General features: G+C 45.6%; 67 protein-coding genes (2 of these 67 only partly in view). 19 read left to right on the top strand and 48 right to left on the bottom strand.

Annotated elements, in window-relative coordinates; genetic code table 11:
- The 9 genes from K3G25_RS08775 to cdaS form a co-directional block, all read right to left on the bottom strand.
- Nucleotides 1–417, bottom strand: the 5' portion of a protein-coding gene (locus K3G25_RS08775) for an MBL fold metallo-hydrolase (protein WP_232489680.1). 330 nt of this gene lie to the left of the window's left edge; the window shows 417 of its 747 coding nt (coding positions 1–417); it begins with the start codon at nt 415–417; its stop codon lies off the left edge, out of view.
- 73 nt (nt 418–490) lie between these two features.
- Nucleotides 491–1738 (bottom strand): 2-oxoglutarate dehydrogenase complex dihydrolipoyllysine-residue succinyltransferase, encoded by a 1248-nt coding sequence (gene odhB, locus K3G25_RS08770; protein WP_014418119.1) that lies wholly within the window; start codon nt 1736–1738, stop codon nt 491–493.
- A gap of 15 nt (nt 1739–1753) precedes the next feature.
- A complete protein-coding gene (gene sucA, locus K3G25_RS08765) occupies nt 1754–4588 on the bottom strand; it encodes a 2-oxoglutarate dehydrogenase E1 component (RefSeq protein WP_022553224.1) in 2835 nt (944 codons plus the stop codon).
- A 227-nt stretch (nt 4589–4815) separates the two neighbouring features.
- On the bottom strand, nt 4816–6732 hold the full coding sequence (locus K3G25_RS08760; RefSeq protein WP_017417967.1) for a nitric oxide reductase activation protein NorD: 1917 nt from the start codon (nt 6730–6732) through the stop codon (nt 4816–4818).
- A 10-nt stretch (nt 6733–6742) separates the two neighbouring features.
- A complete protein-coding gene (locus tag K3G25_RS08755; RefSeq protein WP_232489679.1) occupies nt 6743–7633 on the bottom strand; it encodes an AAA family ATPase in 891 nt (296 codons plus the stop codon).
- 77 nt (nt 7634–7710) lie between these two features.
- Complete coding sequence (locus K3G25_RS08750) at nt 7711–8301, bottom strand: superoxide dismutase family protein (RefSeq protein WP_022553223.1); 591 nt, start codon at nt 8299–8301, stop codon at nt 7711–7713.
- Between the two features lie 82 nt (nt 8302–8383).
- Nucleotides 8384–9625, bottom strand: a complete 1242-nt coding sequence (locus K3G25_RS08745) for a C40 family peptidase (RefSeq protein ID WP_017417970.1) — start codon at nt 9623–9625, stop codon at nt 8384–8386.
- 320 nt (nt 9626–9945) lie between these two features.
- Complete coding sequence (locus tag K3G25_RS08740) at nt 9946–11157, bottom strand: macrolide family glycosyltransferase (RefSeq protein WP_017417971.1); 1212 nt, start codon at nt 11155–11157, stop codon at nt 9946–9948.
- Nucleotides 11158–11275: 118 nt separating this feature from the next.
- A complete protein-coding gene (cdaS, locus tag K3G25_RS08735; RefSeq protein ID WP_017417972.1) occupies nt 11276–11902 on the bottom strand; it encodes a sporulation-specific diadenylate cyclase CdaS in 627 nt (208 codons plus the stop codon).
- A gap of 277 nt (nt 11903–12179) precedes the next feature.
- Here cdaS and K3G25_RS08730 point away from each other — a divergent pair, with 277 nt between their 5' ends.
- Together K3G25_RS08730 and K3G25_RS08725 are read left to right on the top strand one after the other, a co-directional pair.
- Complete coding sequence (locus K3G25_RS08730) at nt 12180–13541, top strand: MATE family efflux transporter (RefSeq protein ID WP_014418126.1); 1362 nt, start codon at nt 12180–12182, stop codon at nt 13539–13541.
- Between the two features lie 13 nt (nt 13542–13554).
- Complete coding sequence (locus K3G25_RS08725; protein WP_017417974.1) at nt 13555–14403, top strand: STAS domain-containing protein; 849 nt, start codon at nt 13555–13557, stop codon at nt 14401–14403.
- A gap of 27 nt (nt 14404–14430) precedes the next feature.
- On the opposite strand, the gene bshB2 is transcribed toward K3G25_RS08725, so the two are convergent.
- The 4 genes from bshB2 to rarD form a co-directional block, all read right to left on the bottom strand.
- The gene (gene bshB2 / locus K3G25_RS08720; protein WP_007407961.1) at nt 14431–15096 is read right to left on the bottom strand and encodes a bacillithiol biosynthesis deacetylase BshB2; all 666 of its coding nucleotides are present in this window, start codon (nt 15094–15096) and stop codon (nt 14431–14433) included.
- Between the two features lie 17 nt (nt 15097–15113).
- The gene (locus tag K3G25_RS08715; protein WP_007611980.1) at nt 15114–15464 is read right to left on the bottom strand and encodes a YojF family protein; all 351 of its coding nucleotides are present in this window, start codon (nt 15462–15464) and stop codon (nt 15114–15116) included.
- Nucleotides 15461–15739 carry a hypothetical protein gene (locus tag K3G25_RS08710; protein ID WP_003153742.1) on the bottom strand — a complete coding sequence of 93 codons (279 nt, stop codon included), beginning with the start codon at nt 15737–15739 and terminating at the stop codon, nt 15461–15463. Before K3G25_RS08710 ends, K3G25_RS08715 begins: the two co-directional genes overlap by 4 nt.
- A gap of 67 nt (nt 15740–15806) precedes the next feature.
- Nucleotides 15807–16703, bottom strand: coding sequence for an EamA family transporter RarD (rarD, locus tag K3G25_RS08705; RefSeq protein ID WP_012117756.1), 897 nt, complete (start codon nt 16701–16703; stop codon nt 15807–15809).
- A gap of 97 nt (nt 16704–16800) precedes the next feature.
- Here rarD and K3G25_RS08700 point away from each other — a divergent pair, with 97 nt between their 5' ends.
- Nucleotides 16801–17265: a hypothetical protein gene (locus tag K3G25_RS08700; protein WP_003153738.1), complete on the top strand. Its 465-nt coding sequence runs from the start codon at nt 16801–16803 to the stop codon at nt 17263–17265.
- A gap of 36 nt (nt 17266–17301) precedes the next feature.
- On the opposite strand, the gene K3G25_RS08695 is transcribed toward K3G25_RS08700, so the two are convergent.
- A complete protein-coding gene (locus tag K3G25_RS08695) occupies nt 17302–17541 on the bottom strand; it encodes a hypothetical protein (protein WP_003153736.1) in 240 nt (79 codons plus the stop codon).
- Between the two features lie 200 nt (nt 17542–17741).
- Here K3G25_RS08695 and K3G25_RS08690 point away from each other — a divergent pair, with 200 nt between their 5' ends.
- Both K3G25_RS08690 and K3G25_RS08685 read left to right on the top strand, forming a co-directional pair.
- Nucleotides 17742–18131: a tautomerase family protein gene (locus tag K3G25_RS08690; protein ID WP_003153733.1), complete on the top strand. Its 390-nt coding sequence runs from the start codon at nt 17742–17744 to the stop codon at nt 18129–18131.
- Between the two features lie 52 nt (nt 18132–18183).
- On the top strand, nt 18184–18552 hold the full coding sequence (locus tag K3G25_RS08685; RefSeq protein WP_012117758.1) for a hypothetical protein: 369 nt from the start codon (nt 18184–18186) through the stop codon (nt 18550–18552).
- A 39-nt stretch (nt 18553–18591) separates the two neighbouring features.
- Here K3G25_RS08685 and K3G25_RS08680 read toward each other — a convergent pair whose 3' ends face one another.
- Nucleotides 18592–18933, bottom strand: coding sequence for a transcriptional regulator YodB (locus K3G25_RS08680; RefSeq protein ID WP_003153729.1), 342 nt, complete (start codon nt 18931–18933; stop codon nt 18592–18594).
- Between the two features lie 129 nt (nt 18934–19062).
- Here K3G25_RS08680 and K3G25_RS08675 point away from each other — a divergent pair, with 129 nt between their 5' ends.
- A complete protein-coding gene (locus K3G25_RS08675; RefSeq protein ID WP_003153727.1) occupies nt 19063–19671 on the top strand; it encodes a nitroreductase family protein in 609 nt (202 codons plus the stop codon).
- 43 nt (nt 19672–19714) lie between these two features.
- Here K3G25_RS08675 and K3G25_RS08670 read toward each other — a convergent pair whose 3' ends face one another.
- Together K3G25_RS08670 and K3G25_RS08665 are read right to left on the bottom strand one after the other, a co-directional pair.
- Complete coding sequence (locus K3G25_RS08670; protein WP_021493917.1) at nt 19715–20317, bottom strand: alpha/beta hydrolase; 603 nt, start codon at nt 20315–20317, stop codon at nt 19715–19717.
- Nucleotides 20318–20319: 2 nt separating this feature from the next.
- Nucleotides 20320–21243 (bottom strand): ring-cleaving dioxygenase, encoded by a 924-nt coding sequence (locus tag K3G25_RS08665; RefSeq protein ID WP_029974258.1) that lies wholly within the window; start codon nt 21241–21243, stop codon nt 20320–20322.
- 185 nt (nt 21244–21428) lie between these two features.
- Between K3G25_RS08665 and K3G25_RS08660 the strand changes: the two genes are divergently transcribed.
- Complete coding sequence (locus tag K3G25_RS08660) at nt 21429–21629, top strand: DUF3311 domain-containing protein (protein WP_003153716.1); 201 nt, start codon at nt 21429–21431, stop codon at nt 21627–21629.
- A complete protein-coding gene (locus tag K3G25_RS08655; RefSeq protein WP_012117763.1) occupies nt 21629–23119 on the top strand; it encodes a sodium:solute symporter family protein in 1491 nt (496 codons plus the stop codon). Before K3G25_RS08660 ends, K3G25_RS08655 begins: the two co-directional genes overlap by 1 nt.
- A 33-nt stretch (nt 23120–23152) precedes the next feature.
- Here K3G25_RS08655 and K3G25_RS08650 read toward each other — a convergent pair whose 3' ends face one another.
- Nucleotides 23153–24628: a glycoside hydrolase family 30 protein gene (locus K3G25_RS08650; RefSeq protein WP_232489678.1), complete on the bottom strand. Its 1476-nt coding sequence runs from the start codon at nt 24626–24628 to the stop codon at nt 23153–23155.
- A 147-nt stretch (nt 24629–24775) separates the two neighbouring features.
- Nucleotides 24776–26218, bottom strand: a complete 1443-nt coding sequence (gene bglA / locus K3G25_RS08645; protein WP_232489677.1) for a 6-phospho-beta-glucosidase BglA — start codon at nt 26216–26218, stop codon at nt 24776–24778.
- Between the two features lie 236 nt (nt 26219–26454).
- Between bglA and K3G25_RS08640 the strand changes: the two genes are divergently transcribed.
- Nucleotides 26455–27180 carry a GntR family transcriptional regulator gene (locus tag K3G25_RS08640; protein ID WP_014418133.1) on the top strand — a complete coding sequence of 242 codons (726 nt, stop codon included), beginning with the start codon at nt 26455–26457 and terminating at the stop codon, nt 27178–27180.
- A 60-nt stretch (nt 27181–27240) separates the two neighbouring features.
- On the opposite strand, the gene K3G25_RS08635 is transcribed toward K3G25_RS08640, so the two are convergent.
- Nucleotides 27241–28644: a carboxy-terminal processing protease CtpA gene (locus tag K3G25_RS08635; protein WP_232489676.1), complete on the bottom strand. Its 1404-nt coding sequence runs from the start codon at nt 28642–28644 to the stop codon at nt 27241–27243.
- Between the two features lie 146 nt (nt 28645–28790).
- Here K3G25_RS08635 and K3G25_RS08630 point away from each other — a divergent pair, with 146 nt between their 5' ends.
- Together K3G25_RS08630 and K3G25_RS08625 are read left to right on the top strand one after the other, a co-directional pair.
- Nucleotides 28791–29492 carry a class I SAM-dependent methyltransferase gene (locus tag K3G25_RS08630; protein ID WP_017417982.1) on the top strand — a complete coding sequence of 234 codons (702 nt, stop codon included), beginning with the start codon at nt 28791–28793 and terminating at the stop codon, nt 29490–29492.
- Nucleotides 29493–29584: 92 nt separating this feature from the next.
- The gene (locus K3G25_RS08625) at nt 29585–29836 is read left to right on the top strand and encodes a hypothetical protein (RefSeq protein ID WP_007612011.1); all 252 of its coding nucleotides are present in this window, start codon (nt 29585–29587) and stop codon (nt 29834–29836) included.
- Between the two features lie 43 nt (nt 29837–29879).
- Here the strand turns inward: K3G25_RS08625 and K3G25_RS08620 are convergent, their stop codons facing one another.
- Entirely contained in the window at nt 29880–30698 is an 819-nt protein-coding gene (locus K3G25_RS08620) for a M15 family metallopeptidase (RefSeq protein ID WP_003153703.1), read from the bottom strand.
- 83 nt (nt 30699–30781) lie between these two features.
- Nucleotides 30782–31480, bottom strand: a complete 699-nt coding sequence (deoD, locus tag K3G25_RS08615; protein WP_003153702.1) for a purine-nucleoside phosphorylase — start codon at nt 31478–31480, stop codon at nt 30782–30784.
- A gap of 136 nt (nt 31481–31616) precedes the next feature.
- On the opposite strand from deoD, the gene K3G25_RS08610 reads away from it, so the two are divergent.
- Entirely contained in the window at nt 31617–31742 is a 126-nt protein-coding gene (locus K3G25_RS08610) for a hypothetical protein (protein WP_003153701.1), read from the top strand.
- Between the two features lie 53 nt (nt 31743–31795).
- Here K3G25_RS08610 and K3G25_RS08605 read toward each other — a convergent pair whose 3' ends face one another.
- The 3 genes from K3G25_RS08605 to K3G25_RS08595 all read right to left on the bottom strand — a co-directional run bounded on the left by K3G25_RS08605 (nt 31796) and on the right by K3G25_RS08595 (nt 33034).
- Entirely contained in the window at nt 31796–32116 is a 321-nt protein-coding gene (locus K3G25_RS08605; protein ID WP_003153700.1) for a YodL domain-containing protein, read from the bottom strand.
- Between the two features lie 59 nt (nt 32117–32175).
- Complete coding sequence (locus tag K3G25_RS08600) at nt 32176–32787, bottom strand: phosphatase PAP2 family protein (protein WP_014418136.1); 612 nt, start codon at nt 32785–32787, stop codon at nt 32176–32178.
- A 73-nt stretch (nt 32788–32860) separates the two neighbouring features.
- Entirely contained in the window at nt 32861–33034 is a 174-nt protein-coding gene (locus tag K3G25_RS08595) for a YozD family protein (protein ID WP_003153696.1), read from the bottom strand.
- A gap of 117 nt (nt 33035–33151) precedes the next feature.
- Between K3G25_RS08595 and K3G25_RS08590 the strand changes: the two genes are divergently transcribed.
- A complete protein-coding gene (locus tag K3G25_RS08590; protein ID WP_099745028.1) occupies nt 33152–33295 on the top strand; it encodes a hypothetical protein in 144 nt (47 codons plus the stop codon).
- Here the strand turns inward: K3G25_RS08590 and K3G25_RS08585 are convergent.
- From K3G25_RS08585 to cgeC, 15 genes are all read right to left on the bottom strand, one after another.
- Nucleotides 33292–33972: a hypothetical protein gene (locus tag K3G25_RS08585; protein WP_014418138.1), complete on the bottom strand. Its 681-nt coding sequence runs from the start codon at nt 33970–33972 to the stop codon at nt 33292–33294. The genes K3G25_RS08590 and K3G25_RS08585 overlap by 4 nt on opposite strands.
- A gap of 232 nt (nt 33973–34204) precedes the next feature.
- On the bottom strand, nt 34205–34393 hold the full coding sequence (locus K3G25_RS08580; protein ID WP_232489675.1) for a hypothetical protein: 189 nt from the start codon (nt 34391–34393) through the stop codon (nt 34205–34207).
- Nucleotides 34394–34690: 297 nt separating this feature from the next.
- Complete coding sequence (locus K3G25_RS08575) at nt 34691–34915, bottom strand: YozE family protein (protein ID WP_003153684.1); 225 nt, start codon at nt 34913–34915, stop codon at nt 34691–34693.
- Nucleotides 34916–34989: 74 nt separating this feature from the next.
- Nucleotides 34990–35268 carry a YokU family protein gene (locus tag K3G25_RS08570; protein WP_012117773.1) on the bottom strand — a complete coding sequence of 93 codons (279 nt, stop codon included), beginning with the start codon at nt 35266–35268 and terminating at the stop codon, nt 34990–34992.
- Nucleotides 35265–36686, bottom strand: coding sequence for a lysine 2,3-aminomutase (ablA, locus tag K3G25_RS08565; RefSeq protein ID WP_072177837.1), 1422 nt, complete (start codon nt 36684–36686; stop codon nt 35265–35267). Before ablA ends, K3G25_RS08570 begins: the two co-directional genes overlap by 4 nt.
- A complete protein-coding gene (gene ablB, locus K3G25_RS08560) occupies nt 36683–37555 on the bottom strand; it encodes a putative beta-lysine N-acetyltransferase (protein WP_014418140.1) in 873 nt (290 codons plus the stop codon). The genes ablA and ablB overlap by 4 nt, the downstream gene beginning before the upstream one ends.
- Complete coding sequence (locus tag K3G25_RS08555) at nt 37518–38819, bottom strand: peptidase (RefSeq protein ID WP_017417986.1); 1302 nt, start codon at nt 38817–38819, stop codon at nt 37518–37520. Before K3G25_RS08555 ends, ablB begins: the two co-directional genes overlap by 38 nt.
- Complete coding sequence (locus K3G25_RS08550; RefSeq protein WP_021493925.1) at nt 38791–39486, bottom strand: 3-oxoacid CoA-transferase subunit B; 696 nt, start codon at nt 39484–39486, stop codon at nt 38791–38793. Before K3G25_RS08550 ends, K3G25_RS08555 begins: the two co-directional genes overlap by 29 nt.
- Nucleotides 39471–40160 (bottom strand): CoA transferase subunit A, encoded by a 690-nt coding sequence (locus K3G25_RS08545; protein WP_022553213.1) that lies wholly within the window; start codon nt 40158–40160, stop codon nt 39471–39473. Before K3G25_RS08545 ends, K3G25_RS08550 begins: the two co-directional genes overlap by 16 nt.
- 6 nt (nt 40161–40166) lie before the next feature.
- Complete coding sequence (locus K3G25_RS08540) at nt 40167–41498, bottom strand: aspartate aminotransferase family protein (protein WP_014418143.1); 1332 nt, start codon at nt 41496–41498, stop codon at nt 40167–40169.
- Between the two features lie 247 nt (nt 41499–41745).
- Entirely contained in the window at nt 41746–42192 is a 447-nt protein-coding gene (locus K3G25_RS08535; protein WP_029974271.1) for an AraC family transcriptional regulator, read from the bottom strand.
- 137 nt (nt 42193–42329) lie between these two features.
- Nucleotides 42330–42470, bottom strand: coding sequence for a YjcZ family sporulation protein (locus K3G25_RS08530; protein ID WP_007612029.1), 141 nt, complete (start codon nt 42468–42470; stop codon nt 42330–42332).
- Nucleotides 42471–42548: 78 nt separating this feature from the next.
- Nucleotides 42549–43328 (bottom strand): GNAT family N-acetyltransferase, encoded by a 780-nt coding sequence (locus K3G25_RS08525; protein ID WP_022553210.1) that lies wholly within the window; start codon nt 43326–43328, stop codon nt 42549–42551.
- Nucleotides 43329–43366: 38 nt separating this feature from the next.
- On the bottom strand, nt 43367–44638 hold the full coding sequence (locus tag K3G25_RS08520; RefSeq protein WP_110124205.1) for a glycosyltransferase family 2 protein: 1272 nt from the start codon (nt 44636–44638) through the stop codon (nt 43367–43369).
- A 64-nt stretch (nt 44639–44702) separates the two neighbouring features.
- The gene (cgeC, locus tag K3G25_RS08515; protein ID WP_007407929.1) at nt 44703–45002 is read right to left on the bottom strand and encodes a spore maturation protein CgeC; all 300 of its coding nucleotides are present in this window, start codon (nt 45000–45002) and stop codon (nt 44703–44705) included.
- Nucleotides 45003–45212: 210 nt separating this feature from the next.
- On the opposite strand from cgeC, the gene K3G25_RS08510 reads away from it, so the two are divergent.
- The gene (locus K3G25_RS08510; protein ID WP_014418148.1) at nt 45213–45644 is read left to right on the top strand and encodes a hypothetical protein; all 432 of its coding nucleotides are present in this window, start codon (nt 45213–45215) and stop codon (nt 45642–45644) included.
- Nucleotides 45645–45650: 6 nt separating this feature from the next.
- Nucleotides 45651–46607 (top strand): CgeB family protein, encoded by a 957-nt coding sequence (locus tag K3G25_RS08505; protein ID WP_039063239.1) that lies wholly within the window; start codon nt 45651–45653, stop codon nt 46605–46607.
- 51 nt (nt 46608–46658) lie between these two features.
- Here K3G25_RS08505 and phyC read toward each other — a convergent pair whose 3' ends face one another.
- Complete coding sequence (gene phyC, locus K3G25_RS08500; RefSeq protein WP_014418150.1) at nt 46659–47810, bottom strand: 3-phytase; 1152 nt, start codon at nt 47808–47810, stop codon at nt 46659–46661.
- A 316-nt stretch (nt 47811–48126) separates the two neighbouring features.
- On the opposite strand from phyC, the gene K3G25_RS08495 reads away from it, so the two are divergent.
- Nucleotides 48127–49152: an SDR family NAD(P)-dependent oxidoreductase gene (locus tag K3G25_RS08495; protein ID WP_014418151.1), complete on the top strand. Its 1026-nt coding sequence runs from the start codon at nt 48127–48129 to the stop codon at nt 49150–49152.
- Nucleotides 49153–49192: 40 nt separating this feature from the next.
- Here the strand turns inward: K3G25_RS08495 and msrB are convergent, their stop codons facing one another.
- A complete protein-coding gene (gene msrB / locus K3G25_RS08490) occupies nt 49193–49627 on the bottom strand; it encodes a peptide-methionine (R)-S-oxide reductase MsrB (protein WP_007409536.1) in 435 nt (144 codons plus the stop codon).
- 1 nt (nt 49628) lies between these two features.
- The gene (gene msrA / locus K3G25_RS08485; RefSeq protein ID WP_003153641.1) at nt 49629–50162 is read right to left on the bottom strand and encodes a peptide-methionine (S)-S-oxide reductase MsrA; all 534 of its coding nucleotides are present in this window, start codon (nt 50160–50162) and stop codon (nt 49629–49631) included.
- A gap of 128 nt (nt 50163–50290) precedes the next feature.
- Here msrA and K3G25_RS08480 point away from each other — a divergent pair, with 128 nt between their 5' ends.
- Nucleotides 50291–50716, top strand: a complete 426-nt coding sequence (locus tag K3G25_RS08480; protein WP_025649777.1) for a MarR family transcriptional regulator — start codon at nt 50291–50293, stop codon at nt 50714–50716.
- A gap of 49 nt (nt 50717–50765) precedes the next feature.
- Here the strand turns inward: K3G25_RS08480 and K3G25_RS08475 are convergent, their stop codons facing one another.
- The 5 genes from K3G25_RS08475 to ilvA all read right to left on the bottom strand — a co-directional run bounded on the left by K3G25_RS08475 (nt 50766) and on the right by ilvA (nt 54464).
- Complete coding sequence (locus K3G25_RS08475; protein WP_110124212.1) at nt 50766–51329, bottom strand: YpmS family protein; 564 nt, start codon at nt 51327–51329, stop codon at nt 50766–50768.
- Between the two features lie 9 nt (nt 51330–51338).
- A complete protein-coding gene (locus K3G25_RS08470) occupies nt 51339–52094 on the bottom strand; it encodes an SGNH/GDSL hydrolase family protein (protein WP_003153635.1) in 756 nt (251 codons plus the stop codon).
- A 77-nt stretch (nt 52095–52171) separates the two neighbouring features.
- Nucleotides 52172–52753, bottom strand: a complete 582-nt coding sequence (locus tag K3G25_RS08465; protein WP_032863668.1) for an SCO family protein — start codon at nt 52751–52753, stop codon at nt 52172–52174.
- Between the two features lie 98 nt (nt 52754–52851).
- Nucleotides 52852–53103, bottom strand: a complete 252-nt coding sequence (locus K3G25_RS08460; RefSeq protein WP_007409532.1) for a DUF2535 family protein — start codon at nt 53101–53103, stop codon at nt 52852–52854.
- 92 nt (nt 53104–53195) lie between these two features.
- A complete protein-coding gene (ilvA, locus tag K3G25_RS08455; protein ID WP_014418155.1) occupies nt 53196–54464 on the bottom strand; it encodes a threonine ammonia-lyase IlvA in 1269 nt (422 codons plus the stop codon).
- Between the two features lie 184 nt (nt 54465–54648).
- Between ilvA and K3G25_RS08450 the strand changes: the two genes are divergently transcribed.
- Together K3G25_RS08450 and K3G25_RS08445 are read left to right on the top strand one after the other, a co-directional pair.
- On the top strand, nt 54649–55641 hold the full coding sequence (locus tag K3G25_RS08450; RefSeq protein WP_110124213.1) for a sigma-54-dependent transcriptional regulator: 993 nt from the start codon (nt 54649–54651) through the stop codon (nt 55639–55641).
- Between the two features lie 16 nt (nt 55642–55657).
- Nucleotides 55658–55711, top strand: the 5' portion of a protein-coding gene (locus K3G25_RS08445) for a PAQR family membrane homeostasis protein TrhA (protein WP_003153625.1). 585 nt of this gene lie beyond the right edge of the window; 54 of the gene's 639 nt are visible here — the first part of the coding sequence; it begins with the start codon at nt 55658–55660; its stop codon lies off the right edge, out of view.

Below are 55711 nucleotides of genomic sequence, written 5' to 3'. Positions count from 1 at the left end.
AACTGGAGCCGATTCGACTGATTGAAGCGAGCGGATGAACTGTTTTGCATAAGGCTTTGCATCCTCTGGCAATGAACAAAACGTTGATTCAGCCTGCTCAAGCCGTAAAGTTTTTTTAGAGCCGTCAATATACGGCGCTTCACGCTCATGTGCTGTCACGCTGACATCCGGATGCAAACGGTGTAATGCAGCGAGTGAACCGATATGGTCTATGTCGTGATGCGTTACAATGATTTTTGTCAATGAATGAAGCGACATTCCATGCCGGGCAGCAGCATGTTGAAGATGGTTTGTAAAACCGGGATATCCGCAGTCTATTAATATCGTGTCATGTTCGTCTTGCAGAAGAACCGGAGTGATAGAATGCAACTCTTCATTATATTCAAATTCGATCTCAAGCGGATAACAGCTTTTCAAATACATTCTCCCCTTCTCTCAATAAAAAAAGCACACTGCTTGTAAGGGCAGTGTACTTTTTGTCTGTCTCAAATTATCCTTCCAGCAACAGCTGTTCCGGATCTTCAAGCAGGTTTTTAATGGTGACGAGGAATCCGACCGCTTCTTTACCATCAACAATTCTGTGATCATATGATAAAGCGATGTACATCATCGGACGGTTTTCAGAGCGCTCCGCATCAATCGCTACTGGGCGCAGCTGAATTTTGTGCATACCTAAGATCCCAACCTGAGGGCTGTTTAGGATTGGTGTTGACATAAGCGATCCGAATGTACCTCCGTTTGTGATCGTGAAGGAGCCTCCTTGCAGCTCACCTAATGTTAATTTATTGTTTCGCGCTTTTTTCGCAAGTTCGCCGATCTCTCTTTCAATGCCGGCAAACGTCAGGCGGTCAGCGTCACGCACGACTGGGACGACAAGCCCTTCTTCAGCCGCGACAGCGATACCGATGTCATAGAATTTTTTCACGATCAGCTCATCGCCTTGAATTTCAGCGTTAAGGAGCGGGAATTTTTTCAATGCAGCCACGACGGCTTTTGTAAAGAACGACATGAAACCGAGTTTTACATCGTTTTGCTCAAGGAATTGGTCTTTACGGCGTTTTCTTAGATTCATAACGGCCGTCATGTCAACTTCGTTAAATGTAGTCAGCATCGCAGAAGTCTGCTGCACTTCAACCAATCGTTTCGCGATCGTCTGTCTGCGGCGGGACATTTTTTGCACTTCGACAGGTTTGTCAAAGCTTTGCTGTGTTTTTTGAGCCTGCTGTTTCGGCTGTGCCGCAGGTTTTGAAGCCGGTTTTTCATAAGCTTCCACATCTTGTTTGCGCACGCGGCCGAGCGGGTCCCCCGTCGGAATTTGTGATAGATCAATCCCTTTTTCCCTTGCCAGCTTGCGTGCAGCCGGAGACGCTATCGTTCTGGATTTCGCTTCTGATTGTGCTTCCTGGCTGACTTCTTGTGCAGCAGGTTCAGCTTTTGCTTCCTCTTTCGTTTGTTCATTGGCTGGAGCACTTTCTGAAGGGGCGGGTGCAGAACTTTCGCCAGCGCCTTCTGTAATGGTACCGATAATTTCTCCTACTTGGACGGTATCACCCGAATCTTTCAATACCTCTTTTAGAACACCCGATTCTTCTGCTGTCAATTCAACATTTACTTTGTCCGTCTCCAGTTCAAGCAAGTACTCACCCTGTTCTACATAATCACCGGGCTGCTTTAACCATTGGGCTATCGTTCCTTCTGAGATTGATTCTGCTAATTCAGGTACCTTAATTTCCGCCATTTTTTCATTTCCCCCTTAGTTTTTGCGAGTCAAGCTATCAGATACAATGCGTTCCTGTTCTTTTTTGTGGACTGTCGGATCTCCTTCTGCGGGACTGGATCGTCTTCTTCGGCCGATGTATTGGACATTTACTCCTTTTGGCGCGATTTCCGTCAGATACGGGCTGATATAACTCCATGCCCCCATGTTCTGCGGCTCTTCCTGAACCCAAACGATCTCTTGCAGGTTCGGCAGTTTGGCGAAAAGCTCCTTCGTATCTTTTGCCGGGAACGGATACAGCTGTTCGATTCTGGCAATATGAAGCCAATCCTTATCGCCTTCCATTTTGTTGAAGTGATCGCTGATATCAATTGACACTTTTCCGCTTGATAATACGACGCGAGTCACTTTTTCGTAAGCATGGGAAAGTCCGGACTGCTCATAGACAGGCTTGAATCGGCTTTCGCTCAGTTCCTGCACTTCAGATACCGTATTCGGGTTGCGCAGCAGGCTCTTTGGCGTCATGATCACAAGCGGGCGGATTTCCTCACGAAGCAGCATTTTCGCTTGTCTTCTTAAAATGTGGAAATACTGAGCCGCACTTGTCAGGTTGGCCACCGTCCAGTTGTTTTCCGCCGCCAGCTGCAGGAACCGCTCGACGCGGCCGCTGGAGTGTTCAGGGCCCTGCCCTTCGTAACCGTGAGGCAGCAGCATGACCAGGCCTGATTTTTGTCCCCATTTTGCCCGTCCTGCAGATATGAATTGATCAAAATAGACTTGAGCCGCATTGGCAAAGTCCCCGTACTGCGCCTCCCACATCACAAGCGTTTCAGGCGAATACACGTTGTATCCATATTCAAAGCCGAGAACCGATCCTTCAGAGAGCGGGCTGTTATGCACCGTAAATGAAGCAGCGCAGTCGTCTAAGTGATGGAGGGCAACAAATTCTTCTCCTGTTTCGCTGTCATGCAGCACAAGGTTTCTTTGAGCGAACGTTCCGCGCTCTGAATCCTGTCCGGTCAGCCGGATCGGCGTGCCGTCTTTCAAAATGGAAGCAAACGCAAGTGATTCAGCCAATGACCATTCAACTTTACGGTCATCATCAAACGCTTTTGCACGTCTTTCCAGAATTCTTTTCAGCTTGCCGAACACGTTAAAAGATTCCGGCCAGTTGATAAGTTCGCCGTTCAGCTTGCGGAGAACATCAAAATCAATGGCTGTGTCAACGTCTGGAAAACCGTTGGACACCGGTTCCGGCAATTCAATTTCCCGTACGGCGTCTTCTTTTTTGGCGGGCACCTTTTTATAGGCGTCTTCAATACGTTTTGTCACTGCCGTTTCGATGTTTTGCGCTTTTTCCTCGCTGATCAGTCCTTCACTTACGAGTTTTTCCGCAAAGATCCGCTTGACAGTCGGGTGTTTTCTGACGGCGTCATACAGCATCGGCTGTGTCGTTGACGGCTCATCCATTTCATTGTGGCCGTACCGTCTGTACCCGATTAAATCGATTAAGAAATCTTTATTGAACCGCTTCCGGTATTCAACCGCAAATTTAACGGCTGACAGGCATGCTTCCGGATCATCCGCGTTGACGTGAACGATCGGGATTTCGTAGCCCTTCGCCAAATCACTGGCATATTTCGTGGACCGTGATTCATCGCTTTCTGTTGTAAAGCCGATCATATTATTGGCGATGATATGAATGGCCCCGCCGACCTGATAGCCTTTCAGAGAGCTTAAGTTCAGCGTCTCGGCGACAATGCCTTCTCCCGGAAACGCTGCGTCACCGTGAATTAAAATGGCGAGCGATTTTGTTTCGTCTTGAACCGGGTACCCCTTTTGCGTTCTTGTTTCCTGTGCCGCCCGCGTGCTTCCTTCAACAATCGGATTGATGAATTCCAAGTGGCTCGGGTTATTTGCAAGCGTAATCCGCGCGCTTTTGGTTTCAGCATCCTGAAGCTGTCTGTCTGCACCGAGGTGATATTTTACATCGCCCGTCCAGCCGTAGCTGATGCCGGTCGATCCTTCAGACGGCACAAGGTCTTTATTCGGCGCGTGCTGGAATTCTGAGAAAATAATCTCATACGGTTTGCCGAGCACATGCGCAAGCACATTTAAACGGCCTCTGTGCGCCATCCCGATATTGACATTGGTTGTGCCCGCTTTCACAGACTGGGCGATAATGTCGTCAAGAACCGGCACAAGCGCGTCTAATCCCTCAATTGAGAAACGCTTCTGACCGACGAATGTCCGGTGTAAAAATTGTTCAAATCCTTCTACTTCCGTCAGTCTTTCTAAAACGGCTGACAGTTTTTCCGGTGAATTTTTCCGGAACAGTTCTCCGGATTCGACCATTTTTGTAATCCATGCGCGCTCTTCGAAATCATGCACATGGTCAAACTCGAAGGAGATGGTTCTTTTATAGGTATTGCGTAAATGCTGGATGGCTTCTAAGCCGTTTGTTATATTGGCAGGTGCGTCTTTACAGATGACAGACGCGGGTATTGCTTTCATTTCTTCTTCTGTAAGCCCGTACTCGGATAACGGAAAGAGCTCGCTCTTTTTCGGATCCTTTCTGAGCGGATTGACGGAAGCGTTCAGATGGCCATAGGTTCGAATATCTTCTGCAAGTTTAACTGCTGCTGCGATCTTTTGAATCAGATCTGCGGTGACGCGTCCCTGTTCCTTTGTTCCCGATGCCTCTTTTATTTGGCTTGGCGGAGCGCCGAGTTCGTCAAACATGTCTTTCAGATCCGGATCAATGCTGTCTGGATCTTCAGCATATTGGTCGTACAGCTCCAGTGCGTAGCCGAGGTTCGGTCCGTAAAAATCTTCCCAATTCATTCTTTGTTTCATATTATTTTGAAACATTTGAATATTACCCCCAACCTAGATAATCAAGTGATCAATTCACTATCTTGAAATAACTTTTGAACGCTGTGCCCAAAATTATGTAATAAAAACGCTTCCAAGGATATTTTACCACTGATTGCGTTTGGATTCTACCTTGATTGTTCACAAAATAGTAAAAAAAACAGATCAATACCGAAAAAATTAAATCATTTTAAAATAAAAAGCGAAAAAGCATAGGAAAAAGCCTATCCTATGCTTTTATGAAGCAGTTTTTTCAAGAGCGGATACAGCACATCGGGCAGCTGATCGACATCCGGAACAAAAATACTGTACTTTCCGTACATATCCTGAATGGTTTTCATCTGTGATTCTTCTATCGCAGTATTGGACAGAAAAACATTTATGACTTCTATCCCTTTTTTTCTCGCTTCGATGACAGCCTCGCTCGTATCGACGATGCCGTTTTGTTCGTATCCGAATGCTGCCGGCTCTCCGTCTGAAAACACAATTAAAAATTTTTGCGCCTCACTCCGCCGCATCAGCTGTTTCGTCATTTGTCTGATGGCGTATCCGTCTCTGTTATCTTCTTCAGGCGCAAGCTGCATGATCAGCGGACCCGCCGCCTGCAGCAGCGACTCTTCAAACGGAATGACGGTATTGAAGAAATTCGGCTGGCTCGTTTCGGTCGCTTCGTTCGTATCCTCCCAAAATCCGACGATCTGGTGCGGTACAGACACTGATTTCAAGGCTTCATGAAAAAGAACGATCCCTCTTTTTGTTTCATCCATTTTGTCGAACATGCTGGCCGAACAATCGACAAGCAATGTAAAAACGGCGTCAATGTCTGAAGACGGGTCCTGCTTTTTATAGAAAAGGCGCGGGTTCCGCTCCGTAAAATAACGGATCAGTTTGCGATTCAGCCGGCCTGCGTGAAGGTCGGTCCGCGGGAGCGTTTTTTTGTGCTCAAGTGTTTTTTGTATCATCTGCTTCAGGCGTTTTTGATATGATTCTATCGTTTTTGCCTGTTCTTTATAAGACTGCTCCTCTTCAGGAGACGCTTTATGAGGCGTTTGATAAACCGGGAAGGCAAATTTGTTTTCTTTTCCGTCAGCCAGCCCCGCGCCCTTATGTTCATCCTGAATGGATTCAAGCGCTTCCAGTTTGGAGTAATCCTCTCTTTTCGTCTGACGCGCGGAGCCTTGAACGGAGCCGAGCGCCTGGTCACCGTCATCGCCTTCTCTGGCCGCGTCTTTCCCAAGATCTGATTTCGCGCCGTGCTCAATATCAAATTGAAGGAAACTTTTTGACGGCGCTTCGGTTTCCCGGTGCCACGTATTCATTTTCTCTTCAAGGATTTCTTCATCTCCGTCGGAAGACTCAGGGAGCGTGAGATCGTCACTTAACGAAGGCGCTTTTTTTACGCTTTCGAATAAAGGCTCTTCAGCCGCTTTTTCGTAATCAAGTTCCGGCAGAAAAAAGTACGTGTTCAGCATATCTTTCTCAAGCACTTCATCAAGGCCTTCCATGAGGTCTTCCGTTATTCTTGCGATTTGTTCCGTAGAATCCGCCTCATACACCCGGATGAGCTGACGTTCAATATACGGTATCATCATATCAATATGTTCATGCATGGAAGGAATGCCTTCAAGCGGAGACTCAGCTGTCAGCTTGACAAACATCGCGCAATACAAAGCGTCGGTGAAAATGCTCCGTTCTAAATTCAATGTCAGCTGCGTCGTGAAATATTTCCTGTACATCTCCCTCCGCTTCTGAAAAACACGTTTCGTTCCCGGCCGTTCTTTTTTGATCAGCTCTTCAATTCTGATATCCTCAAGCAGCATAAACAGCTGCTTGGCAAAGCTTTGGCGGGTGAAGTGCCGGTGAACGTCATTTAAAAACCCCGCAAATTCCCGAAATGAGCTGCTGCGTGTTCCGACAGCGCGCAAATAGACATCGCTTTTCAGGCCGGCTTCCATATCCCCGGCTGATCGGTCTTTCCAAAAGTGGCTCATGTAAATTTTCTTTTCAAAGGGATTGTAGTAAGACTGCACGCCGTATTCCACTTCAACTTCACTGCTTCTGGTCAGTGTTTTGGCCAGGTCAGTCAGCATCATGAACAAAAACGAATCAATCGTGCTGTCGTTAAATTTGATAAACTTCATTGTATGTCCCTCATTCGAACAGCGTTTCTGCAATATTTCTGACAGCGGCTTTTTCCCTGTCGTCATCAAGTTTTTCCACGATGCCTCTTTCAATCGCCCGTTTCGGCGGGATGTACGCAGCCAAGTCGCACGTATCAATGAGAGCCCTGATGGACGCCGCTTCTTCTGACACTTGTCCGTTATGCGCTTGTGCGATTAAATCAGAAGACAGCGTCATAAAGCGTTCAATTAATTTCTCATCTTTTAAGACAGACTGAGAGGTCAGCACCTGTTTCAGGAGGCTTCCTTTAATATACGGAACATCAATGATGACAAAACGGTTCTTAAGGGCTTCGTTCAGCGGAACGGTGCCGACGTAGCCTTCATTAATCGCGGCGATAACACCGAATCCTTCGCTTGCCTTAATCACTTCTCCTGTAAAGGGATTTGTCATCATTTTTCTGTAATCAAGCACGCCGTTTAGAATCGGAAGGGTTTCAGGCTTTGCCATATTGATTTCGTCAATGTATAAAAAATGTCCCTCGTTCATTGCGGTTGTTACAGGTCCGGGAACGAAATCAATTGTCGCCTGTCCCTGATCATTTTCAATCGTTTTATAGCCGACAAGCGCTTCTGCATCGAGGTCTACGGAGCAGTTGACGCTGTGCATCGGTTTATGAAAATAGTTCGAAAGCGTTTCCGCCAATTTTGTTTTCCCTGAACCCGTCGGTCCTTTTAATAAGATATTTTTTCCCATTGTCAAAGCGATGACGGCATCGAATACAATCGCTTTATCTTCGGCCTCATAGCCTGATGATCCGATTAAATCCCGGAATTCTTGGGAAACGGGATGATTTTGATAAGCCTGCAGTTTGTTTTGTATATCTTCCGGAAGTGATAGGTGCTGTAATTCTGAAGTCATAGGTGATGTTTCCTTTCCATTTGTATTCCATAACCGAGTATACTAAAAAAGCCCTTGTATACTCAATACAAAAGGGCTCATTCCCTGCGGGCGCTTTTTGTCAGGGGAGCGCAGGCGATTCTGGCTCCGGAATTCCCGCTCGGGTTTGTTAAATAATCGTCCGTATGTTCATGAATGACGAACGCGCTTCCGTCCCGGTCGAGCAGGCTGAGTCTGCTCCCTTCTTTTAATGAAGTTTGCGGCGCATTCATAATGACATCCACTTTACCGTCAGCCCCCACTTCAAGATTGGGGAGATCCCCGGCGTGATGACCCATCGGATTGTTGAAGCCGTGTTCTTTGTTCAAAGGGTTGAACGGTCCCCCGGCTGATTCGAAATCAGGTGCCTGACATGTCCCTTTTTCATAAATATGAAATCCGAGAGAAGCGCCGGGCGGCAGATGCCCCGCTGATATATGAATGTCTGACCCTTCATCATCAGATTCCCTCACTTCGATATATCCGATCGTTTTTCCGTTTTGATTGATGAGTCCGCCATGCTCACGGTATGCAGATGCTTCCAATGCGCGGCTTTCCTCATGTTTTTTGGGCGGAACAGGAGCGGGCCTCCCCCCGCAGCCGCAAAGCGTAATTGATGCGAGCATGAGAAAAAGCAAGAGACGATGCATGCTTCCTCCCCCTTATTTTTTTACCCATCAGTCTTGTCAAAACGTGAAAATGGTAAACAAAAAAAGCCCCGAAAGGCTTTTTTTAAAAATAACTGCGCGCTCCTAAATACGCTTTTTTCCAATACGGATTGCTTAAGTTTGAAACTTCAACCCCGGAGGAGCTTGCGTGAATAAAATCTCCTCCGCCCAAATACATTCCCATATGAGAAGGGCCCGCTTTATATGTCGTAAAGAAGACAAAGTCGCCTGCTGACGGCTGGCTGATATGTTTCATCGTATTCCAATATCCGGCCGTGCTCAGACGGGAAACAGAGGTTACCTTATTTAAAAGGTAATAGATGTAACCGCTGCAATCGAAGCCCGCAGGCGTATTGCCTCCCCAGCGGTAAGGCACGCCGACATGTTTTTTCGCCTCGCCTATCATTCTGTCAATCTTTGACCCTGTCACCGGAGGTTCGGGAGTATTCGGCTTGTTTGGCTTTGCCGGTTTGTTATCCGGCTGCCGCACAGGATCTTCTGTTTTTCCCGTTCCGTTAATCACCAGAACTTGTCCGATTTGAAGCACATCAGTTGTCAATTTATTTTTTTCTCTGATGAGCTGAGCGGTGATGCCGAACCGATTAGCAATTTTCCAGAGGGAATCGCCTGCTTTTACTTTGTAAGTGGATGGCTTCTCAGAAGGGTTTGAATGAGATGGCGGTGTTGTGCCGCTGTTTCCGTTATGTGAAGAACCTTTGATCTTTAATACTTGATTCGGATACAGCATGTCTGATGTTAATTGATTCAGCTTTTTCAGTTCGGCGATGGTGACGCCGGTTTGATTGGCGATTTTCCACAGCGAGTCACCCGGCTTCACAGTGTAAGTCCCTGATGCGCCTTTATCAGGCTTTGTCTGTCTGCCGCCTCCGTCCGTGCCGCCGGCAGACCCTTTAATTTTCAGTTTCTGGCCGGGATAGATGACATCTGAACTCAAACGGTTCAGGCTTCTCAGCTCAGAAACGCTCATTTTGTATTTTTTTGCGATCACCCATAATGAGTCTCCGTATGTAACTGTGTAAGCACCCGTGCTTCGTTTTCCTTTTTGACCCGTTTTATGTGTGCCGCTGCCGTCAGGAATGTGCAGCCGCTGTCCTGGGTGGAGTATCGTTGATTTCAGTTTATTTTCCGCCTGCAGGGCTGAAATACTTGTATGATATTGCCGGGAAAGCTTCCAAAGAGAGTCGCCGCTTTTTACTTGAATGGTTTTTGCTTCAGCGGGATGCACGGCGAAGGTTGAAGTCATTACTGCAGATACAGCCAGACCGGCTGCGATTTTTTTCTTCATATAACGAAAAACCTCCTATTTATCATTGCTGAAAGGGACGTTCCTTTTCTTTGAACGCCGCCTGTTATGCAGGATTCATTCAGAAGTCGACATTAATTCCGATTCATTTGGCCTTAGATCATCACCAATGCCACACATTTTACATAAATTGAGAACATTTCACAAAAGACTTTAGAATCATTTTCATAACATGGCTTTTTTCCGCGACATTCCACCTTTCTTGTCTGTTTTTCATACAATTCTCTTTACGGCGTGAAAAATCCTCCCGAAAAACAATCAAAAAAAGCCCGCTTCCTTTAAAGGAAGCGGGTGACGGCTGATTACAGAACCCGGGTCTCGGCAGTTTTCACGTCTTCTGCTATCAATTCCGCTGCACGCTGTGCTCCGCCGGCCGCTTTCAGGGATTCTCCGATTTCAGAAGCTTTTGTCTGATATTCAGGATTTTCGCTCAATTCTTTTATTGCTTCAGTGAGCAGTTCGGCTGTTACATCTTCTTTTTTAAACATCTTGCCCGCGCCCGTGTTTTCCACTTGGCTTCCGACGGCGAACTGATCTGCGCCCATCGGAATGACGATCATCGGGGTTTTGTAGTAAAGCCCTTCGCTCGTACTGTTCATTCCGCCGTGAGTGATAAATAAGTCCGCTCTCTTCAGGATCTCAAGCTGCGGAACATAAGGCTTTACAATGACATTCTCAGGAATTTCATCAAGCTCCGCCGGATCAAGATGTTTGCCGATTGACATGACGGCTTTTCCGTTAAAGTTTCTGGCCGCTTTTAAGCATTTATTAAACAATTCCTTCTGATTGTTAAAAATCGTGCCCATGGAAATAAACAGGACGTTTTCTCCTTCAAGCTGTTCAAACGGGAAATCTTGAGCCGCCGCCCTTTCGGTTATGGACGGACCGACAAAGAGATAAGATTCGCCAAACTCTTCTTCTTTCGGCTGAAACGCTCTTGAAGTAAACACGATGGTTTTTCTGCCGTCATTTGAGAAAATATCATACGGCGTTTTAATGTCTGCGCTGAATTCTTCATTGAGCCGGCTGACCGCTTCGGTATAAGCCGGATAATGAGATGATTCCTCTGATACAAGGTTTGTATTTGAAAACACTTCTTTAATAAATGCTTCATTCATTGCAAATGTCGTACAAAGTGAATATGCCGGCAGTTTCAGCTGGTTTCTCACGAGCCTTCCTGCCAGAAAATGATGATCATACAGGATGTAGTCGTAGGATTCATCCTTTACTTCTTCAAGAATACGGAGAGCGGCTTTTTTGGAAGTCTCAATCATTAATAGTAAAAACTCGGTAGCGTCCCGCTGTTCATCACCCGTTGCGTTTTTTCCGAATTCATCTTTTCGGAAATCTTCATATTCACGGAATTCCGCTCCGCTTGACGCGATTTTGTTCTCATATTCCTTCACGCCGTAATATACGACATGTTCCCCTTTTGCCTTCAGTTCTTTTACGACTCCTAAAGACGGATTGATATGGCCTTCTCCCGGAAAGCCGATCATCAATACATTTGCCATCTTTCCACTCCCTATTCTTTTAAATTTTATGTATATTTAAACGATAACATCAATACAGAAAAAGGTAAAGATGTTCACCTTATTAATATTAAACGGGTACAATATTCCCATTTTCTTATTATTTCGTATGAAGCGCCCGCGGCGAAACAAGCGGATACAGTCCGCCGTCTTTAGCAAAGGACATTTTTCCCGTTTCTTCTGAAACAACGAGCACGAGTGCATCAGTCACGGCCGAAAGTCCCATCGCGGCCCTGTGGCGCGTCCCGTATTTGAGATCGACATGTTTTGTTGTGAGCGGAAGCACATTGGCTGCTGATACAACCCGGTTTTCTCTGACCAATACGGCTCCGTCGTGAAGCGGATTGCCGGGATAAAAAATACTCTCAATTAAAGCTGAACTGATCTCGGCATGCAGGCTGGTCCCTTTTTGTATTATTCCGTCCAGCGGATCTGCACGTTCAATCACAATCAGCGCTCCGTGTTTTTCTTCCGCCAGATGCTGCACGGCCCTCGCCAGCTCTGTATAGGAAGGCGTAAAATGTTCGATATATGACTGCAGGTAAAACGACGAAGCGACAGCCTGCATTTCCTGAAACGTATGTCCCAGTTCATCTAATTCGCAAAGAAGGCATTGGTCTTTTTCATCCAATGTCCGCAGTATCATTCCGGCATCCTCTGTAATTTGTTTCAAATACGTTTGAACGGCAGCGGTAAACGCGCTTTCCGTCATTTGAGTGTGGCGCATGTCACATCAGCTCCTTTCCCCTATTTTCTGCATCGTGCGCATGGATATGCGCCGCTGTGTGCACCATAATCATGAAAGGAGGCGCACATCATATGGAATTCGCACGGCTGATGCAATATATCTGCACCTTTTTAGGGGTCATTTCACTTTCATTCATTTATGCCAAGATGTTTAAAAAGCCGAAATCGGACAAAAAAGAGTAGGCCGGCTTTCATTGCTTTTTATACATAAAATGTTATAATTTCTCTCGTTAAAATAAAGAAACGGGGAACCTAACTTGAGAGAAACGAACACGATCGGCCAAAAGGTCAGACAGCTGTTACATATCTTCATTCCGATTTTAATCACACAGGCGGGCCTTTCCCTGATCACCTTTTTGGATACGGTGATGTCAGGGAAAGTGAGCGCTGCCGATTTAGCCGGGGTTGCAATCGGTTCAAGCCTGTGGACGCCGGTTTATACGGGCCTTGCAGGAATATTAATGGCCGTTACGCCCGTTGTTTCGCAGCTGTTTGGAGCCGGCAGACAAAAGGAAGTGCCGTTTTCCGTCATCCAGGCCGTTTATGTAGCGGCCGTTCTCAGTGCGGCGGTTATCCTGATCGGCTTTTTCACCGTTGATATGATCTTGGGACATTTGGGCCTGGAACCTCGTGTCCGGACGATCGCAAAACACTTTTTAGGCTTTTTATCCCTCGGTATTTTTCCTTTGTTTGTGTACACCGTTTTGCGCTCGTTTATTGATGCACTCGGCAAAACGCGAGTCACAATGCTTATTACGCTTTGCTCATTGCCTATTAATTTTGTTTTAAATTATGTATTTATTTTCGGGAAATTCAACATGCCGGCATTGGGCGGAGTCGGTGCGGGGCTCGCTTCTGCCCTGACTTACTGGTGTATTTGCGCCATCAGCTTTTTTATCGTCTGCAGATTTGAGCCGTTTGCCGGGTACTCTGTATTTCGGAAACTGTACCGTTTTTCTCCGTCTGAATGCAGAAAACTTTTGAAAATCGGTTTACCTATCGGTTTTGCGGTATTTTTTGAAACGAGCATTTTTGCGGCTGTCACACTGCTTATGAGCCATTTTCAGACGGTGACGATTGCAGCCCACCAGGCGGCAATGAATTTTGCCTCCCTCTTGTATATGCTGCCGCTCAGCGTATCCATGGCCATGACCATTTTAGTCGGCTTTGAAGCAGGCGCAAATCGCTATAGAGATGCCCGCTCATACAGCTATATCGGGATCGTGATGGCGCTTAGTTTTTCTTTATGCACGGCGGCTTTCATTTTACTGTTCAGGCCGCAAATCGCCGGAATGTATACATCAGATCCGGCGGTGCTCATGTTGACGCAGCACTTTTTAATCTATGCGCTGTTTTTCCAGCTTTCTGATGCCGTAGCAGCTCCGATACAAGGCGCTCTGAGAGGATATAAGGATGTCAACTATACACTCGGCGCGGCTTTTGTGTCGTATTGGATTATCGGGCTTCCGCTCGGTTACGCAGTCGGCACTTATACGGGCCTCGGGGCATACGGCTACTGGATCGGGTTAATTGCAGGACTTGCCGCAGGAGCTGTCGGTTTATTCTTCAGACTGATGAAACTGCAAAAGCGTTATGTGAAAAAAATGATGATTTTATAAAGGAGGAGCAGCAATGCCAAAACATAAACTGCTGTACGATTATTTAACTGAACGGGCGGAGGACATCAGTCAGACATGGTTTGATACGCTTCATGAAACGGATCCTGATTCTGTTTATGCTTCTACTGACCCGGCTGTACTCACAAATCTGAAAAAACAAAATCTGGCGTTTAATTATCAGCTCAATCGGATTTTTTCTGAAGAGAAGGAAGTATATACAGCGGCCTTGGAAAAGTGGGCGTTTAAAGCCGCACGGGATAAAGAACATTTAAAAACTCCCATCCATTATATTATTCGCGAGTTTATCAGAGTTCGTGATTTGTATGTCGGCCATGTCAAGCAGTTTACCAGACTTCATTCGGACACCGTGACAGAAGAAGATGCCGAAGATATATTCCATACGCTGATCAAATCGTTTGATGTGGTCATTCATATTTTCATAGAGGAAATGTATAAAAACACAAACATTCAGCTTGAAGCGCAAAAAGAATTGATCACCGAGCTGAGCTCGCCGGTAATTGTGCTTTTTGACAATGTCGGACTGCTGCCGCTGATCGGGGATATTGACACGGCAAGAGCCAAAATGATTTTGGAGAATACGCTGCACCAGTGTTCAGAGAAGCGCATCACGCAGCTGTACATTGATTTATCAGGTGTAGCCATGATTGATACGATGGTTGCCCAACAGCTTTTCACCTTAATTGAATCACTCGGAATGCTCGGCGTGAAAGCGACATTATCCGGAATCCGTCCTGAAATCGCCCAAACCGCGGTGCAGCTCGGACTGAGTTTTTCAAATTTATCAATACGGTCTTCGCTTGCGGAAGCGATCGCTTCCGATCTGACACAAAAAAAGGGATAAGGCATTTCAGCCTTATCCCTTTTTTTATCAGTCTTTCCACGGATATGTCCAATACACTTCTTCTTCAAACCATGTCTGAAGAACCGGCTCGTTATTTTTTATTTTTTCTTCCAGCTCTCTCAGCATGCCTTCCGTTTGGGTGCGGTGCGCTTTTAAGGCATTCATTTTAATATCGGCAACCTCTTTAATATCAAGAATGACATCAGGCTTGCCGACGGCTTCCTCCCTGTTGCGGGTGATTGCCATGCAAAGCGTGCGCGGGCGGTCCTCTTTTTTCTTTCTGTAAAGCGCTCTGATGACCGCTTCGCCGCATGCATCATGATCCGGATGGACTCCGTGCTCCGGATAGAATGTGACAATCAGACTCGGTTTTACATCGTCGATAATCTCTTCCATCATATCCGCGAGCCACTCGTCATCTTCAAATTCAAGTGTTTTATCACGAAGCCCGAGCATTCTCAGGTCAGTAACGTCCATTGCTTTGCATGCGTCAATCAGCTCTTGCTTTCTTAACAGCGGCAGTGTTTCACGGTTCGCGAAAAAGGGATCTCCCATGTTCCGGCCCATTTCGCCAAGCGTTGCGCATGCATACGTAACGGGAATATCTTTTTGTCTGTGTAAAGCAATCAGCCCTGCCACTCCGTATGATTCATCATCAGGGTGAGGCAGGATGACGAGTACATGTTCTTTCATGATTTTCACCCTTTTCTTTAAACTGTAAACGGCTTTTCGCTGATTTGAAGCGAAATCGCCAATTTTCCGCCCGGCAGATGCCCAGCCATTAACAGACGGTCTTCGTCATCTACTGTATACTCAGTCAGACCTTCTGCGTAAATCCAGCCCTCTTCTGTTTTCAAACCGACGCGGTACGGGCCGTTTCCTTTGATTTTCGCCTGATGGTACGTCACTTTTGCATTGCGTATATAGGCTACAACCGTCATGTTTTTCTCATTCAGATGCGCTGAATAAGAACCGGTCGTTGTTTCCAAATGGATATATACAGGACGATCGGCATATCGCTCTAAAGAAGTTTGCACATCTTCTTTTATGATCGCTTTCATAGCTGCTCCCCTCTTTCTTCTTTTAAAAATTGCAAACGCTTCGTATGTAGTTCAACCAATTCATATTTCTCAATCGGCCGCAGCCGGGAATCTACAATTCGCTGCACCGCCAGAGCAAACTTTTCCTCGGGTGACTTCCGGAGCCTCGGATGTGTTCTTTGATCAAGCAGTTCAAGATCAATTGCCTTCTCCGCTTCTTCAAGAGTTGAAGCCGGGAGAGTGCGGTTATTCCACAGTGCCTGATAGGCTTTTGCTATGTCTTTATCAGTGCCCATTGTACAGCTCCTTTACATACTCGTAATGATTATACATAATTTAAGCTATCGCTGGAAAGCGAAAGGCTTAGCGGCTTTTTATCGGCCGCTTCCATTTGATCTGTGAAAAGGTAAACAAAAGCAATGCTGCCCATATACAAATGAAGGTAAACGCTTTTTGCCCGGAAAATGGTTCATGATACACAAATACGCCGAGCATAAGGGTAATGGTCGGCGCTATATATTGCAAAATGCCGACTTGATACAGCGGCAGACGCTTTGCCCCCTCTGCAAACAGTAACAGCGGCAAGGCCGTAAATACGCCTGCGAAAAATAGGAGCGCCCATGTTCCTGCCCCCAAGGACCCGGAAGTGCTCCCGTCAGCTGTATATCCTAAATAAATAAGTGCAGCCGGGGTAATCAAAAGCGTCTCCAGCGTCAATCCGATCGTGCTGGACATGCGGGTTCTTTTTTTACATAAGCCGTACAGGCCGAAGCTGAATGCAAGCAGCAATGCGATATAAGGAACCGCGCCATATTGAAACGCAGATATGATCACGGCCGCCCCGGCAATAGAAACGGCTGCTGTTTGCATCTTGTTAAGCTTTTCTTTTAAGAATAGGATGCCCAAAAGAACGGAAACGAGCGGATTAATGTAGTACCCGAGACTTGCTTCAAGCAAAAAGCCGTGATTGACGGCCCATATGTACACAAACCAATTAACGGAAATTAAAACGGAAGCGAAAAAAAGCGCCAGCAGGCCCCCTTCCGATTTCAAAAGACGCAGTTCACGCCATCCGGTTTTCCACTTCTTAAGCACAGTTAAAAGCACACACATGAAAACAAATGACCATAAAATCCGGTGAGCTAAAATGTCCAATGCGGGTATTTGTTCAAGAAGTTTCCAATAGACCGGAAACAGCCCCCACATGGCGAAAGAACAAGCGGTATAAATGATTCCTTTTCTTGCGTTATTCCCTTGCACGGCCTTCCCCTTCCTTTCTGTAAACAGATTATATTATATCACGGGAAGCTTCCGGCGGGCATATACTATGTTGTCCGTTAAGAAAGGGTGAGATGCCGTGTTTGATTGGAACAGATATTTTCCCTTCCAAAATCAGTTCTCTAAAGAAACGTTTAAAAATGCTGATCCGAAAGATGTCGAGACATATGTCAACCGAGTGATGGAAAGCGTATTCGGCGCCGGTTATGCCGGACAGTTCCCTTTTCGCGACCCAATGTCCAAAAAGGCCGATCCGGTCGAAGCGGAACCGCCCAAGCCGGAAATTGACCTTTTTGAAACATCCGATCATGTTTTTGCGAAAATTCCCGCAGAACAAGAGGAACTCGACCGTATCAGGATTAAGCACACGTCACACAGCCTCGTTGTAGAGAACAGCAGTCTGGGAGAAGGAAAAAAAGAAATCGTACTTCCGAGCCTCGTCAAACGGAAAGGAACAAAAGCAGTCTATAAAGACGGGATGATTGAAGTTATGTTTTCAAAACAGGAAGACTACAATCTATCGGAAGTGGAGATTTTAAGATAAAAAAAAACGGCCCGCGCGATGCAGGCCGTTTTTTCTTTAATAAAATGGCGGATAACCGCCGGCTCCCGGACCGAAACCGCCGTATGGGACGCCTCCGTATCCGTAACCGGCGAACCCGTACGGATAGCGGGGTCTTGTAAAACCTGTGGCAATTACGCCTCCGAGAAGACCGCCTAAAAATCCGCCGAATAAAGGAGCGCCGAACAAAAAAGGACTTCTCGCCGGAAATCCGGCAGGACCGAAATTCCCGCGATACAATGCATGACGAGGGTACATGTTTTTCCTCCTTTATGTCTGCCTATTCTTAAGCGTATTCATAAAATGAGGAAATTGATTGGGCGATTGTAACAACATGTGCCTCTCTCTGATATTGCATTAATGTATAAATATTTTGGTTATAATTTGATTACATTTTGATTAACTGTTATACTTTTTTACAAGTTGCGACATTATAAAACCATCAGGGGGAATAAAATATGCCATTACTTCGTTTTGACGTTATTGAAGGCCGGGATGACGCAGCATTAAAAAAATTACTGGATACCGCCCATTACGCCATGGTTAAAGCTTTTGACGTCCCTGTAACGGACCGTTATCAGATCGTTCACCAGCATCGGCCTCATGAGCTTATCATTGAAGATACCGGGCTCGGTTTCAAAAGAAGCAAAGATCTTGTCATCATCAGCATTGTCAGCAAAGCGCGCACCGAACATCAAAAAGAAACGTTATATCAACTGATGGCTGATCAGCTTAAAACAGAATGCGGCATATCACCCGAAGACGTCATGATTTCCATTACAGAAAACGGGAACGCCGATTGGAGCTTCGGGCTTGGTGAGGCTCAGTTTTTAACCGGGAAACTGTAAAAGGCCTCCCCGCTTGTTCTGAATGATTGCAAACTGAATAAAAGAGGGATGTATGTTGGTTAGTGAGTTGTACCCTTGTTTGATATGCGGATTTAAAGGATTAGAAACAAGTCCCGTTTATAACGGCGAATATCAAAAAACATTTGATATTTGCCCCTGCTGCGGGTTTGAATTCGGCTACAGCGAGGACCATGACGTAAGCTTAGGGTTTATTGTAACGCCTGATCATTTAATTGAAGCGGCATTTCAGTTATACCGGAAACAGTGGATTGAGGGAGGAATGAAACTATTTTCTCCAAATGATGTTCCGGCGGAATGTAAAAATGATCATTTCCTTACATTCGATGCTTTATTAAAGCAATTAAAAGGCTTGAACCTCAATCTGAACAATTTTGATATTAATGGTTTTTATGACGAGTAAACATTATTATTAAGAAAAGGCTGCCTTGGGCAGCCTTTGTTATTCATCACATGTGTCGTTGGCAGATCCCCCGGGCTCGCAAAAACTGTCTGCCCATTTTTGCATTTCCTGAAAAACGGCTTGCAGGGCCATGCCTTTATCAGTCAGTTTATAAATGACTTTGACAGGTGTTTCAGGCAGCACCTGACGCTCGACGATTTCATTTTGTTCCAGCTCTTTGAGCCGCTCCGCGAGCATTTTTTGGCTGATTGTCGGTATCGTTTCGGTCATATCTTTAAATCGTTTCGGCCCGTCCATCAGTACATGGATAATGAGGCCGTTCCAGCGCTTTCCCAAAAGAGAAAAAGCGGATTCCATTTTAGGACACATTGTATATCCCACGTGAGTTCATCCCTTCATCTATGAATTGACAAGTTTTTTGTGATCCATTAAAATTAGTTTTCGAGTTACATTTAGTAAGCTTCTAACTTTTCTATTATGATAACACGTTTATCCGAAGGAGGAAACATGATGACATCCGTATTAGACGTTTTAAAGGAACGCGCATCTGTTAAAGAATACGATAAAGACGCGGTCATTACAAAAGAGGAATTAACAGAACTCCTTGAAATCACAACGCAAGCGCCTTCCGCCTGGAACCTTCAGCATTGGCATTTTCAAGTCTTTCACAGTGATGAAGCAAAAGCTGCCCTGCTTCCGGTTGCTTTTAATCAAAAACAGATTATTGATTCATCAGCAGTTATTGCCGTATTAGGCGATTTAAAAGCAAATGAAAATGGTGAAGACGTTTATGCTGAACTGGCTGAGCAAGGCAATATCACAGAAGAGATTAAACAAACGCTTTTAGGCCAGATTAACGGCGCATACCAAAATGATCAGTTTGCCCGTGATTCAGCATTTTTAAACGCTTCTTTAGCAGCGATGCAGCTGATGCTTGCCGCTAAAGCAAAAGGCTACGACACTTGCGCGATCGGCGGATTCAATAAAGAGCAATTCGTTAAGGAATTCGACGTGAGCGAGCGTTTCGTGCCCGTCATGCTGATTTCAATCGGCAAAGCCGTTAAGCCGGCGCATAAAAGCAACCGGCTGCCTGTATCTAAAGTGTCAACTTGGCTGTAAGATGAAAGAAACCCTTAGTCCGCTTAAGCAGACTAAGGGTTTTTTATAGGAATCGCTCACTGTACCAGGTTCTCGCCTGCTCTGCTTCCTGCTGTGTGAGCTGATGACCGCCCTCCTGCCAAACAAGAGAAACGGATGCATGAGCATCTGTCAGATACTGATAAAGCTCCTCCGATTCTTCTTTTGTACATAGGGGATCGCGTTTTCCCGCACCGATAAACACAGGCAGCCCTTCCATATCAGGCAGCTTCACTCCGCGTATCGGCACCATCGGATGATGCAGAACCGCTCCTTTCAGTACATCTTTATAATGAAACAAAAGACTTGCTGCAATATTGGCGCCGTTTGAATAGCCGGCAGCAATCACGTTTTCTCTGCTGAATCCGTACATTTGCGCCGCTTCATCAATAAAATTCTTTAATTCTTCCGTCCGTTCAATTAAATCTTTCTCGTCAAATACGCCTTCTTTCAGCCGCTTAAAAAAACGGGGCATGCCGTTTTCCGACACTGATCCTCTGACCCCGAGCAAACTTGCTTTCGGATCGATAAAACGTCCGAGCGACAGAAGATCATGTTCATTTCCCCCCGTTCCGTGCAAAAGCAGCAGAACATTCTCTGACGTTCCCTGTTCAAACACATGTTTCATCATCATTCTCCTTTCTCCATTTTGGGCAAAACAGCTGTAATCTGACTGCGATGCTCTTCAAGCCATTCCGGAAGCTTCAGCTCTGTTCCGAGATTTTCAAAGGATTCATCCGTCATAAAGCCCGGTTCATCGGTTGCCATTTCAAATAAAATGCCGCCGCTTTCTCTGAAATAGATTGAAGTAAAGTAAGACCTGTCAAGAATGTCAGATGAAGCAAGATGAGAAGCAGCAAGAATATCCTTCCACTCCGCCTGCTCTTTTTCGCTAGTGCGGAAAGCGACATGATGGACTGTCCCGTAACCGCCGATACCTGCTTCTTTCGGCGCGAGATCAACATCTATAATATGTCCGATCCGGGCCTCCGATTGCAGCCTGACAATCTGATTTTCTTCTCCTGTCTTTGAATAACCGAAGCGTTCTATGAGAAATTGAATGGTTGCTTCAGGACGGTACGAGTACAAAAGAACACCTCTCATGCCTGTGATCGCTTCTTTTTCAGTAATGCCCGAAGGCGTCCATTCACTCTGTCCGCTTCTTTCATCTTCCATTATGGCAAGCGGCAGGTCTTCTGTATCATTAAAGAGAAGCACTTGTTCAGACAGCATGATCTGTTCTTTTACATTCAAGCCGTTTTCTTCAAGCCGGCGCTTCCAAAATGCGAGTGCTCCTTTCGGCACGGAGAAATAAATTCTTCCGGCCTGCCCTTTTCCCACGGTTCCCGGGCGGCTTCCCTGAAAAGGAAAAAATGTAATGATCGTGCCTGGCTCTCCGTTTTGGTTGCCGAAATAAAAGTGATAAGTGGCCGGGTCGTCAAAATTAACGGTTTTTTTAACGAGCCGCAAACCCAGCACTTCAGTATAAAACCGAAGATTTTCAGCAGGATCTTTTGCAAATGCGGTAACATGATGCAATCCTTGTGTATTCAATGTATTCACTCCTAAATATCTTGATTTCAAGATATTAACTATTCTAATTTAATATGAATGAAGATGCAACTAAAGCGTTTCAGTTAAAAAAGTAATAGAATTCTTTTTTTTCTGAAAAATATCTTGTGATCTTATCTGACACCTGCTATGATAAGGAGCATTATCAAGTTTCAGGAGGAAAGTAAATGGTCAGAAAAGCACTAATTTTCGTTCTCATCTTAATCCCTTTCAGCCAGCTGGCCCTGCTGTCAGTCGCTAATCGGGTTCATCCGATCATTATCGGGCTGCCTTTTTTTCATTTCTGGCTGCTTTTATGGATCGCAGTCACTCCATTATGTTCGTTTCTTATTTATAGGCTGCAGAAGAAACAAGGAGGACTGGACTGATGCCCGCAAATATAACAGCATTGATCATTACAGCCGTAATCGTTTTAACCGTTGTCTGTATCGGCTTTATAGCCGGGAGAGACAAATCATCACGCACTTCTGTTGAGGAATGGTCTGTCGGCGGCAGACGGTTCGGGGGGCTCCTCGTCTGGTTTTTAGTCGGCGCGGATCTCTATACGGCTTATACGTTTTTAGGCTTAACAAGCACAGCCTACACAGGGGGAAGCGTTGCTTTTTTTGCAATCCCGTATTCTGTTTTGGCGTATTTTATCGCTTATTTCTTTCTGCCGAAGCTGTGGAAAGTGGCAAAAATACACAAATTAACGACGCTTGCCGATTATGCCCGTGAGCGTTTTGACAGTAAACTTTTGGCCAGTCTTGTCGCGATTGTCGGCGTTCTTATGCTCATTCCTTATATTTGTCTCCAGCTGAGCGGAATTCAAGATACGCTTCAGGTGGCCGGAACGGGTGTCATTAATGTCAATATGGTCGTCATCATCTCTTTTATTCTTGTAGCGCTGTATACTTTTTTCAGCGGAATTAAAGGGCCGACGTTTACGGCGATTATTAAAGACATTCTCGTGTGGGTGATTATGCTGTTTATGGTCGTCTCACTCCCGCTGATCCATTTTCACGGCTGGACGCCGATGATTCACACTTTGGCTGAAAAAGCGCCGCAAATGCTGACGATCCCGGACTCGGGGCCGAAAGGAATTCCTTGGTTTATCACAGCTTCCATCGTATCTGCGCTGGCGCTCTTTATGTGGGCGCATGCGGCAACCGGCGTATTTACGGCAAAAAGCGCAGATGCCGTCCGCAAAAACAGCATGTTTCTGCCGCTTTATAATATTGTTTTGATTCTTGTTATTTTTCTCGGCTTTATCGCGTTTCTTGTCCTGCCGGAAGATACCAATCCGCGGCTCGCTTTATTGAAGCTGATTCAAACGTCTTACGGCGGAGTCGCGCAGGGCTTTGCTTACTCCACGATTGCCCTTGCGTCATTGATTCCCTGCTCTATCATGGCCATCGGAGCATCAAACTTATTTGCGAATAACTTATATCGGGATTTGATTCACCCGAATGTGTCACCAAGCAAGCTGACAATGATCACCCGTTCAATGGTATTTGTCGTCATCGGGCTCGCGCTTTTATTCGGCATGCTGTTCCCGACTGCGCTCGTTACCCTTCAGCTTCTCGGTGTTTCCGGCATGGTTCAGATCTTTCCGGCTATCGCCGTCAGTCTGTTTTGGAAGAATCAAACGAAAGAAGCGACAATTATCGGTCTTCTCGTCGGTCTTATCGTGACATTCACGGTAAATATCACCCAATCCGCCCACGGTATATATGAAGGCTTTTGGGGTTTGACCGCTAACATGGCAGCCGTTATTATCCTTAACCCGTTTTTTGTAAAAAAAGCGGCTTCAAACGCCGTCAAAGACGGTTTATTCAATAAAGCGCCTTCTGATCAACTGAACCAAAAAGGTGCTTAACAGAAAGAAGCCGGCACGTAAATGTGCCGGTTTTTACTTTTTTTGCTTCCATTTGTAGGTAGCCACGGTTTTAGCCGGGATGACGGCTTCAAACTGCCGATTTTCTGAAACGACATGGAATTTTTGGTCGGCGGATGTCTGGTTGATTACGACTGTCACAATGGATTGATCAGGATTAAGGAACGATACATTCGAGACTGTGTTTTTGGAGCCGTAATTACTTTCTATCCGCTTTGCTCCCCGGTCGATAAATTTTGAAAAGTTGCCTGTCATATGAAAGATCGGGATATTCCAATAGCGATCAGGGTTTTTAGCATCCTGAATAAACAGCGTCGGGTCTGGGGTGCCTATCCAATGATGCGTCTTGATTTGACTGTCGAGCATCGTCACCCACGCATTGTAGCTCGACGCGCCGTTGCGGAAATACTGCGCGATCCGGTCCGCCCCTGCCGTCCCCCAGACAGACCGCTCCGTTAAGTGAATAGATTGATCAGGATATCTCTTTCCGATCTCCGACATGACGGAAAGGTCACCGTCATAATCGTGAAAAGCGATGCCGTCTGCCGCCCGGTTTCCTTTTTTATCATCTAAAATCGGCGGAATATAGTTCCACGCCCCGCTCGCATTGTGATCATAAATCCAAATTTTCGTGTCAATTACGTGTTTTTTCATTTCTTTTTTTAAGGCCAGTGCCAGTTTGCGCTGCTGAGACGGCGGCATATACATGCTCGGATAGTCGATTTCCAGCAAAGGTTCATTTTGAAGGGTCATGGCATAAATCGGAATTCCTTGCTTTTCGTACGCCTCAATAAATTTGCGGAAGTAAACGGCCAGTTCGCCGATATATTTATCTTTCAGCTTTCCCCGCTTAAGGTTTTCATTCGTTTTCATCCAAGCCGGCGGGCTCCACGGTGAGGCAATGATTTTCAGTTCCGGATTTATCGCCAGCGCTTCCTTGATGGTTGCTGTAATGTGTAAATCAATATCCTTTTGGATCGAGAAATGACGGAGCTTAGGATCTGTTTGGCCTTCAGGCATATCATCATACGTATAAAATTCCTGTGCCGTAAAATCAGATGTCCCGATTGTTATGCGCATAACGTCCATGCCGATACCATCTTTGGGATCAACGAGTTTTTTCAGCACTTCTTTTCTTTTTGCGGGTGTCATTTTTGATAAATTATGGATTGTGGATTCTTCCAGGGACGATCCTACGCCTAACACACTTTGATAGCGGCGCGACGGATCAATATACACGGCGGCGGAGTCAGAAGCCTTCTTTTTTGTCAATGTAAGCGGTGTTTGTTCGTCTAAGGCGTATTTCACTTCCTGCGGCCCGTCATACCACGTACGGGAAGCCGGATCTTTTTCAGAACTGAACCACACCCTTACTTTGTTTTTGTCTGAAGCCTTCCGATCAGCCGCATACACTTCGGTCATGCTGCTTGATATGAAAAAGAAAAACATAAGAAAAACCAGCGTCATGTGCAGACCTTTTTTAAAAAACATGAGCCACCATCCCTTTCCTTATTTTTATAAGCGATCCTAAATGAAAAGCCGGACAGTCACCTCCTTCCTGCTTGAATGAATACGCTTTCAAAATTACTGATAAAAAGCCGGCTTCACACAACGGTGAAGCCTTCCCTTTTTACACCTTTAGGATACATATGAGCCGTTTGTTTCAATCACTTTTTTATACCATTCAAATGAGTCTTTCTTAAGCCGCCTCATTGAACCGTTGCCTTCATTATCCCGATCAACATAAATCATGCCGTAGCGTTTTTTCATTTCTCCGGTTGTAAATGACACGATATCAATAATTCCCCATGGTGTATAGCCCATTACATCCACACCATCATATGTGATTGCTTTTTTCAAAGCTTTTATATGTGACGATAAATATTCAATTCTTGCTGCGTCATGAATTGAACCGTCCTCTTCTAATGTGTCGATGGCGCCGAATCCGTTTTCCACGATAAATAATGGAATCTGGTAGCGGTCGTATAAGCGGTTTAATGTGTACCGTAAACCGGTCGGGTCAATCGCCCAGCCCCAATCACTCGCTGTAATATAAGGATTGTCCACGCCGTTTGGCAATCCTCCGTTTATGACATCCCCGGTATTATCGTTTGATACATCACTTTTTACGGTTGTAGACATGTAATAGCTGAATCCGAGGTAGTCCACTCGGCCGTTTTTCAAAATCTCTTCATCACCGTCTTCAAAGTGTATCTGATAGCCTTCTCTTTCAAATTCTTTTAACGCATAGCTTGGATAATATCCGCGAACCTGCACGTCCGGGAAGAAAAAACGCTGTCTCATCGTTTCTTCAGCCAGCATCACATCATCGGGGTGAGATGAGTACGGGTAAATCGGGACATGTGATACCATCGCGCCGATCCTGAACTCGGGATTGATGTCTCTTCCCTTCGAAACAGCCAATGCGCTTGCCAGCAGTTCGTGATGGCCGGCCTGATACATGACTTCTTTTGCGTTTTCGTTTTCTTTGACGGCGACGCCCGAGTTCGTCCATAAAAAGATCGGATTATTCACATCCATCTTATTATTGATTTCGTTAAACGTCATCCAATACTTCACCTTATGTTTATAGCGTTCAAAACACACTTCAGCGAATTTCACAAAAAATCCGACTGTTTTTCTGTTTCTGAAACCGCCGTATTCCCTCGCCAAATGCAGCGGCATCTCAAAATGTGACAGCGTGATTACCGGTTCAATCCCATGTTTCAGCAATTCATCAAACACCCGGTCGTAAAAAGCCAATCCTTCCTCATTAGGCTCCGCTTCATCACCTTTAGGAAAAATTCTGCTCCAGCCGATGGACGTTCTTAAACATTTCAGGCCCAGCTCGCTGAATAATGCGATGTCCTCTTTATAACGATGATAAAAATCGATCGCTTCATGATTCGGATAAAATTCCCGCTCTTCAATTGTATCTGTTATTTTCCGGGGCACACCATGCGCGCCTGCCGTCATGACGTCCACTACACTCGGCCCCTTGCCGCCTTTATTCCATCCCCCTTCAAATTGGTGGGCGGCGAGAGCGCCTCCCCATAAAAAATCTTTTGGCAATGTCCCCATCGTTTATATCCTCCTTTATTTGACTGCCGCTTGCATGCCGAATAAATGCACTGCAGCCGCTTCGCAAGTGCAGAAGAATTCCTGCCTTTATTTTCATATTATACGTTTACATTATAATTGTACCGGTATAATTTATCAATGCATAAACAATTATAGTTAATTTACGAAATGTCTTTTAAAAACGATTATGCTATAATTCTGAAAGAAGCGGGACAATAAATGAATGAGGAATGTATATGTTAAAATACCAGCAAATCGCGATAGATATTGAAAAATACATAGAAGAACATCAGCTGCAGCAAGGGGATAAACTGCCTGTGCTGCAAACCTTAATGACCCGGTTTAACGTGAGCAAAAGCACGATCACCAAGTCCTTGGATTTATTAGAAAAAAAGGGGATTGTGTTTCAAGTGAGGGGAAGCGGCATTTTTGTCAGACGGAATAAAAGAAAAGGGTATATCAGTCTGCTTTCTAATCAAGGATTTAAAGAATCACTTGAAGATTTTAATGTCACTTCCAAATTATTAGCGCTGGAAGTGAGAAAACCCACGCCTGAGGCTGCCCAAAATCTGAATATGCCGCCTGACGGCGACGTGTATTATGTCAAGCGAATCCGATATATTGACGGGCTGACATTGTGTATCGAAGAGTCATTTTACAACAAATCGATTATTACGTATTTGAATAAAGAGATCGTGGCAGAATCAATATTTGATTATATTCGAGAAGGTCTCGGGTTAAAGCGCGGTTTTTCAGATTTATATCTGTACGCGGGGATGTTAAATGAGGAAGAAGCGGAGTACTTAGGTCTGTTTACAGGAGCGCCTAAGCTTTGCGTTGAAACGATTTTTCATTTAACCAACGGCCAGCCGTTTGACTACTCAAAAGTCACCTATCACTATGAGCAATCACAGTTTTTCATTCAGGCGAACAGCCACCTTTTTGAACAGGAAACGACATAAGACGGGCTTTTCGCAAACAAAAAACACCCAATGCGCGAGCGACGCATCGGGTGTTTTTTACTATTTCATATTCTTATTTAATGTTTCAACGGCTTTTTTCATTTGTGTATCGTTGTCCGCAAGCTGTTTTTGCAGATCCGTCATCAATTTTGCCGTTGTGTCTCCCGTTAAAATGCCTGTTTGTTTCAGTTTCTCTTTTGCTTGGAATTGTTTAACGGCTTGTTCAAATGCTTTATCATACGTGCCGTTTACTTTCACGCTGTACCCCAGCGCTTTCAGCATTTTTTGCGCATTGGTGACGGTGGTTCCGGAATCCCCGTATTTGTATGTTTTTTTCGCATCTAAATACGGCAGGTTCGCATATTCAGGAAGCTTAACCTGATATTGCGGTTTGATGCCTTTTTTATGAATCCACTCTCCGTCCGCTGTCAGCCATTTTGCGATTGTCAGCTTAACGGTAGAACCGTCGCTGTAATCTTTTGCCGTCTGCACGGTTCCTTTTCCGAACGTTTTCTCGCCGATCAGCGGAATGCCCGATGATTCATGCAGCGCAGCCGACATGATTTCCGCGGCGCTCGCGGTGCCGTCATTGACGAGGACGACTGTCGGTTTTGTCACTTTGCGCTCTTTCGTCGCTTTCATGACCTCTTTCGTGCCGTCTTTGTATTCGACCTGCATGATATTTTTCCCTTTATCGATAAACATGTTGCTCATTTTGATGGCTTCATCCATCAGGCCGCCCGGGTTGCCCCTTAAATCGAGAATGTATCCTTTCGCTCCTTGTTTTTCAAGGCTGTCAATGGCTGAATTCAGCTCTTTTGCCGTCGATTCGGAGAAGGATGTGATTTGGATTTCGCCGATGTCTCCTTTTTTCATTTCAGAGTACACCGTTTCAACCGGGATGGTGTCACGTTTGATCGACAGGTTCAGATCGCCGACACCCGCTCTGTGCAGCACAAGCTTGACGTTTGTTCCCTTTTTGCCGCGGATTAATGCGACGGCTTCGTTTACATTAAGGCCTTTAACGCTTTTGCCGTTGACCTTCAAGATCTGGTCATTCGGTTTAACCCCCGCTTTTTCCGCGGGTGACCCTTTAATCGGCGATACGATCAGGATGCTGCCGTCCTTTTCTTCCACTTGTGCGCCGATGCCTTCAAACGAAGCGGAAATTGTTTCTTCAAAAGACTTTCCTTCCTGCGGGTCCATATAAGAAGAATATGGATCATCCAGGGAACTGATCATGCCTTTTATCGCTCCGTCTACTAATTTGCTGTCATCTGTTTTTTGATAGTAATCACTTTTAATCTGCTCGTAGGCTTTATTGAATTTCTCAAATTTGCTGTTCGTCAAAGCAGCCGAGCCTTGTCCGAAAATGGTCGTATTGCCCGTGATAAACAGCGTAAGCGCCGAGGCTGCGACCGCGGTGATCAATATAATAAAAAACAGTTTAAATTGCCGCTTCAAGAAAACACCACCTTTTTATTCTTACATTATTATCATAGACGAACGCTCATTCGTCAACTTCAAACGTGAGGCGCCCTTCTTTCCCGTTTACCCAAACCTATGCTTTTCTCTCAACATATGCTGAGGAAAAAAGGAGGATTCGGCCTTTGAGCAAATATTTAGATATGCTGTCCTTATTCGGAGTCGGAGGGGCTCACCCCGGCGGACTCGCTTTTTCCAAAGCCGTTCTCACAAAAGCGGCTCCTCCTCCTGGCGAACCGATTCTTGACGCCGGCTGCGGAACGGGACAGACGGCCGCTTATCTCGGCCACCTGCTGTATCCCGTCACCTGTGTTGATAAGGACCCCCTTATGCTTGAAAAAGCAGCAAAACGATTTGCCGCTGAAGGCTTAACCATTCCGGGCTATTTGGCGGAGCTTGAGCGGCTTCCGTTTGCTGAAAATCAATTTTCCGCCGTTCTTTCCGAATCAGTTCTCACCTTTTCAAATCTTGATTCATCGCTGTCTGAAATCCTGCGGGTCCTTAAACCCGGGGGTATGCTGATCGGCATTGAAGCTGCTTTACAAAAGCCCATGCCGGAAAACGCCATCACGCAGATAAAAGACTTCTACGGTTTTACCGTATTGCAGGATGAAACGGCATGGAAACAGAGATTGCTTCAGCAAGGCTTTCAGAAAGCGGATTTCATTCCCGCTGTCTATGAAAACAATGCGCAGGAGCCGACTACAGAAATGGATTTATCGCCCGTTATTCAGCCGGTTCACTACGATACGCTAACGGCTCATTACGAGCTTATGCAGACGTACCGTGAATATATGGGACACTGCGCTTTTGTCGCTTACAAGTAAAACGGCGATTGTCCTCCTGTTTTCGTCCAACCTTTTTACCGCACTCTATCATAAGCTGACATAGAAAGATAGGTTGGATAGGAGGAGAAAAGATGCAAAACTATTATCATCTTTGCCGGCAGCACCAGGGAAAAGTAGCAAGAATTACAGAACGAAACGGCAGAGTCCACGTCGGAAGAATCGTACGGGTGACTAACAGCAAAGTGTATATCGCCCCTGTCGGCGGCCGTCACAGAGGATACGGGTTCGGCTATTGGGGAGGCTGGGGAGGCTGGGGAGCAGCCTACGGTATCGGCCTTGGTTTAATTACCGGATTTGCGCTTGGAGGTTTACTCTTCTGGTAATAAAGAAAGCCCGCTTTCTATTTTTCAAGCGGGCTTCTTCTCATTACACTTTCTTTACTTCATTAAAATATTCTTCAAGCGTTAATTGATGGTCATGGATGGCTTTTGCCGCTTTTTTGCCTACATAGCGTAAATGCCATGGTTCATACTCATACTTTGTGACATTTTCTTTGCCTTTAGGATAGCGGATGATAAAGCCGTATTCATACGCATGGTCTTTCACCCATTTGCCGTCCGCCGTGTTTCCGAACGCTTCATTCAGCTCATATCCGTTGCTTTTGCTGGAAATGTCCATGGCAAGCCCCGTCTGGTGTTCGCTTTGCCCCGGATATGCGACGGCTTCTTTCGCCTTTTTTTCACCTTTCAGACTGACTTCATTATCGAAAATAACTTTCTGTCTGTCATAAGAGCGGTATCCTGAAACGGCAACCAGGTCATAACCTTCTTTTTTCCCGGCGCTGAATAGTTCCGCCAAAGCATCGGCGGCAGGTTTGCGGATATATCGTTTCTCGATTTTCTCAGTAAAAGAAAATTCGACTTTCGGGATCACGAGATCATTCGGTTTATAATCTCCCGGCAGCGTGTATGTCTTATTCACGAGCGCAAGTGTATTTGTCGGATTTTGAATGGTCTCAAGCCCGTTCACTTCTTTAATATCATTAAAATATTTACTCTCCAATACAAAATCGCTGTTTTCTGTCTTCGTTGTTTTTTTGCTTGATGTGTCATCGGATTGTTTTGTTTCAGCTGCTGTTTTTGTGTCCTTGTGGCTGTCGCCGCCTGAAATGCTGCAGCCGGTTCCCACGATTGCGGTTACGCTGAGAGCGGCAGCGAGCGAGAACCATTTAGTGGATTTCTTCATTTTACCCTTACCTTTCTTTTTTTGAATCAGGGCGATGCATAAAGAAGAGGGCTGCTTTAATCAGCATAACCCTCATCTCAAGTTTACGATACAGTATGCAGCGCCAGTTTAATCATATCATGAAAAGTCGTTTGACGCTCTTCTGCCGTTGTTTCTTCTCCCGTTAATACGTGATCGCTTACAGTCAGGATAGACAGCGCTTTTTTGCCGTATTTAGCGGCAAGCGTATATAAAGCAGTCGTTTCCATCTCTACACCGAGGACGCCGTATCTGGCAAGCTTTTCGATTTGGGAGTCTTCATTGTAAAACTGATCGGCGGTGAATACGCTTCCGACCGCTACGGGAAGATTGTTTTTTTGCGCTTCCTGGTATGCTTTATGGAGCAGTTCGAAGTCTGCGCAAGGAGCATAATCTACACTGCCGAAGGCGACACGGTTCATCTGTGAATCCGTTGAAGACGTCATAGCCAAAATCACATCACGCACCTTCACGTCATTACGGATGGCTCCGCATGAGCCGACTCTGATTAAGTTTTGAACATCATAGCTTTGAATCAGTTCATTCACATAAATAGAGATAGACGGAACACCCATGCCGGTGCCTTGGACTGATACTTTTTTGCCGTTATATGTACCCGTAAATCCGTACATTCCTCTGACTTCATTATAGCATTCCACATTTTCAAGATAAGTTTCCGCAATAAATTTCGCTCGGAGCGGATCTCCCGGCAAAAGCACTGTATCCGCAATTTGGCCTTTTTCTGCGTTTATATGTACACTCATTTCCTTTTCCTCCTGCCTATTCAAACTCCCACCCATTGTACACTGAATAACGGTAAGAGACAATCATCAGCATGATCAGGGCGATCTTGGGCAGAATATGCGGGATGACAAGCCTAAAGAAAAAGGAGTGAACATAATGGGCAAAAAACAGCGCAACCGGGTGACCGGCCAGAAAAAGAACAATCATGTGCCCGTTTCAGACGTCATTGCAGCTGATGAAGCGCATGGAAAAGAGCATTCCGCCGCTAAACGGAAGCCTTAACACTGTCTTTCCCAGACAATACGGAAGCCGGCTGAAGATTCAGCCGGCCCGTCTTACCTCGGCTGGACGAGCAGCCGGTTAATTTTGCTCCATCCCGCAGGGTTAAGCCTGTAATAGGTCTTTCCTTTTCTTCCTTCGTCTATGAGTATGACATCTCCGGTCGCTATGAATCTGGCTTGATAGTCGTTTGGGACCGTATCAGGCACATTAAAAACAGAAAATGCCCTTTCCAGTGCGTCTTGATGATTGTCAGCGGCCAGCTCTGTCCGATAGACGACCCTGTATCCCTTTTTCTCGCCGTAGCGGGGTGTTTGAAAAATCGTCACATCATAGGCGCAAGTCTTTTTTTTAAACACGGGCAGCGATAACAGCATCAAGATCCCTCCCTCTTATTTCTTAATAGTATTAGCGTTTTTTCTCATTTTTCCTGTCTCTATTTTTGTCGAAACGGATGATACTTTTCGTCAAAGAGCGCAAAAAGCGAAACGAGGCAAAGTCCGAGACTGAATCCGGCAAGGACATCCGTCGGAAAATGCGCGCCCAAATAAATTCTGCTGAGTCCGATCAGAATGACGAGAACTCCGGTAAAGACGGTGACGGCCCGTTTTCTTTTCGTAAAAAACGGAACATGCTTAATCAAAAAGTAAGCGATGACGGGATACATCACTGCCGAATTCATGGAGTGGCCGCTCGGAAAACTGTATGAGGTTTCATGGACGAGCGGTTCAAAAGCGGGTCTGGCTCTTTCAATCAATTCTTTTATTTTTATGTTTACAATCCGTTCAATGAGAAAGAGAAGCGGCAAAAAAACAACATCCGGCGTTTTTTTGTACATATACAGAGCCGCGCCTGTCAAAAGAAGAAGCGGCAAAAGCACCGCGGTCGTGCCGAGCTCCGTTATCCATAACATCAATTCATTCAGCCAGGCAGACCTGATCCTGACAGCCGCTTCTATCACGCGCTCATCAAAAGCCCGGACGGCTTCTATCCGGATCGCTGCTGCGAGCAGAATAAACAATGCGAAAAGACTTGCTGGCTTGTACAACGTTTTCCCCCCATGTTTCATTCTCCCTAGCCGATTGAAAAAACCGAAGCTTTTTCACTTCGGTTCCGCAGTTTCAGTCTTCATCAAGCTCTTCGTCTATCATACATTTTTCTAATAAATAATCAAAGGTGATGTCGGCTATTTCGAAGATTTCCTCTTCACTCGGTATGTACCCGCGCATAGCAAGCTGACTGTAAAAATAATCAGCTATTTCTTCTGTGTCAATCACAAGATCTATTTCTTTCATGCAAACACCGCCTCCTTTTTTATGTTTTATGAAAAAACCGTTCAAATTATACCCAAAAGTTCTAAACGTTTTGTCCGCTCATATACTTTTAAAAAACAAGCCCCGGAGGGAGAAAAGATGATGACGAAAATGATGGCTTTTTTGGACGGAGATGGATTTGATATCGTATTGGAAAAAGTGCTGAAAGGAATGTCGTTTGTAATCTTTTCCGGCTGTCTGCCCTGGTTTTTATATGTCACCGTCCGTTTTTTTGCCGGCTAGCTGAAATGCTCCCGCAGGCTTTCCAGCACAAAATTCATCATATCTTTATATTCTTCGTCACCGAACAAATGATAAAGAATCTTATAATCGTTATAAATATCAAGCAGCTCATCTACAATCGATACCGCCAGCACATGCAGGGTATCGGGATCATCAGCATCGCCTTCAAACTGAAGAAGAGCAGACGCGACGGTATCCTCGCCGATCTCATGAGATGCTTCCCCAACATAGTGGACAAACAGCAGCTGATGCACAAACTGATCCATTTCATATTTTCTCAGAACCAGCGTGAGATCCTCTTCCTCCGTTTCAAGCCACTCTCCGTCTTTCAGCCGAGTCAGCTCATAAATAATATCCTCCCAGCCATCCTCTAAATATCTCCATATTTCAGTTCTGTGGCCGATGACACGGAATAATTCCTTTCCGTAGTCCTTTACATATACGACGTCGCCGATCAGAAATTCATATTCAATATCCAATTTCTCCATATCGACGATCACGCCCTCATAATCTTTATAAAGCTGGATGGACGATTCAAAATAAAGCACTTCATTATGATTGACTTCGTAAAGATAATGTTTATCAATTTGATGAACCTTCGTAATGGTGCCGACGGTTCCGTACATCACGACGACCACGATGTCTCCCACTTGAAATTTCGGTTTATCTGGCTTCATGCTGTCTCCCCCTTGCCGCGGACTGTCATACGCTATCGTATGCCGGCCGCCATAATTTCGCATGGGCATGAAAACCACAGGAAATATCTATTTCTGCACCTGTTCAAAATGTCAAAAACCGCAACATGCTTGTGCGTTTTTTCACTTACCGTAAACAGAAGCGTCCGATGACATTCCGCTCTCGATCGAATGAGCAGTAACAATGCTGAGACAAAAAGCTTCTATTTTTTATCTATGATGCAAAGGAAAATACCCGGCCCGAAGGCATGTTGACAATATCACCGCAGTGATGTTCAAGATCCGTAGGAGTATGGAACTCCCATTCCGGCTGCATATTTGCAATTGCTTGTGTATCATGAAGAACCAAACTCGTTTCGGCTTTCAATGAAGCCACAACTTCAATCCGCTTCAACCTTGTCACATAAAATCCCCTTTTCCATCCAAACGTCAGTGCCTCATCAGTCTTACCTAATCACTTCATTTAAATGTTTGATTATTTCTCCGTGAAAAGAGGCTCCTTACCCGGGACCCCGCCGGCAGCAGGCCTGATCCGGTGAACTCTGCAGCTATACCTTCTCCTGCCTGATTGTGATATGTGCCGTCAGGTAGATTTGTTTACGTGCTGATCAAAACGGACGGCGTTGCGGGATTTGATCATACGGCACCTCATAAGCGAGTGATTTCAACAGAAAAAAACCGCACAATGTGCGGTTTTTCGTCAGGCGTGATGGACCTCGGTCTCATATTTTTCCCAAGCTTCATCAAAGGTCGCCATCGTTTCTAAATAGTCGGCGCTCAGTTCTAAATAAGAACTGAGCTCGTGATAATCGCTTGACGTTTTCGGAAAGCCGTGATCTTCGTATGCCTGATTCGCAAACCGGCTGATTGCGTCCTGCGGCTTTGGATGCCTGTATTTCATCAAATAGTGATAAAAGGATTTCATGGGTTTCCCCTCCTGATGACTGTCTTTTGTTGTACTATTATACAATTCAAGTGTGAAATTACAACAAAAGAAGACTAGGAGAAGTCAAAATAATTCCGTTTCAAGATCCGTTCTGTCTCCATCAGCTCTTGATATGTGAGTGTTTCCGGTAATTTTTTTGCATTGACTAAAAAAAGCTGATTTTCGATTTCCGCTATGACCGCTTCCTCCTGATAAGTCATGCCGCAGGAGGAACAGGCGAATGCAGGTGTTTCTGTAATTTCTATGGCCCTCGTACCGTCAGGAAGCTCCCAGTACACAGCCGCCTGACAAGCTGACGCCTTCTGATTGCCGCACCACTCGCATGGCTTCACGGCGATTCACCTCCGACTTCCGATCCTGCTTTTTGCTCTTTCTTTTGCTGTGCAATAAATTTCTTTTCTTTCAATTCATCTCTCTTTTCCCTGCGGTCTTTCAGCGTTTCATGATCAGGATTTGATGTAAACGTTTTCCTCCTGTCGATCCTCGATACATTTTCCGGTGTGAACGAAACCTCTTTGTCCGCGAAAATGGCGCTCAGTCCGACCGGCTCACTTTTGGCCATCGTTCCCGGAAAAACAGATTCAAAATAGTCGTCGGCTTGATTCGGGATATAGTTTTCCGGCTCGGGATAAGATGTAATCACCCCTTCGAAGTTTCTGATCACAACTTTCTCCGGACTTTGGGAGAGCAAGTAGTTCGGCTGCAGGGCGATTTTACCGCCTCCGCCCGGGGCGTCGACGACAAAGGTCGGCACGGCAAAGCCCGTTGTGTGGCCCCTCAGTCCTTCAATGATTTCCAGCCCTTTTGACACAGGCGCTCTGAAATGGCCGATTCCCTCTGACAAATCACATTGATAAATATAATACGGACGCACGCGGATTTTCACTAAATCATGCATGAGTTTTTTCATAATCGGCACCGAATCGTTAATGCCTGCTAAAATAACGGCCTGGTTACCGACCGGAACACCTGCGTTAACGAGCTTTTCACACGCCGCAACCGATTCTTCCGTCAGTTCGATGCTCGTATTAAAATGAGTGTTCAGCCAGACCGGATGATATTTTTTCAAAATCTGACAAAGGTTATCCGTTATCCGCTGCGGAAATACGACGGGCGCTCTCGTTCCGATCCGGATAATTTCAAGGTGGGGAATGTCACGCAGGTTTTTCAAAATATATTCCAGAATCTGATCGTTGATTAAAAGCCCGTCTCCGCCGGAAATCAGGCAGTCACGGATTTCCGGCGTTTCCCGGATGTAAGCGATTGCCGCATCAAGCTGTTTTTTCGGCACCCCCATTCCGATCTGTCCGGAAAAACGCCTTCTTGTGCAGTATCGGCAATACATCGAGCATTGATTTGTCACCAGAAAAAGAACGCGGTCGGGATAGCGGTGCGTAAGACCGGGAACCGGTGAATCTTCATCTTCAAACAGCGGATCTTCAAGGTCATATTTCGTTTTGTGCATTTCTTCTGACAGCGGCACGGACTGCATGCGGATCGGACATCTCGGGTTATCGGGATCCATTAAAGAAGCATAATAAGGCGTAATGTTCAGGGGAATGGTTTTTACAGACATCCTGACGCCTTCTTCTTCCTCTTCGGTCAAATGAATGACTTTTTTCAGGTCATCGACGGTTCTTACAGTATGGGTGAGCTGCCACAGCCAATCATTCCACTTTTCTTCCGGCACATCTTTCCACAATTCAATCTCCTTCCAATGACGCTTTGGCTGAAACCATTTGTTTGTCAAACGAATTCCTCCTTATGAATGGCCAAACGTAAAGTCTTGCACCATATATTCATATTTTCGAGCCCTTCTGAAATGCGGCAGTTGTTCACAAGCCTGCCTCTGTAGCCGTATCCCGCATGGTACAAAACGGCATTCATCCCGTAAGACGCTGCACGGGCCAAGGAAAAAAGATGAATGATTCCCCGGCCAGCGAGTTCCTGCTCCAACGCTTTAAACAAGTGTGCTGTTACGGAGTTCCCCCTGTAATCTGACAGAACCGCGCAATCGGTCATTTCAGCGTGCCCCAATACCGGATTGATATCTGCGCTTGCCGCCCCAATGAGACGATCCTGATCAAATGCGGCATAATAGATGGTGTTTTCTCTCATTGTTTTTTTAATATAAAGGGGATTAAAGACAGGAGTCGGATAGGTAAGAAAAACATGTTTATATAAGTGCGATAAGCGGTCTGCATCATCTTCGTCCGCTTTTCTGAACATCAGCGCGCTTTCAGTCTGAGTCAGTCCCCGCTGCGGTGTCTCATATAAACGGTCAACAGTCGAATCTTCTGATACATATGAATCTGACCGTCTCCGTTCCTCTGATAAATAGCGCACCATCACAACAGCCTCATGCCCGTTGTAATACCCGTCTATGACACCCTCAACAATAAAAAGATGCTTGACAAATTCCGGCTCATCGCCGCGCTTAGCAAAGAAAATTACCTTTTGGGCTCCTTCTTGCTTTGCTTCTGCCAAAACGGCCGGAATAAGCGCCGTAATCTGCCCGTCATAACGAATGACTCTGAGCCGCTCATTGAAACGGTCTGCATCAATCTCAGCCGCCCCCTTTTCAGCCCTCAGTTCCTTTATCAGCTCCGTCACCCCCATCTGCCACCCCGCACCATTCCATCATAAAAAGAGAAATGATTTTGACGGCATCGATTAACGCCCGGATTTCAATGTATTCATTCGCCTGATGCGCCGCCTTGACTTCTCCCGGACCGAAGACGATGACCGGCGTCTGTCCCGCGTGCTGCAAAAGCCCTCCGTCCGTTCCCCACGGGGACGCTTCACGAACCGGTTTTGCCCCTTTCATTTTCTCAAAAGAAGATTCCAGAGCGGAAATCAGCGGATGCTCATCCGGGAGATCATTCGGAAGCCACTGAGCCCCAAACCATTCTATTTCCGCGGGGTGGTGTTTAAACCATTCATCCCGGTACTCCAAATCTTTCAGCCAGCTTGCCAGTTCTTCTTTTACTGCTTCCGGCGTTTCATTCGGCGCTATTCCGCACCTGCCTTCTATCACCACACGGTCAGCTACCGATGATGGCCACGTTCCCCCTTGGACGGTGCCGATATTAATGGGAACCGGAATCGGAACGTCCCGATAAAGCGGGTCTGTGATACGGGCGTTGCGGACGTGTTCAAGCTCTTTAAGGGCTGTGATGACATGCAGGCTTTTTTCAATGGCGCTCACCCCTTCATAGCGGGTGCCGCCGTGTGCGGACAATCCTCTTACCGTAATGCGGAACCACATAGATCCTTGCTGCTTAACAAACAGCTTTAAATTAGTCGGTTCCGGAATAAGCGCCCCGTCAGCCTTGTAGCCCCTCATAACAGCCGACAGCGTTCCCGCGCCGCCGCACTCTTCATCTACGACACTTTGAAACAGAACATCTCCTTTTAACGTAATCCCGCAGGCTTCAAGCGCTTCTAACGCAAACAAGAGGGCTGTATTGCCGCCCTTCATATCCGTTGAACCGCGGCCGTAAACTTTGCCGTCCTTTTCAACAGCGGTAAACGGTTCATACGTCCATGCGGCGGGATTTCCTTCCGGGACAACATCAATATGTCCGTTCAGTATCAGTGATCTTCCGCCCCCGGCCCCTTTTTTTACGGCTGTGATATTCGGGCTTTCATGGAAATTTTCGCGTTCCGATACAAAATAAGGATGCTCTTTCAAATGTTTGACACTCGGCTCCCATACATCAATATCCATGTCAAACTGTCTCAGTTTTTCTAAAACGACTGCCTGTGCGTTAAATTCATGGCCGAACGTGCTTTTTTCCCCGATCAGCCGTTTCAGCAAGCTTACCGCTTTTGCTGTGTTTTCTTCCGCCCACTCAGTGACTTTCTTTTCTAATTGATCCATGGACAGACCCCCTTTTAAGAAAACATTCTCCCAATCTGATTTCGGCATCCGTTGTTTGAATGACATCGTCTATGGTCGTGCCATTCAGCAGTTCCTCAAGAACAAAAGCCCCATCATCTATGCTGATGACGGCTTTCTCTGTAATGATGAGATCTGCACAGCTCGCTGCTGTAAGCGGCAACGAACAGCTTTCGACCAGCTTCGGCCGGCCTTTCTGATCGGTGTGGCTCATGACGACAACCACTTTTTTCGCGCCTTGGGCAAGCTCCATCGCCCCGCCCATTCCGGGCACTTTTTTCCCCGGCACGAGCCAATTGGCGAGATCACCTGTCCTGCTGACTTGGAGCGCGCCTAAAATGGTAATATCTATCAGCCCTTTTCTGATCATGGCAAAAGACAGAGCTGAATCAAAATAGGAAGCACCCTTAACTGTACTGACAGGAAATCCGGCCGCATTGCATAAAAGCTCATCCTCTTCTCCGCGCTCCGGACTTCCGCCGATCCCCAGGACGCCGTTTTCCGCCTGCAGCATTACCTCCATGCCGTCCGGCAGAAAATTCGGCACTAAAGAAGGAATGCCGATCCCCAAGTTGACGATCATTCCTGAGGTAACTTCACTGGCGGCCCGCCTCGCAATACTCTCTCTTTCCGCTATTCCCAAGCCCATCTCCACTTCACTCCTTCACTTTGCACGACACCCTCCACGAAAACGCCCGGCGTTACAATATGCTCGCTGTCAAGTTCGCCGGCAGGCACAATCTCTGCAGCCTCAGCAAATGTTCTTTCGGCCGCCGCAGCCATCAGAGGGTTCATGTTGCGCGCCGTTTTGTCAAACGTCAGATTCCCAAATTCATCAGCAGTATGTGCCGACACAAAAGCAAAATCAGCCGTCAGCGCTTTTTCAACTAAATAGGACTTTCCCTCAATCGTTACGGTTTCTTTGTTTTCACAAACGGTTGCGTTATCAATGCCGATATCAGTTAAAATACCGCCTAGCCCCGCTCCGCCTGCGCGAATCCGTTCAGCAAGCGTCCCTTGCGGCGAAAATTCCACCTCAAGCGCTCCGTCAGTCATTTGCCTGCCCGCGACAGGATTTGAGCCGATATGGGAAGCGATCAGCCTTTTTACCCGTTTATGAACGATAAGCGGGCCGATGCCGATTTCCGGAAATCCGGCATCATTGCAGATGACGGTCAGCTCTTTAACGCCGCTTTCCAAAATCGCTTCGATTAATGACGGAGGTGAACCCACTCCCCCAAAACCGCCGAACATAATGACAGATTCGTCCTTGACATCGGCAATTGCTTCATGAATATCGATTTTTTTATGAAAAATAGACATATCAGCTCAATCCTTCTTCATCATTTTTTCAACTTCTTCTGCGGCCTGGGAAAATAGATCTGACAGCTCATCCAGCTCAGCATATGAAATCGTGAACGGCGGGGCGATGATGACGGCGTCTCCTTCTCCGCTGTCAATACCGGGCTTTGCAGGGTAAATAAGCAGGCCCCGTTTTTTTGCCGCTTTAATGATTTTTTCGGTGAAGGCCTGTTTTTTCGAAAAAACGTCCTTCGTCGTTTTATTCTTAACGAATTCAACCCCGATCAGGAGGCCTTTACCGCGGACATCCCCAATCACCCCGCTGCGCTCTTTGATTTCTTCTAATTTCCGCTTCAGCATTTCGCCTTTTTCCTCTGACTGCCGAAGCAGCTCGTGTTTCTTAACATAGCGAAGCACTTCAAGCGCCGCTCTTGCACAGTATGGGTTGGCACTGTACGTATGTCCGCTCATAATGACCCCGGAGCCCCGCTTGATCGTTTCAATGATGTCATCAGACGCAACAGCTGCCGCTATCGGAGCGTAACCGGCGCCTAACCCTTTTCCGAGCACCGCGATATCAGGTGCGATCCCCCAATGCTCAGAAGCAAGCATCCGCCCTGTTCTCCCGAGCCCCGTCATGACTTCATCCGCGATAAACAAAATACCGTGCCGGCGGCAGACATCCTCAAGCGCTTCATAATAACCTGCCGGCGGAGTGATGGCCGCCCCCGCTGCTCCGACAATCGGTTCTGCGACAAATCCCGCGATAAATGAGGAACCGACCCGCTGAACAGCCGTTTCCAGTTCAGCTGCCGCAGCCTTCACAAATTCCTCTCCCTGCAGCTCAGAACGATACATATTAGGTGCTGAAACGGCCGGAAACCGTTCAAGCAGTTGGGTGAAGCGGTATCTCCGTTCGTAGAATCCCGATAATGAAAGCGCTCCCAAAGTAATACCGTGGTAACTGCCCCATCTTGATAGAAAGACGGATTTTTGGTATTGCCCTTTTTCCTGCCAATATTGAACGGCTATTTTCATCGCTGTTTCGACTGCCTCTGAGCCGCTGTTTACAAAAAATGACCAATTCAGCCCGCCCGGCAGATGATCGGCCAGAAATAAAGCCAGTTCTTCTGCCGGAGTACTGGTGAATTGCGAGCGATACACAAACGAAACGGAGTCAAGCTGCTCTTTTAAAGCTTGTATAATATCCTCCGTGCCGTGGCCGATATTGCAAGTGACCGCCCCCGATGCTCCGTCAAGATACTTGTTCCCCTCCTGATCATACACATATGATCCCTTTCCATGACTGACTGACGGATAATTCCCGTCAAGCTCCGGTTTGATTAAATAGCTACCCATATCTTTCCACCTCGAAAACCCATTTGCTTCATTGTATGAACAGATGAATAACCGCATTCTTATCCTTCAGAAAGTTTTTTGCAGAAAATACCTTTCTGTAAAACAGGCTGCCGGAGATGTCCCGACAGCCTGAAGAGCGTTCTGGAAATTCTATTCCTATTGTTGATTTTATTCTTTGCTCAGCTCATCATCACATCATTTTTGATCTGAATCAGTATAAGCAGAAGGCGGAAAATTCCCGTCTTCTTTACTGTATGGGAATCAATATTTCACACAAATGATGATTCACCTTTTGTAAAGTATACCTTTCGATAATAGGCTGTTCTCTGATTGATAAATTATTTTTTTCGATCTCAGAAAAAACAGTGTTCCAAAATCCACTGACTGCCTCTTTTGTATGATCAAGCAAGAAAACAGCGTACTTCCCTCCGGAAAATGTACCGATCCGGGCTGGTTCAGGCACATGGTCTTGATTGATAACAAGACAAACATCATAGCGGCATTTCTCTTTAGGAGTACGATTCGGATGATCTTGCGGAATTCCTAAAATGACATAATGATCAAGCAGACCATTCAATTGCGCCCAGTTTTTAAATGACTCCATCAGTTCTTTGTTTTGCTTTCCGCCATACTCTCCGACGTTTCGGAAATAAGCAATTCTTGATTCAGGTAATTCTTCAATCGTTATGTCCACATTTTCACCCCCTTCTCCAGAAAGGTAATATGTATTAAAATGTTTTTCAAGCTGATTTTTCAGCATGGAAATAACAAAAAGCCTGCAGAAAGTGATGTTCTCTGCAGGCTGATTTTCATTATAGGATTTTTTTCAGTCTAACAAATAAAAGCCGCACCGACGATGATTAATAAAATAAACAATACCACAATCAGCACAAAAGTGCTGGTTCCGCCTCCGCAGCCGCCGTGCCCGTAACCATAGCCAAAACTGCCGCAGCCATATCCGTATCCGTACATACGCAAATCATCCTTTCTTCTTACGATATACGGCATTGTATGCGGGCCAACTCCCAATTGGTTTATGCGAATGCCCAACTATGTAAGAAAATAATGAAAAATTGTATGCACGCGCCGAAATCTTTTGAAGCCGAGTTTTTCATAAAAGCGGTTTACACCGTCCATCCCGGACGTCACAAGGTATACGGTTTCCATGCCGTTCAGCTTTGCCGCCGCCATCAGCTCATTCATCAATATCGATCCGTAGCCTTTTCGTTGGAATTGATCCAGAATTGCGACTTCTTCTATTTTTGCGGTTTTATCTGCTTTGTTGATGAAAAGCTCTCCGCAGCCGATCGGAATCGTTTGTGAGGCATCGCTGTAGCACACGACAAGCATAACCGTTCCGTCCTTATACAAAGGATATTTCCGCTCAAGCTTTTGTTCGGCCGCCGCCTCGCCAATGTAAAGGGCATCATAGATGTTCATAATAGACGCCCCGTCGGCGAGGCTTTTTTCCGTCCCCCAAGCAGTGAGCGGGTGTCCGGCCTGCAGGTCCCCATTTTCCAGTTTCCTTGCAAAAAACAGCTCATCTTCCACTACGCAGCCCTGCTTTACCAGAGTTTGTTTCAGAAGAAGCGGAAACGCGTGCTCCGGAGCCGCTTTCACATGAATATAATTGGCTTGAAGCATGCCCGGAACGGACGAAAAAAACGGCAGGAGTTTATCTAACGGAAATGTACGGTGCAGCTGAATAAAGTTATGCGAAAAAATCTGCGGCAAAAAAGGGTCCGTATATACACTGAAATGCTCGAACCTCTGAATGCCGGAAGTAAGCTCTATATACTGCTTCTCGGTTTTATCAAATTGATCGGTCATAAAAGCTCTCCTTTTCCTTACACATCCAACTGCATCTCTCAACCTTTTGTTATATTGAGATTTCTCATAATTTCATCGTACACCGGATAGAACGGCATTCCAATTGGTAATTGTTTAATTTGCTGAAAGGAAATGGGTATCGCCTTCTGATTCGCAAAAAAGCGTTTCGCTACGTCATGACTGATCGGATGGAGAACCCCTCTCAAATAAACATAAAATTCCCGTTCAATGCGAAACAGCATTCTCCCGGGCAGATGTTGAATACAGCCCGATGCCCCCCGGCTGATCGGCGGACCGTCCGGAAGCGCTTGTATTTCGTCCCGTTCTAAAGCCGGGATGTCATGCCGTTTAAATCGGTAAAAGCGAAATGCGCTATGATCAACCAGCCTTTTCTCCCCGTCTTCTATAAAATAAACATGAAACTGATCCCTGACGAGCTGAAAATTCGGAATACTGACGGAGTTCTCTTCCTCATATTGAAATAAAAACGGATCCGGAATGACGACGGTTCGCCCTTCATATAACGTATGCCAGCGCTCGTTTACAGGCTTCCTTTTATTTCGGTCAAGCTGATATACTTTCTGATCCGTCCCCTTTACAAAGGACCCGTCGATCAGGACAGACGGAAGCGATTGATACGTGTTCTGAAATGAGTGGGGTGTTTTATAGGTCGTATCCAACACTTCTTTTATCGGCAGAAATGATGTAAATGTGTTGAGCCTGCTCCAAAAAACAGAGTCTCCGTGATTCCAATGCATAACATCTTCGTCCCAAAAGCTGCCGAACTTCTCTTTCACACGCTCAAGCAATGATCTCCGGTGCATCACTGAACAGTGATCAACGAGAAAAGCGGCCTGATCAAGCACCTCTTCAGCAAAACGATAGAAGTGGAATTGTTCTGTTCCGCGCCCGTTTACATGTATCACCTTCTGGCTGGAATAGACGGCATCAAACCCGCTGCATTGATTAAGAACTTCCGCCATGCGGCTGAGCCTATCCGGATGAAATACGGTGTCGTCTGTCAAATAAGTGATGTATTCGCCTTTAGCCCGTGAAAGCGCATCATTAATCAAAACGGCATACCGGGTCGACTTCAGCCGTTCGGCAGGATTGATAAAACTGTTGTCATAATATATGCGAGGATCTTTTATATACGTACTGATGGCAGCCGAGGTTTCTTCATTTGAATGATCATCCATCACAAACAGCTCCCAATTGCTGTAGGTCTGATGCAAAACACTTTCAATCGCCTGTTTCACAAGATCCGGTTTGTTGTAACTCGTTAAGATAATTGAGATCTTCTTTTCCATCCCATCACCCCTTCTGTAAAACGTAAAAAACGGCTCCGAAAGAGACAGAGCCTGATATCCGTTATTAAAAAGCACCCCAGCTGACGATGCTTGAAATCGCGACGTTTGATCTCGTATTATTGAGCGGATTTTGAAAAACGGCCAAATCTGACAGCACTTCTTTGACAATTACGTTTTGCAGTGTGCTGCCGTTAATCAGATTGACGCGTGATACAGGAACCCCAAGCTCTTTTGCCATTACAAGCTGACGCCGCAAATCTGAATGATCTCCGGACGGCTGACGGGATAACAAAAGAAGAAGAAGCAGTACGAGCTGAAATTCCTCCTCAAAACCCCCGTGTTTTACAGTTTCTTCTGAATCCAACGTATTCCTCTCCTTCATTTTTTAATCTATACAACGTATGTCATACTCTTACAATCCGCATAGGCAAACAAAGCCTGATTCGAAAATTCAGCTGTTTGATTAAATATTGAAAAAAACACAAGCAAAACGGCATTCGACTTATACCAATCTCTTCAATCAGGAATATGAATAAACGTGAGGTTGAAATTGTTAAAGGAGGTGTATGTTCGCATGAGCGAGGATCGTTTGGAGCTTAAAAAGGAGTTATTGAAAACTCTTTTAGCCCCTGTATTTGACAACAGCGCTTTATCTGGCGGCACAGATGGAGGAGATAATGTGGAAAACAAAGTAAAAGATTTATTGGAATCGGCAATTGATGCAAAAGTAGATGAAGCAGCGGCGAAAGACAGTCTAAGCGCACAATCTGTATTGGGAAGCGGTATTTCATTAGCGGCGAGATGGATTTTTGCAAGAATTCAGCCCGGCACTGTCATCAGCATTGTGATGGATTCAGGAGACATGATCGGCCCGGTTCAATTTGTTGCCTTTGACGAAATTCACGGAATCGTTTTTGTTACGCAGGAAAATTCCGTTACACCGGCAGGCTCTGCTACAACATTGCTTGACGTCGACAAAGTTGAAAGTGTCACGTTCACTTCGTAACAGCATATGAACGTTTTATATATCCGTTCAGGATATAAAGGCATATACACGTATTTTGACCGCTGGATCGAGGAAGGCTTTTTACAGTCTTCCGTCCGCTTTTTTTCTGTTTCTGAGTTTGAGGAAGATACCATCCGCAGTATACGGGCATTCAAACCAGACATCAGTCTGATGATGACGGGAGACCGTATTCCGTCTGAATGGCTTCAATGGCTGAAGACAGAACAGATTCCCGTTTATCTATGGATGACGGAGGATCCTTTTTATTTCGATGTGAGCATGACAATCGCCCCTTTCGCCGATGCCGTTTTGACGATAGAACAAAACGCGCTTGATGCTTACCGGCAAATGGGCTTACAGCACGTATATTATGTCCCGATCCCCGTTAATCAGCGGCTTTTTAAGAAACAACCTGCTGAAGCCTCTCTTCACACAAATCTGCTTCTGATCGGATACCCTTACCCGAACCGCGTTGAACTGGTGAAAGCAGCGGCGAAGCTTCCGTATACGCTTCGTATTATCGGGAAGGGATGGCGCAGACATCTGCCTAAAAAAATCGCCAGGCAGCAAAATGTGCTCGTAATGGATGAATGGATTGAACCCGAACATGCCGCATTATATTACAACAGCGCAGACGTGGTCTTAAACCCTCACCGTTCTTATCGGTTTGCGCTCAATCAGAACGGACGCGGCATCGAAAATATCAGTTTAAATACGAGGAGCTTAGACATTGCGGCTTGTCAGGCCTTTCAGCTGACAGACCTTTCTCCCGCGCCCCCGTTTTCATCCTTTGTTTCTTACAGCGGGCTTGCGGATTTTGCGGATAAGATCCATTTTTATATGGCAAACCCGGGTGAACGTAAACAAATCGCGGCGCTTAATTACCAAGAGACAGTACCGGCGTACACGTATGACCGGCTGCCGGCTGTGCTTGCGGCTATCCGTTCCAGGACTTTCTCATGAAACGCTCTTCACATCAAAAAAAGCAGCTTGGATAAGCTGCTTTTTTCATGTTTATTTTCCGCTTCTGTCAGTCAGTTTTCTCGGGTCAACCTGTTTATTAACCTGCGGGTGAAAGCCGATTTTATCAGCGATTCTTTCCCAAGGCACCATTTTAAAATTTTGATTCACTTTTTGGCCGTGATCTATATTTTCTCCATCCTGTGCGACAAAAAGGCCGAACGGATATTCAGGCCCTAGCCCGAAACCCAGAACGTCAATTCCGTCTGTATCGCTTGTGCCGTCTGTTTCAGGCCCGTCTGTTATCTGAAAGTCCGCAACATATTTGTTCTGTCCCTGTCTTTCATAAATCGCGTAGCTGCTGTTACCCTGGCTTGATGCAAGCAGATAACCTTTCCCGTCAGCAGCGTAGTAAATCGTCAGTCCTTCAATATCAGGGGTTAAATGCCTGCCGTCGGCACGATCGATAACCGTTCCGTTACTGCCGCCGTCCGGCTCAGCGCTGAACTTCCAGATGGCCTCATCTTCTTCTGCGATATAAAGACTGCCGTATTCATCGTCTGCTGCCATCCCTTCTGTCTGAGAATTCATTTTAAACGCCCTTACCTTTTTGCCGGATATGTATCCATTTTTATCCGCATTTAATTCGTATTGTTCAAATTCGCCTTCTTTCCCTGTCACCATCGCGTAATATTTTCCTGTTTTTTGACTGTGGTACAAGCTGAAACCGTATACTTCATCAATTGCTGATGCAATCGGGCGGTCTGGATCTGTAATGCTTTGTAATGTGCCGTTTTTCCCGTCAATGGCGTAAATCTCAATGGTATTCTTTCCTTCAGACCGATTGGATGCCGCCGCAATATCGACTTTTTTTCCGTTCAACGGAAAATCATAGCGGATATCAACATTGTTCAGCTTCCCGGTATGATAGGAATGAAGCGTCTTTCCCTCTAGGCTGTACACGACTAAGCCTGATTTTTTATTGGTTGTGATCAATTTGCTGTTCTGAGGATTCTTGGGGTCCAGCCAAATCGCAGGATCATCAGCTGCATCACCGGCTGTATCAACCGGCTCCGTTTCCGCCGCCGCATTCACGGTAAAGTGATAAGGATCAGACAGCTTATGCTTGGCCTGGGAAGAAACCGCACCGCATGTGAGCATCAATCCGGCTGCCGCGGTTAACAAAAGTGTTTTTGAATGATTCATTTTCCTTCCTCCTTTTAATGAACGTTCACTTTAATTGTAAAATACATACAGGAAGTTCAGTGTTAAGTTTTTGTGAAGATTGTCCGCATGTGAGAATTTACGGAGAGAAAAAATTGACGTGAGCAAATATTTAAAATGAATATTTAGTACAATGTTTTATTTGTGATTTCTATTCTATTAATCGGATAAAGCGATATGAAAGCGCATCAGATTAATGTTTTTCTCTAATTTTTGATTTATTGGTTTCTTTCATTAACTCGCTGAAATTGTTCAACATATGATGCATGGTAGAGAAACGAGAGTTGGAGGATAAGCCATGCCTAAACAGCAAGCAGTAGAGCTACAACCGTTTTTTCACGATAAAACTGTTCTCGTCACAGGCGGGACAGGATCAATCGGAAGCCAAATAGTAAAACGCCTTTTGCTCTTAACCCCTAAAGAAGTCATTGTGTTCAGCAAAGATGACAGTAAACAATATGTAATGAAACAAAAATACGCGGATGAACAAAGACTGTCGTTTGTGCTCGGCGATGTTCGTGACTACAGAAGAGTCAACCAAGTGATGAAAGGTGTTGATATTGTCTTTCACACAGCTGCGCTGAAGCAGGTTCCGACATGTGAGGATAATCCCTTTGAAGCCATTCAAACCAACCTTATCGGCGGACAAAATGTCGCAGAAGCCGCTTTGCTGCAAGAGGTGACGCATGTGATTAATATCAGTACCGATAAAGCCGTTTCCCCGGTAAACACAATGGGAGCTACGAAGCTGTTGTCCGAAAAGCTGTTTCATCAGGCAAATCATCATGTTCAAAACCGCGGTACGGTGTTTTGTTCGGTCCGCTTCGGCAATGTGCTCGGTTCACGCGGTTCCGTTATTCCTATTTTATTTGAGCAGTTGATGGCAGGCGGTCCGCTCACCATTACGGATAAAAACATGACGAGGTTTTTTATGTCGATTGATGACGCCGCAACGCTCACCCTGCAATCTGCGGCGATCACAAAGGGCGGAGAAACGTTTATTTTTAAAATGGAGTCCCTGAGGCTCGAAGAACTGCTTCACGGGTTTGAAGAATATGCGTTCCGGCACGGGCTGCCGCGCCCCGCCGCTGTTGAAGTGGGAAAACGCCCCGGTGAGAAGCTTCATGAAGAACTGACCTCTCCTCATGAGACGGAATCTTTATATGAATGGGGCAATCTGTACGCAATATTGCCGGAACCCGCCAAACATCCGGAATTTCGGAAGGTCAATCTCCCCAGATATCAATCCGATCAGGCGCCGCTCATCACAAAAGACACAATCGTAAAGATTATTGAACGATTACATGAAGAAAAAAAAACATAGAAAAAAGGCCTGTCTGATAGGCAGGCCTCATTGCTGAGCTCTATTTTTCAAATAAATGCAGACAGGCTTCATAGCCCTCTTCCTTCAGCTTGTCTTTCGGAATAAACCGGAGTGCCGCAGAGTTAATGCAATAACGGAGACCGCTTGGCCCCGGACCGTCATTAAATACGTGGCCTAAGTGGGAATCAGCTGTTTTGCTTCTCACTTCCGTCCGGATCATCCCGTGGCTTGTGTCCAGTTTTTCGTCAACCTCTTCTTCTTCAATTGGTTTTGTAAAACTGGGCCAGCCGCAATGAGAATCGAATTTATCCAGAGAAGTAAACAAGGGCTTTCCCGATACGATATCAACATACAGCCCCTCTTCTTTGTGATCCCAGAATTCATTTTGAAACGGCGGCTCCGTTCCGTTATTTTGCGTGACTTCATATTGCATGCGGTTTAATGATTTGATTTTTTCTTCTTTATTAAAAGCCATCTTATCTGTCCCTCCAATGCTCATCCAGAAAGCCTTGACGTCCGGAACCTACACGGTAGCGCCCGTAGTGATCAGGATTTTTCTTATAAAAGTGCTGATGATAGCCTTCCGCTTCATAAAAAGGCTCAGCCTTTAAAATGTCTGTCACGATCGGCTTTTTAAATATGCCGCTTTCTTCAAGCTGTTTTTTTGAGGCTTCAGCGATTTGTTTTTGTTCATCGTTATGGTAATATATCGCCGCCCGATATGAACTTCCGCGGTCTGCAAACTGGCCGCCTGCATCAGTCGGGTCGATCTGCTGCCAAAACAGCTCGACAAGCTTTTCATACGGATAAATGTCAGGTTGGAATGTGATTTGAACGGCTTCTCTGTGTCCGGTCGTTTCACTGCACACTTCTTCGTAAGTCGGATTCTCAGTATGGCCTCCTGTATAGCCGGACACCACCTTTTCAATTCCGGGCTGTTCGTCAAACGGCTTCACCATGCACCAAAAACAGCCGCCTGCAAATGTGGCGATTTCTTTTTTTTCTGACATACGGGTGCCCTCCTTTGTTCATACGTGGTATTATTATATTATAGCATGTATAAACAGAATAAAAATAATTCTGCTTTCAGGGGAAGCTAAACGAATGCCACGCTGACTACATATTGGAGGTTCATGATTTGAAAGTAAGGACACAAATGATGTATGATATGGAAGCTTTGCTTCGAAAAGTGTTTAAACAAATCAGAAATGAAGTTAATGAAATTCTAGATAAAGAGCTGTCCAGGAACGAATTCACCATTTTGCGGATTCTCAGTGAACAAGGGCCTAAAAAAGTAACGGAATTCGCCCCCATTCTTGAGGTCTCCGCAAGCCACATTACCGCAGTGACCGATGCTTTAGTAGAAAAGGAATGGATCACCCGCATCCGTTCTAAAGAGGACAGGCGAATTATCAGAATCCATATTACGGAATCCGGGGAGAAAATTGTCGATCATTTCAACCAGAAAAAAACAGAATACTTTTTTAAACGGTTTGACTGCTACTCTGATGAAGAGCTTGCAACGTTAATCAAACTGTTCAGCAAGCTAGACAAAAAACGCTGACACGAAAAAACACAAATCCCTGAAAGGATCTGTGTTTTTTTATGAAAACTTATTGTTTCGGATGATAATAGGAAAATTCAATTTCATCCGTGTCGAGATTGATTTTATCCGCTTTTACATACATGCCGTTGTCTAAAGGCATTTCTGACAGACGGATCTCGATGCTTTTATCCCCAGGATGAACGTGCACAAATGACGGGAGTTCATAAAAGCTGTCCATATAATTCAGCACAAAGCTGATCGGCAGGCTTAATTCGCCTAATGAAAATTTCGTCACTTTCAAAATCACATCTCCGTTCTCCTGTACGGACGGTTCAAAAGTGACGACCGCATTAATGGAGGTTGAGAATGCTTTGATTTTACCTGCCACGTGCACATCGTTATTGATGTCCACTTTGTAGTCAAGCTGATTCGATGCCTTCTCTTTTAAGTAAGCATTCACAAACCTGGCAAGAGATTCTTTGGAGCTTGTGATATGAAAGCCGTACTCACTTTTTGTCTGATCTTGTATTTCCGCCTGCTCTCCCGGCATAACCAATAATGTCACAATTACCGCGGCGGCAATCACATTGAGTGCGAGAAGAACAAAAAACAGCGATTTCCACTTTTTCATCATTTCACCCTATTCTGCTGGTAACCCTTGTTTTTCAATGATGCCGTACAATCGATCGGCGATGAGTGCATACCCTTTTGCGTTCGGATGAAAATCATCATCCTTTGAAATCCGTCTGCTGCCGCTTTTTTGACTGAACAAGTCTTCAACATTCACCGCGGCGGCGTGGGGATCTTTTTCCAGCTCTTTTGCGGCGATCTTGTTCCAATCCGTTACAACCCCATTAATTTCTTTTAATTCAGGCAGCGTAAACGTGAATGGGTTATACATGCTGACATACACCAGCTCTGCGTTTTCATTATATTTGCGGATTTTTGAAACGATCGCCTTGAATCGTTTCTCAAAAGGTTTCTCTTCCTTTTGGAACGGCTGAACCGTCAGCTGCATCATATTCTGGCGGAGCACCTTCATTAAGTCATTGCCGCCGATGGTAAAAAAGATATAGTCGGCGCTCTTTAATGATTTCTGAACTTTTTTATTATCAAGCTTTTCCAGCAGGTCCGACGTTTTGTCCCCCTGCACCGCATAATTTTTAATATCTACCGTTTTCACATGTCCCTTTTTCTTAAGAGACTCCGCTGCCCTGCCGACGTATCCTGAACCGTCAGGATCTCCTACTCCTTCAGTCAATGAATCACCGACCGCAGCTATGACAATATGATCTTTCGTTTTCGGTTCTTCAGCGTCAGAACCGGTGCGCTGGACAGAACAAGCTGATAAAAGCAAAGCCAGTCCGGCGATCAATGAGAACATTCGCAGCTTCAATCTGGTTGCTCCTTCCCCGTCTACTAGTGGAAAGTGTAACATGTTTTTTCAGATTTGAAAATGTCTAATCTGCCAGTTTACTTGAGCTCCTCAGCCGCTTTGACATCTGACAGGATATCATCATACGGAACTTTCTGCACACCGTCATAATCTTTAAGCACCTTGCCGTCAGGTCCGACTAAATAAAAAGAAGTTTGATGTATGACCTGATCCTCTCCCTCCGGCTTTTTGACGATTGCTTTAAAGCTGTTCAGCGCAAAATCTTCAATGTCCTTTTGGCTGTAACCGGTCAGAAAATCCCAGTTGCGAAGCGAAAGCGGATATTTGGAAGCAAATGCTTTCAGCTGTTTCGGCGTATCCTTTTCAGGATCTACACTGAACGACACAATCCGCACGTCCAGATTCTCAGCCTTCAGTTTTTTTTGCAGTTCGGTCATGTGGGCCGTCATCGGCGGACAGACTGTATTACAGTTTGTAAACATAAAATCGGCAATCCAGACATGCCCCTTCAGGCTTTTCAGTGACACTGTTTTTCCGTCTTGGTTCTGAAATGAAAACGGTTCAATCTGATAGTTCAGCGGGTCTTTTATCGTTTTCCCCCCGCAGGCGCACAAGAGCAGCAAACAAAAGACGGCAGCGAAGATTTTCATTTTTTTCATTTCCATTCCCCCCATGGATAAAACGCTTACAGCATTCATCATAAAAAAATTCCCGCACCCTCCCTTATCAAAAGGAAGGCGCTAAGGAATATGCACCGTTATGCGTTATGTTTTAAAATCTCTTGGTTGAAAACGGCCTCGTAATCTTTCCACTTCATACGGCGCTTGACATATTGTCGGAATGAATACACTGTTCTCACACTTTGTGAAGCAAAAACTTCTCTCAAATAAAGCTCGAGGTGCTGATGAATTTGAAAAAAATAATGTTCACCTTCCGTGACAACCGGTATTTCTGTCACTTTTACCTGAATCCCGTCCTGTCGTTTGAACTCTAGGCTTTTGAGTAACAAGATATCAATCCTTCTTTTTCGATTGTTTTCTTTTTATTATATACAATCTAAGAAAGCGTGTCTGTCATTTTGCGCGGCCGTTCTAAAAAAAGTCAGATTAACAGGTGGAACAGATCCTGATCTTTATTCACCTCTACGTAATGAAATCCTTTTTGATTCATCCGGGCAATGAGCGCGCCGTAATCTTCCCGATGCTTAAGCTCAATGCCGACCAATGCGGGGCCGCTGCTTTTGTTATTTTTTTTCGTATATTCAAACCGGGTGATGTCATCATCAGGCCCGAGCACTTCATCAAGGTATTCGCGAAGCGCTCCCGCCCTTTGCGGGAAATTAACGATAAAATAATGCTGCAGCCCCTCATAAATCATGGAGCGTTCCTTCATCTCCTGCATTCTGCCGATGTCGTTATTCCCTCCGCTGACCACGCAGATGACGTTTTTCCCTTTAATCTCTTCCTTGTACAGATCAAGTGCTGACACGGATAATGCACCCGCCGGCTCCGCTACGATGGCGCATTGATTATATAATTCGAGAATCGTGCTGCACACTTTTCCTTCCGGGACAAGCACAACGTCATCGACAACGGTTTCGAGCGTTTGAAAGGTTTCGGCGCCGATTTTTTTTACGGCCGCCCCATCGACAAATTTATCAATTTTCTCAAGTTCAACCACTTGTCCGGCTTTTTTCGATTCAAAATAGGAGGCTGCGCCCTTCGGCTCTACCGCTATGATTTTTGTATCCGGCGAGATGTTTTTCATGTACGTGCCGAGCCCGGACAGGAGTCCTCCTCCCCCTACGCTTGCAAAAAGAAAATGCGGTTCAACGTCAATGTCATTTAAAATTTCGATGGCAGCCGTTCCCTGTCCGGCCATGACATCGGGATCGTCAAACGGATGGATAAACGTGCGGTTTTCTTTTTCACAGCATTCCGCAGAACTCTTATACGCATCATCGAAAGTGTCACCCGTCAATATGATTTCAACAAATTCTTTTCCGAACAGTTCCACTTGGGATACTTTCTGTCTCGGTGTGGTTGACGGCATAAAAATCTTGCCGTGAATGCCGAGGTGTTTGCATGAAAACGCAACCCCCTGCGCATGGTTTCCCGCACTTGCGCATACAATTCCGTTTTCAGTCTGCTCTTTTGAGAGCTGCCTCATTTTATTATAAGCCCCTCTGAGCTTAAATGACCTGACCACCTGCAGGTCTTCTCTTTTCAAATAGATATTGCAGCCATACCTCTCAGAAAGTCTGTCATTCCTCTGCAAAGGCGTATGGATCACAACGTCCTTTACGTTTTGGTGCGCTTTTAAAATGTCTTTTACCTGGATGAGAGAGTCTTCTTTAAGCAACGGTTTCATTTACAGAGTCCTTTCTTATTTAAATCCCTATTTAATATGCCATTATAACATGAATATTCAAACAATAAGATAATTATTTTAATTTCGTAAATAAAAATAATTAAACCGATACAAGAGAAAAAGATATTTTCGATCGCACAAACGTGTTATACTTAAACCAATTAGAACCAAAAGGAGCCAATTCATGAGTGTAATTGAACAAACTGATCCTTTTTATCAGCTGACCGGCGAACATCACACCTTTTCAGAAGCGAAACGATTGGCCTCGCAATTTGCCTTATCTGATTTGCCGGTCTTCATAACGGGTGAAGTCGGAACCGGAAAAAAACAAATGGCCAGAGCGATCCACCATAAATCCCGCAGAAACAGCGAACTATTTATTACCGTTCACTGCAGCCAAAGCGAAGAGCGGCTCGAGTATGAACTGTTCGGCGCTGAAGGCGCATTAAACAGGGCCCGCCGCGGAACATTATTCTTATATGAAATCGGAGACATGCCGCTCTCGGTACAGGCCCGCCTTCTTTCCGAGCTGGACGCCGGGCTTTCCGCCCGCATCATTGCAAGCAGCACGGCGGATCTTGGCGATACCGGCGCGGAAAATACGTTCAGCCAAGATTTATTTTACAGGCTTCACGTGTTATGCCTTCCGCTCCCTGCTTTATCTGAACGAAAAAGCGATATACCGCTTCTTCTGCAGCATATGCTGACAGCCACGGGGCAGCATGTTCATATCGATCCGTCCGTTTATCCGCTGTTTGAGCGGCACACCTTTAACGGCAACATCAGAGAACTTCAAAATGCGGCGTACTATATGGCCGCGGCAGCATCCGGCAGCACGATTTATCCCGATGATGTCCCGCCGTATATCAAAAACAGCCAGAAAGCGAAAACAGCTAAGAAAAAAGAAAAACGGCTGACATTGATGGAGAAAGAAGAGTTTTTGTTTATTTTGGAATCAATTAAAGACTTAAATACAAAGGGCGAACCCGCCAGCAGACGGAGCATATCCGAATTAAGCGAAAACAGCACAATGACATTATCGCCCCAGCAGGTCAGAAACAGGCTTGATTACTTAGAAAAGATGAACTATGTGACAAAAGGCCGAGGACGCGCAGGAACAAAAATTACATTAGAAGGGTTGAGCTTTTTGCAGTCACTGCAAAAACAAATCCTTTAAAAAGGAGGACATTTGATTGTTCACAATAAAAGAAGAAATCGCAAATGCCGTCACACACGGAATCGGTGTA

The organism is Bacillus sp. FCW2, assembly GCF_021228595.1.
In the GTDB taxonomy this organism is placed as follows: domain Bacteria; phylum Bacillota; class Bacilli; order Bacillales; family Bacillaceae; genus Bacillus; species Bacillus velezensis.
This window is presented reverse-complemented; position numbering and strand designations above follow the sequence as displayed.

Coding starts and splice junctions, on each gene's coding strand:
- cdaS (WP_017417972.1), bottom strand. CDS start 11,902: ATGCGCCACACTCAAATGACGGAAAGCGCGTTTACCGCTGCCGTTCAA.
- K3G25_RS08650 (WP_232489678.1), bottom strand. CDS start 24,628: ATGTTTTTTAAAAAAGGTCTGCACATGACGCTGGTTTTTCTTATGTTT.
- odhB (WP_014418119.1), bottom strand. CDS start 1,738: ATGGCGGAAATTAAGGTACCTGAATTAGCAGAATCAATCTCAGAAGGA.
- K3G25_RS08760 (WP_017417967.1), bottom strand. CDS start 6,732: ATGAAGTTTATCAAATTTAACGACAGCACGATTGATTCGTTTTTGTTC.
- ablB (WP_014418140.1), bottom strand. CDS start 37,555: ATGGGGGTGACGGAGCTGATAAAGGAACTGAGGGCTGAAAAGGGGGCG.
- K3G25_RS08575 (WP_003153684.1), bottom strand. CDS start 34,915: ATGAAATCCTTTTATCACTATTTGATGAAATACAGGCATCCAAAGCCG.
- K3G25_RS08450 (WP_110124213.1), top strand. CDS start 54,649: ATGAGTGTAATTGAACAAACTGATCCTTTTTATCAGCTGACCGGCGAA.
- K3G25_RS08540 (WP_014418143.1), bottom strand. CDS start 41,498: ATGGGTAGCTATTTAATCAAACCGGAGCTTGACGGGAATTATCCGTCA.
- msrB (WP_007409536.1), bottom strand. CDS start 49,627: ATGGCTTTTAATAAAGAAGAAAAAATCAAATCATTAAACCGCATGCAA.
- K3G25_RS08530 (WP_007612029.1), bottom strand. CDS start 42,470: ATGTACGGATACGGATATGGCTGCGGCAGTTTTGGCTATGGTTACGGG.
- K3G25_RS08525 (WP_022553210.1), bottom strand. CDS start 43,328: ATGACCGATCAATTTGATAAAACCGAGAAGCAGTATATAGAGCTTACT.
- K3G25_RS08545 (WP_022553213.1), bottom strand. CDS start 40,160: ATGTCTATTTTTCATAAAAAAATCGATATTCATGAAGCAATTGCCGAT.
- K3G25_RS08725 (WP_017417974.1), top strand. CDS start 13,555: ATGCCAAAACATAAACTGCTGTACGATTATTTAACTGAACGGGCGGAG.
- bglA (WP_232489677.1), bottom strand. CDS start 26,218: ATGGGGACATTGCCAAAAGATTTTTTATGGGGAGGCGCTCTCGCCGCC.
- K3G25_RS08715 (WP_007611980.1), bottom strand. CDS start 15,464: ATGAAAGCGATCATAAAAGAAGATGTGCAAACTTCTTTAGAGCGATAT.
- K3G25_RS08590 (WP_099745028.1), top strand. CDS start 33,152: ATGATGACGAAAATGATGGCTTTTTTGGACGGAGATGGATTTGATATC.
- K3G25_RS08690 (WP_003153733.1), top strand. CDS start 17,742: ATGCCATTACTTCGTTTTGACGTTATTGAAGGCCGGGATGACGCAGCA.
- K3G25_RS08475 (WP_110124212.1), bottom strand. CDS start 51,329: ATGAAAAAGTGGAAATCGCTGTTTTTTGTTCTTCTCGCACTCAATGTG.
- K3G25_RS08465 (WP_032863668.1), bottom strand. CDS start 52,753: ATGAAAAAAATGAAAATCTTCGCTGCCGTCTTTTGTTTGCTGCTCTTG.
- ilvA (WP_014418155.1), bottom strand. CDS start 54,464: ATGAAACCGTTGCTTAAAGAAGACTCTCTCATCCAGGTAAAAGACATT.
- K3G25_RS08675 (WP_003153727.1), top strand. CDS start 19,063: ATGACATCCGTATTAGACGTTTTAAAGGAACGCGCATCTGTTAAAGAA.
- K3G25_RS08660 (WP_003153716.1), top strand. CDS start 21,429: ATGGTCAGAAAAGCACTAATTTTCGTTCTCATCTTAATCCCTTTCAGC.
- K3G25_RS08695 (WP_003153736.1), bottom strand. CDS start 17,541: ATGTACCCTCGTCATGCATTGTATCGCGGGAATTTCGGTCCTGCCGGA.
- K3G25_RS08605 (WP_003153700.1), bottom strand. CDS start 32,116: ATGCTGTTATCGCTGCCCGTGTTTAAAAAAAAGACTTGCGCCTATGAT.
- K3G25_RS08555 (WP_017417986.1), bottom strand. CDS start 38,819: ATGGATCAATTAGAAAAGAAAGTCACTGAGTGGGCGGAAGAAAACACA.
- K3G25_RS08510 (WP_014418148.1), top strand. CDS start 45,213: ATGAGCGAGGATCGTTTGGAGCTTAAAAAGGAGTTATTGAAAACTCTT.
- K3G25_RS08740 (WP_017417971.1), bottom strand. CDS start 11,157: ATGGCAAATGTATTGATGATCGGCTTTCCGGGAGAAGGCCATATCAAT.
- deoD (WP_003153702.1), bottom strand. CDS start 31,480: ATGAGTGTACATATAAACGCAGAAAAAGGCCAAATTGCGGATACAGTG.
- K3G25_RS08670 (WP_021493917.1), bottom strand. CDS start 20,317: ATGAAACATGTGTTTGAACAGGGAACGTCAGAGAATGTTCTGCTGCTT.
- K3G25_RS08585 (WP_014418138.1), bottom strand. CDS start 33,972: ATGAAGCCAGATAAACCGAAATTTCAAGTGGGAGACATCGTGGTCGTC.
- K3G25_RS08755 (WP_232489679.1), bottom strand. CDS start 7,633: ATGACTTCAGAATTACAGCACCTATCACTTCCGGAAGATATACAAAAC.
- K3G25_RS08505 (WP_039063239.1), top strand. CDS start 45,651: ATGAACGTTTTATATATCCGTTCAGGATATAAAGGCATATACACGTAT.
- phyC (WP_014418150.1), bottom strand. CDS start 47,810: ATGAATCATTCAAAAACACTTTTGTTAACCGCGGCAGCCGGATTGATG.
- K3G25_RS08550 (WP_021493925.1), bottom strand. CDS start 39,486: ATGGGCTTGGGAATAGCGGAAAGAGAGAGTATTGCGAGGCGGGCCGCC.
- K3G25_RS08640 (WP_014418133.1), top strand. CDS start 26,455: ATGTTAAAATACCAGCAAATCGCGATAGATATTGAAAAATACATAGAA.
- K3G25_RS08610 (WP_003153701.1), top strand. CDS start 31,617: ATGGGCAAAAAACAGCGCAACCGGGTGACCGGCCAGAAAAAGAACAAT.
- K3G25_RS08495 (WP_014418151.1), top strand. CDS start 48,127: ATGCCTAAACAGCAAGCAGTAGAGCTACAACCGTTTTTTCACGATAAA.
- sucA (WP_022553224.1), bottom strand. CDS start 4,588: ATGTTTCAAAATAATATGAAACAAAGAATGAATTGGGAAGATTTTTAC.
- K3G25_RS08595 (WP_003153696.1), bottom strand. CDS start 33,034: ATGAAAGAAATAGATCTTGTGATTGACACAGAAGAAATAGCTGATTAT.
- K3G25_RS08520 (WP_110124205.1), bottom strand. CDS start 44,638: ATGGAAAAGAAGATCTCAATTATCTTAACGAGTTACAACAAACCGGAT.
- K3G25_RS08655 (WP_012117763.1), top strand. CDS start 21,629: ATGCCCGCAAATATAACAGCATTGATCATTACAGCCGTAATCGTTTTA.
- K3G25_RS08685 (WP_012117758.1), top strand. CDS start 18,184: ATGTTGGTTAGTGAGTTGTACCCTTGTTTGATATGCGGATTTAAAGGA.
- K3G25_RS08710 (WP_003153742.1), bottom strand. CDS start 15,739: ATGGGCACTGATAAAGACATAGCAAAAGCCTATCAGGCACTGTGGAAT.
- K3G25_RS08750 (WP_022553223.1), bottom strand. CDS start 8,301: ATGCATCGTCTCTTGCTTTTTCTCATGCTCGCATCAATTACGCTTTGC.
- msrA (WP_003153641.1), bottom strand. CDS start 50,162: ATGTCAGAAAAAAAAGAAATCGCCACATTTGCAGGCGGCTGTTTTTGG.
- K3G25_RS08620 (WP_003153703.1), bottom strand. CDS start 30,698: ATGAAGAAATCCACTAAATGGTTCTCGCTCGCTGCCGCTCTCAGCGTA.
- bshB2 (WP_007407961.1), bottom strand. CDS start 15,096: ATGAAAGAACATGTACTCGTCATCCTGCCTCACCCTGATGATGAATCA.
- K3G25_RS08625 (WP_007612011.1), top strand. CDS start 29,585: ATGCAAAACTATTATCATCTTTGCCGGCAGCACCAGGGAAAAGTAGCA.
- K3G25_RS08745 (WP_017417970.1), bottom strand. CDS start 9,625: ATGAAGAAAAAAATCGCAGCCGGTCTGGCTGTATCTGCAGTAATGACT.